Here is a 57,671-nt window from a genome sequence, read left to right as displayed (position 1 = left end):
GCCGATCAATTCATCGTAAGTGAAGCCGCTGATGGCAACGAACGCGTCATTGCAGTAAGTGATTCGGCTATCCAGATCGGTGGTGGAGATCAATCGTTGTTCGGCGGGAAATACTCTTTCATGCTCGGTGACGGGCAAGTTCACACGCATAAAACGCGATCCTTATTCGGATTATTATTAGGATTTGAGGCATGTAAATCGGAACTATGGCGCAAAGGCATCATCCAGCAGTACCTGCTGGTGACTTCTACGCCCATTTTTCGGAGGGGGACCATTCATTCGGCGACAAACGTTTTTCATTTAACGACAACTTCATTGCCGTTCATGAATAAAGTTCAGAGTGATGGAGGGCCTTTACTGGGCTTGAACGAGGGGAGGGGCGACGTTAACGGGTATTGCCTGATGCCGGGCACCTTCCGCCAACCGAAATCGGCAGGAGGCCGCTGGGCAGACTGATCAGGGCGGGGGGGCAAGCCCCCTCGCAGAGGGGGTTCAGATATAGGCTGTCATCCCAGCACTTCCCGCATTCGATACCAGAGCATTCCCAGCGCAAGCAGTGGCGAGCGCAGGGCGCGCCCGCCGGGGAACGTCATGTGCGGCACGGCGCTGAAGATGTCGAAGCCCTGGCTGTGGCCGGCGTGGATGGCTTCGCCCAACAGTTTGGCGCACCAGTGGGTAACGTTCAGGCCATGGCCGGAATAGCCCTGGGCGTAGAACACGTTCGGGTGCTGGCTCAAGCGTCCGACCTGAGGGAAGCGATTGGCGGAGATGCCGATCATGCCGCCCCATTGGTAGTCGATCCGCACTTTGGCCAATTGCGGGAACACCTTGAGCATTTGCGGGCGCATGTACGCCGCGATGTCGGTCGGATCGCGCCCGGAATAATGGCAGGCACCGCCGAATAGCAAGCGCCGGTCCGCCGAGAGCCGGTAGTAATCCAGGCCGACCTTCTGGTCGCACAACGCGACGTTATGCGGGATCAGTTGCGCGGCAGCGTCCTCCGACAAGGGCTCGGTGGCGATGATGTAGCTGCCCGCCGGCAGCACTTTGCCGCTGAGCTTGGGTTCGAGTTCCTCCAGATGCGCGTTGCAAGCCAGCACCAGACTGCCGGCGCGCACCGTGCCGCCGGCACACCGCACCTGCACGGTACTGCCATGAATCAGTTCCAGCACCGGGCTCTGCTCGAAAATCTGCACCCCCAGCGATTGCGCAACACCTGCTTCGCCGAGTACCAGGTTCAGCGGGTGCAAATGCCCCGAGCCCATGTCCACCAAACCACCGGCATACACGCCGGAGTTCACTACCTGCTCGCGGATCTGTCCGGGTTCGACCAGGCGGGTTTCATGGGCGTAGCCCGAGGCGATCAGTTCCGTGTGTTCGGCCTTCATCCCGGCGAACTGCGCCGGGGTGTTGGCCAGTTCGCAGAAGCCCCAGCGCAGGTCGCAATCGATGCCGTGTTCGCGGACCCGATTACCCACCACTTGCACCGATTCGACGCCGGCACGTTCCAGATAGCGCACACCTTCGGCACCAACGTGCTTGGCAAATCCGCTGACGTCATGGCCGATGCCGCGAATCAACTGGCCGCCGTTCCGCCCGCTGGCCCCCCAGCCAATCCGCCGAGCCTCCAGCAGGATCACCGAGAGCCCGCGCTGCGCCAGTTCGATGGCGGTGTTGACGCCGGTGAAGCCGCCGCCGATCACACAGACATCGGCCACCAGATCCGAGGTCAGCGTGGGGCGCTGCGTCAGCCCGTTAGCCGATGCGGCATAGTAGGACTGCGTGTGTTCGTTGCTGTATTGAGTCATTTGTTGGACTTCACTTTGCTCCAGGAACGGGTCATCAAACGCATGATCGCCTGGGGCGGGGTGGTCGAAATGTAGAGTTTGTCGAGGACGGCCTGCGAGGGATACACCTCAGGGTTGTTCACCAGTTCCGGGTCCATGAATTCCTTGGCCGACGGGTTCGGGTTGGCGTAACCGACCGACGCGCTGACCTTGGCAATCACTTGTGGGTCCAGCAGGTAGTTGATGAACGCGTGGGCTTCTTTTGGATTGCTCGCGTCGGCAGGAACGGCCAGCAAGTCGAACCACAGGTTGCTGCCTTCCTTGGGAATGGCGTAGGCGATGTTCACGCCGTTCTTGGCTTCCTTGGCGCGGTTGGCGGCCTGGAACACGTCACCCGAGTAGCCGAAGGCCACGCAAATGTCGCCGTTGGCCAGGTCCGAAACATATTTTGAGGAGTGGAAGTAGGTGATGTAGGGACGGATGGCCAACAGCTTGGCTTCGGCCTTCTTGAAGTCCTCAGGGTTTTCGCTGCGCGGGTCCATGCCCATGTAATTGAGCATCGCCGGGAACACTTCATCCGCGGAGTCCATCATTGACACGCCGCACTGGCTCAGTTTCTTTATGTTTTCCGGTTCGAACAAAACGGCCCAGGAATCGATGTGATCGACGCCCAGCACTTGCTTGACCTTGTCGACGTTATAGCCGATGCCGTTGGTGCCCCATAGGTACGGGACCGAGTGCGCGTTTTGCGGATCGTTTTTTTCCAGCAACGCCAGCAGTTTCGGGTCGAGATTTTTGAAGTTCGGCAGTTGCTCGCGGTCCAGTTTCAGGAACGCACCGGCTTTCACCTGACGTGCGAGGAAGTGGTTGGACGGCACCACCACGTCGTAGCCGGTGCGGCCCGCGAGCAGTTTGCCCTCCAGGGTTTCGTTGGAGTCGAAGACGTCGTAGATCACCTTGATCCCGCTTTTGGCCTGGAAGTCGGCGAGGGTGGTTTCGCCGATGTAATCGGTCCAGTTATAGACGCTGACCTGTGGCTGAGCCTGCACGCCAGTGCTGAACACTGCCGCCAGCGCGACCGGGACCACGGATTTCAATAGACGCATATCGACACCTCTTCTAATTATTGGATTCTTCCGGAGTTTCTTTGGTGTTCTGGAGGCCGCCATCGCGAGCAGGCTCGCTCCCACAGGGGAACGCATTGCAGATTTGGAATGCATTCCCCTGTGGGAGTGAGCCTGCTCGCGATGAGGCCGTTATGGGCTAGACACTCATCATCAGGAATTCCCGCTCCCAGGAGCTGATCACGCGCTTGAAGTTCTCGTGCTCCGCACGCTTGACCGCGACATAACCGCGGACAAACTTACTGCCCAGATAACGCTCGACGGTGTCGCATTCTTCCATCTGTGTCAGCGCGTCTTCGATGGTGATCGGCAAGCGCAGGTTGCGACGTTCATAGGCGCGACCTTGCACCGCTGCGCTCGGTTCTACGCGCTCGACCATGCCCAGGTAACCGCACAGCAAACTGGCGGCAATCGCCAGGTACGGATTGGCGTCGGCGCCCGGCAAGCGGTTTTCCACACGCATGGCATCAGGCGAAGAAGTCGGCACGCGCAGGCCGACGGTACGATTTTCTTCGCCCCATTCGACGTTGACCGGCGCCGAGGTGTCCGGCAGGAAGCGGCGGAACGAGTTCACGTTGGGCGCGAACATCGGCAGTACTTTTGGGATGTACTTTTGCAGGCCGCCAATGTGGTGCAGGAACAGCTCGCTCATGTTGCCATGCGCGTCGGCGAAGATCGGCTGGCCGGTTGCGATGTCGACCACACTCTGGTGGATGTGCATGGCGCTTCCGGGCTCATCGCCAATCGGCTTGGCCATGAAGGTCGCCGCGACATTGTGCTTGAGCGCGGCCTCGCGCAGGGTGCGTTTGAACACGGTGATCTGGTCAGCCAGGTCCAGCGCGTCGCCGTGACGGAAGTTGATTTCCATCTGCGCCGGGCCGTCTTCATGGATCAAAGTGTCGAGGTCCAGACCTTGAAGTTCGCACCAGTCATAGACGTCTTCGAACAGCGGATCGAATTCGTTGGCGGCATCGATGGAAAACGACTGGCGACCGCTTTCGGCACGGCCCGAACGGCCCATCGGCGCCTTGAGTGGCAAGTCCGGGTCTTCGCAACGCTGGGTCAGGTAAAACTCCATTTCCGGCGCGACAATCGGCCTCCAGCCTTTGTCGGTGTACAACTGCAGTACTTTCTTCAGCACGTTGCGCGGCGACAACTCGATCGGGTTGCCGAATTTGTCAAAGGTGTCGTGGATAACGATAGCAGTGGGCTCGATGGCCCATGGAATGACGAAAACCGCATCAGGGACTGGCTTGCAAACCATGTCGATATCGGCCGGGTCAAGCAGGTCGTAGTAGATGTCGTCGTCGACAAAGTCCCCGGTTACCGTTTGCAAAAGCACACTTTCCGGCAAGCGCATGCCTCGCTCATGCAGGAACTTGTTGGTGGGTGCAATCTTGCCGCGTGCAATGCCAGTCAAGTCGCTGACCACACACTCGACTTCGGTAATTTTGTGATCTTTCAGCCACGTGAACAGCTGATCGAAGGGGACATTCATAAAGACCTCGTTATTGGTTTTATTAACGCCGGGGGAGAGCTGTTTCATTCACCGCACTCTTCCCCTGAGACGCGTTGACGACTATCTTGGGCGAGCCTTGCGGTTCCATCTATCCACTTTAAGCAGCACCAAAACGCACCAAACGAGTGCGTAAGGTCTCCCATGTCAGCGTCCAGTCCGATTCAGGTCCAAGCCTTCAACACCGAAGATGTAGCCGAGCAAATCCGCGCCACACCGGGTTGGGTGCAGCACTATCAGCAAATGTCTCCGGGGCATTTCGCCGGGCGTGTGCGCTATCTGGACTTGCACGGCGTGGAGATCTACGAAGAGCAGATGAATACCCGGGTCGAGCAAAATTTCAGTGCACCCCAGGGATCGCTGGCGTTCTGTTTTGATCGCAGCGACAACGCGCTCTACCTGCTCAATGGCGAGAGCCGCAACATTTGGATCACCCCCGAGAACTACCAGGAAATCGCCGTGGTGTTTGGCCCGGAGTTCGTTCAGCAACAAGGTTTGAACGTGGCGCAGCTCGAGGGGTTGTTCATGTCACCGCTGAACTCAGGGCAGAATGCGTTGTTCAGTCGCTGGTTAAGCGGCACGCTGACCCGGCTGGGAGAAACGCTCGACCCTCCGAGCAAGGAAGCCTTGACCCAGCAGTTGTTGGAGGACTGTTTGTACATCCTCGACAACGCGTCTGTTTGCCTCGATCGAGGCGGCTTACAGCGTCGCACTGAAGCGCGCACGATCATGAAACGCATCGGTGAGTGGGCTGCCGATTCCCCGGATGAAATCCTTAATCTGCTGGATCTTTCGCAGGTCGCCGGGGTGTCGCTGCGCCAGTTGCAGCAGGCTTTCAAGGCCTTCACCGGGATGACGCCGACCCATTGGCTGCGTCTGCGCAGGCTCAACAGCGCCCACCGTGAATTGCTCAGCTGTACGCCGAACCAGACCACCGTTGCGCAAGTTGCGATGAACTGGTCGTTCTGGCATCTGGGGCGGTTTTCCAGCAGTTATCGGGCGTTGTTCAAAGAATTGCCGAGTGAAACGCTCAAGCGTGGCGGTCAGCGCTGATTGAACTCAAGCAACGCGTACGGAACATCATGAATGGTTGACTTGAGCCTTTGAGGTCGAAAGGGCGGGCTTGATGATCAATACAATCACGCACATCAATGCCAAGCCCAGCATCAAGCTGCTAACCACAAATGCAGCGGCCGCGTAGGCACCTGCACGAGTGCGGTGCTTCAACAGGCGTAGTGGCAGGATCGGTTGATGGACTCGCGCTTCGTGGATGATAAACACCGTCAGTAACAACAGGCCGCCCGACACGCTGGAGAGGGTAATTGAATCGCTCCATCCGGCCATGGCCGAGCGCACAATAACTTCTCGGGGGGGCGGCGCAATACGCCATCTTAGGTCCCGAGCGTTGTGCTGATTAGTCTACTAAAAGCGCTTTAGCCTATGAGCAGGGCTTGAATGGCGTCAGCCCTGATAACGCAACGCCTCCAACAGCAACGCAAACGCCGGCGAAGCCTGGCGCCGGCTCGGGTAGTAGAGGTGAAAACCGGAAAACGGCGGGCTCCAGTCTTTCAACACCTGCACCAGTCGACCGTCCGCAAGATGAGGTGCCACGAGGTCTTCGGGGATGTAGCTCAGGCCGAAGCCGTCCAATGCTGCTTGGAGCAACTGGTAAACGCCATTGAAGGTGACCTGGCCCGAGACGCGGACATTGAGGCTTTCCTGGTTCTTTTTAAATTCCCAAGTGTACAAGCCGCCGCTGGTTGGCAGCCGCAGATTGTTGCATTGATGCCCAGTCAGATCGCGCGGCGTTTCGGGTAATGCGCGCTCGGCAAAGTACGTCGGGGAACCTACCACCGCCATGCGCATGTCCGGCCCGATTCGAGTGGCAATCATGCCCTGCGCCACATCTTCGCCCAGGCGCACTCCGGCATCAAAACCCTGCGCGGCAATATCGACGAAACTGTAATCGCAACAGACCTCCACCGAAATATCCGGGTATTTGGCCAGGAACGGTTTGAGGACCGGCCACAGGATGAACTCCAGCGCATGGTCCATGGCGTTGATGCGGATCTTACCTGCCGGTGTATCGCGCAAGTCGTTCAGCGCGGCTAGCTCGATTTCGATCTCTTCAAAGTGCGGGCCCACGGTTTCCAGCAAGCGCTGACCAGCCTCGGTAGGTGAAACGCTGCGCGTGGTACGGGTCAGCAGGCGAAGGCCCAATCGCGCTTCCAGTGCGCGAATGGTATGGCTCAGCGCCGACTGGGAAACCCCCAGCTTGCCGGCGGCTTTGGTAAAGCTTCGCTCACGCGCAACGGCGAGGAATGCGAGCAAGTCGTTGGCGTTTTCCCGAAGCATTCATGAGTCTCCCTCATAGGTTTAACCCGATTCTAACGGCTAATCGTAGGAGTGCGTAGCGGGTAGATTAGTGCGCCTTGCCACTGCCTGGCGTCAGGGCTGATATGAATAATCTTGCCGTCACCGCGCTCTCGTTTTCGCTGTTCGCTTTTGATTCACACGCTAAGGAGACTCCGATGCTGACTGTTACACCCAATGGATCCCAACCCTCCGTCAAAGGCCCCGCCGATTACTTCACTGGGACGGTGCGTGTGGATGCGCCATTCAAAGGCTCTGAACCAGCTCAGGTCAGCGGAGCCACGGTTACGTTCGAGCCCGGTGCGCGCACCGCTTGGCACACACATCCGCTGGGGCAGACGTTAATTGTCACGGCAGGAACGGGCTGGGTGCAGGCGCTTGGTCAACCGTTGCAGGTGATCAGGCCGGGCGACACCGTATGGATCCCGCCTCGCGTGAAGCACTGGCACGGCGCAACGGCCACCACCGCAATGACTCACATCGCCATTGCCGAAGTGCAGGATGGCAAGGTGGTTGACTGGGTGGAGCAGGTCAGCGAAGCGGATTACGCTCACGCACAATAACGGTTTGATCAGGCCATCGGCGGTAGCGCGTGCAGCACTTTATCCAGCGTGATCGGATAGTCCCGAACACGCGCGCCGGTGGCGTTGTAGATCGCATTGGCAATCGCCGCACTGACACCGCACAACCCCAGCTCACCGACGCCTTTGGCTTTCATGGGCGAGGAGGCCGGGTCGGTTTCGTCGAGGAAAATCACTTCCTGATGCGGGATGTCCGCATGCACCGGCACTTCGTATCCGGCCAGATCGTGATTGACGAAGAAGCCCAGGCGTTTATCGACCACCAGGTCTTCCATCAACGCCGCGCCGACACCCATGGTCATCGCGCCGATCACCTGACTGCGCGCAGAGGTCGGGTTGAGTATCCGCCCGGCGGCGCACACGGCCAGCATCCGCCGCACACGGGTTTCACCGGTCGCGCTGTCGACCGCGACTTCGACAAAGTGCGCGCCGAAGGTGGATTGCTGATATTGCTTGCTCAACCCGGCGAATTCGATGGAGTCCTCGGCGACGATTTCGCCTTCGGTTGCCGCGTCGTGCAAAGCGAAACTGTTGCCACCCGCGTGCACTTCACCGCCAGCAAACACCGCATCCTCCACGCTGACGCCAAGGCGCTGCGCCACCGCTTCGCGAAGTTTGACGCACGCCGCGTACACGCCCGCCGTCGAGCAATTGCCGCCGAACTGGCCGCCAGAGCCGGAGGACACCGGAAAGCTCGAATCGCCTAACCGTACCACCACGTCTTCAAGGCCGACACCCAACATTTCGGCCGCGGTCTGGGCGATGATCGTGTAACTGCCGGTGCCGATATCGGTCATGTCGGTTTCCACGGTCACCGTTCCACTGGCGTCCAGGCGCACCCGTGCCCCGGACTTCACCTGCAGGTTATTGCGAAACGCGACACCGACGCCCATGCCGATCAGCCAGCGGCCCTCGCGTTGAATGCCCGGTTGTGGATGGCGTTTGTCCCAGCCAAATCGCGCCGCGCCGGTGCGCAGGCATTCGCTCAGATGTCGCTGGGAGAAGGGCCGCTTGGGGTCGACCGGATCGACCTGGGTGTCGTTGATGATCCGAAACTCGATCGGGTCGAGTTTGAGTTTTTCGGCCATCTCGTCCATGGCGATTTCCAGTGCCATCAGCCCCGGTGCTTCACCCGGCGCGCGCATGGCATTGCCTTCCGGTAGGTCAAGCGTACTCAGGCGCATCGACACCAATCGATTGTCCCCGGCATACAACAGTTTGCTTGGTCGCGAGGCGTGTTCGACTTTGCCGCCGGGCAGATCGCCGGACCAGCCTTCATGGCCCATGGCGGTGATCTTGCCGTCCGCGGTGGCGCCGATACGAATGCGTTGAATCGTTGCCGGGCGGTGGGTCGAGTTGTTGAACATCATCGGCCGTGCCAGCGCGACTTTCACCGGCCGACCGGCGAGGCGCGCGCCGAGGGCGGCGAGTACCGCATCGCAGCGCAAGAACAGCTTTCCACCAAAGCCGCCGCCGATGTAGGGCGAGATCAGGCGGACGTTTTTCTTGGGGATACCGAGCGTGGTCGCCAGGTCCGTCACCGACCAGTCGATCATCTGATTCGAGGTCCACAGGGTCAACTGATCGCCTTGCCACGAGGCGATCGAAGCAAAGGGTTCCATCATTGAGTGGGCTTGATCCGGGGTGGTATACATCGCGTCAAACTGCACCGGCGCTGTCGCGAAGGCACCGGCAAAATCACCATGGGTGGTGTCCGGCGATTCTTTGGTGGGCTCGCCGGAACTGCGAACGCTGGCCAGATCGAAGGCTCCCTCGCTGCTGACGTACTGGATGTGGAGCAACTGCGCAGCGGCCCGTGCCTGTTCGAAAGTGTTCGCCACCACGAGCGCCACAGCCTGGTGATAATGCTGGATATCAGGGCCACCAAGCAGTTTTGCGGTGTTGTACTTGCCTTTGCCCAGCTTGCCAGCGTTGGTGGCCGTGACAATGGTGATCACCCCTGGCACGGACTGCGCGTCTTCAAGGTTCATCGAGGCAATGCGGCCCTTGGCGATGGCCGAACCGACCACCACGCCATACGCCTGGCTCGGCGCTACGTCATGATGTTCGTAGGCATAAGGCGCAGAGCCAGTGGTTTTCAACGGCCCTTCGATGCGGGTGGTCGGTTTTCCGATCACTTTCATTTGGTCGATGGGGTTGGTGGTGGCGAGGGTGTCGAATTTCATGCGTGAGTCCTCGCTTGTGCCATTACCGACGCGAGCGTGCGCTCGACCAAGGTGAGTTTGAAGGCGTTTTCCGGGGTGGGTGTCGCGCCAGCGAGCAACTGATCCGCCACGGCTTTGGCCCCTTGCGGCATTGCCGCTTCAGCCGTTTCGACGCGCCATGGCTTGTGCGCAACGCCGCCCAGTGCGACGTGGCCGCTGCCGTCCTGCTGAATGACGGCAGCCACGGAAATCAGCGCGAACGCGTACGAAGCGCGGTCCCGAACCTTCTGATAAATGTGCGTGCCGCCGAGTGGCGCTGGCAGGGTTACGGCGGTGATCAACTCATTGGCCGCCAGCGTGGTTTCGATGTTTGGCGTGTTGCCCGGCAATCGATGGAAATCGGCTATTGGAATCACCCGGCTCGATCCATCGGGGCGCACGGTTTCGACCTGTGCATCGAGCGCACGCATGGCCACGGCCATGTCGCTGGGGTGCGTGGCAATACAGGTATCGCTCACACCGATGACGCCCAATGAACGGCTGAAACCGCCAATGGCAGCGCAGCCGCTTCCGGGTTGGCGTTTGTTACAGGCCTGGTTAGTGTCGTAGAAATACGGGCAGCGCGTGCGTTGCAACAGGTTGCCGGCGGTGGTCGCCTTGTTGCGCAACTGGCCGGAAGCACCGGAGAGGAGGGCGCGGGACAGCAGCGCGTAGTCCTTGCGAACCCGGGAGTCGGCAGCGAGGTCGGTGTTTCGGACCAGTGCGCCGATTCTCAGGCCACCTTCGGGCGTGGCTTCGATCCGGTCCAGCGTCAGTCCGTTGACATCAATCAGGTGCGTGGGAATTTCAATGTCCAGCTTCATCAAGTCGAGCAGGTTGGTGCCGCCGGCGATGAACCGTGAGCCGTTGACCTGAGCCGCCAACGCAGCAGCTTCGGCGGGGGATTTGGCACGCAGGTAGGTGAAGGGCCTCATGTGTCGGCCTCCGCGACTTCGGTAATCGCTTCGATGATGTTGGAGTAGGCACCGCAGCGGCAGATATTGCCGCTCATGCGTTCCTGCAGTTCACTGGCGGTCAGCTGCGGCGAATCGGTAAGGCTGGCACTGGCGTGACTCGGAATGCCGACGCGGATCTCCTCCAGTACCGCGACCGCCGAGCAGATCTGCCCCGGCGTGCAATACCCGCATTGGTAACCGTCGTGCTTGATGAACGCAGCCTGCATTGGGTGGAGCTTTTCAGGCGTGCCCATTCCCTCGATGGTGGTGACCTTTGCGCCGTCGTGCATCACCGCCAGTGTCAAGCATGCATTGATGCGCCGGCCATCGACGATCACCGTGCAAGCGCCGCACTGGCCATGATCGCAACCCTTTTTTGTGCCGGTGAGCCGCAAATGTTCACGCAATGCATCGAGCAGCGTGGTGCGGGTGTCGAGGTCTAGCTCGCGCTGTTCGCCATTGACCGAAAGGGTCACGGCAGATCTGATCGGCTGCGCGGCATTGGCGGCGCAGGCTTTGGCCGAGATAAAAGGCGGAAGCACCATGGTTGCCGCCGTCACGACCCCCACGATCAGGAACCTTCGTCTGGAAAGCGGAAGCGGGGCACGGTTGTCCATTGAGTCGATTCCTGTTTTTGGCATAACCAAAGTCCACAGAAAGAGTGACCCGCCAGATTGGCAAAGGTTTTTGCGTAATTCGTCTATAGAGTCATGAACCGCACTCATCAATCAGGTCTAGGTCGCCGGTTTGGCCAGTGCAATGCCTGCCGCACTCAGACGCTTCAATATCTCGAACAGCAGGTCGCTTTTTGTGACGCCGACAATTCTCGGGCTGCTGACGTAACCGGTGATGGTCAAGATGATGCCGTCCGGGCTGAGTTTGCTGAAGCGCACAAACGCCGCCGGTTTATCGAGGATGTTTTCGTTCCGCTGGTAGCAGTCGTACAGCAAGTCTTTTACCTGCTCCGGGTCGATGTCCAGCGGGAACACCAGCTCAAGTGTCGCGACCCCTTGCGCACTGCCGCCCAGAGTCACGTTACGCAGATTTTGCGAGATCAGTTGGGAGTTCGGCACGATCACAATCGAGCGGTCGCTGAGTTGGATTTCCGTGGCCCTGACGTTGATGCGGCGGATATCACCTTCGACGCCGCTGATGCTGATCAGGTCGCCCACCTTGACCGGTCGCTCGGTTAGCAGGATCAAGCCGGAGACGAAGTTCTTGACGATTTCCTGCAAACCAAAACCGATACCTACCGACAGCGCACTGACAATCCATGCCAGGTTCGTCCATTCGATGCCCAGCGATGACAGCGTCAGCAAAATCACCAAGATGTAGCCGACGTTGGCGAACAGTGTGCTCAGCGAGGCACACATGCCGGGGTCCATGTTGGTTTTCGGCAGGAACTCGTCATCGAGCCAGCGGCAAAGCGCCCGAATCAGGTAGATACCAATAACCAGGGCCAGGATTGCATTGAGTAAGTGGCCCGGGATGATGTTCAGTTTGCGCAAGCCGTCGCCGCCGAGAATGGACAGCGCCTGGGTAACCAGTTGGCCGAGCGTGGTGCCAACGCCACCGACAAACAGTGAAATGACGGCCAACAGCAATAATGCAGCACGACCGGCCCCGGACAGGATGACTTCGGCTTGCTCAAGCCGCACATCGCCAACCCCCAGCAGTTGTTTGATCGCCTTGCCGCTGGGACTCTTGGGTGAGAAAAGGTACTCGCAACAGTCTTTGAGCAACTGAATCAGGATGTAGAAGCCGGACAGGATGATGAATGCCCAGACCATTTCGTAAGTGATAAACCTTGCCAGGGAGACGTAGCCGATCAACAGGGCGAAGATGGAGGTAATCAACGCGATAATCGTGCCGGAGTAAATCAGGCCGGCCAGGGCGGTGCTCGTTTCAGTGTCATCGCCAGCGGCCACCACTTCCCTTTGGGCGTGACTGGCACGGCGGAACAACAGGATGAGCAGCGCTGTGACCACCAGTGCGATCAAGCCTCGTCCCAACAGCACGGCGGGGCCGCTCATGCCCGTGACATTGGTGATTTGCGCCGCCGTTACCAATATCAGCAGGGTGGCGGCCAGTATCCTGGGGAAGGGCTTCATTGCCTCGGCGACGGAATCGGCGATATCCGGTAGCCGCCAGGAGGGGTGCTGGTTCGCCAGCATTGCCCGGCTCAACCCTGTGATCAAGACGCAGGTATAAATGAGTTTTTCGAACTCCTCGGCGAAGGTCTGCATCATGGGCGACAACAGCTGTTGTCGTGTGAGCGCATGGAACACCAAGTGCAACGCAAAGGCAGTGGTCAACACGGTTGCAAATACCGACGCCAGCGCCAGTGCGCTTCGACGCAATCGCCCTACCGGCAGGCGATGTATGCAAATCCAGGTCAGCCCCTGATCAGCCACTCTACGGCCCCAGATCCAGATGGCCACGGCCAGCACGATCAGTATGCTCGTAGTCAGACGTTCGCCGGGTTGCCAGGCGGCCGCGAAGACTTTACTGGTCTGTTCAATGAAATCGTTGAGGCGCAGGCGATCTTCCATCAGCGGATTGATCAATGGCTCCCAAAAGTCCCGCGCCAGGATGCTTCCGCTGCGTAGCGTGACTTCGCTTTCCAGCAGGCTGCGCCGAATGGCGGCAATTTGAGTCAGCAGGTCAACGGCGCTGGATCTTAAGGCGGCCAGGTTTTTCAACGTTGAGTCGATTGTTTTCTTTTGCTCGGAAATATCGGTCCGTTGCGTGGTGATGCCCGATTTGTCTACCGCGACATCGCCAATCGAGACGGGACCGCTCAATACATCAAGTTGTGCTTGTAATTGTTTTTGTTCGGGCAGCAGCGATGACTGCAGGGTGTCCACGTCTTTGATAAACAACTGAACGGAATCTTGCAGGCCGACCATCAGGGTGACGTTATTGGCCACTGAAACCTGTTGTTTAATCAGGTCCAGCCGCATTTGCAGGGCTTGCAGTTCAGTCGTGGACACTACTGCCGGCGGAGCTTCTGTAACAATGATTGAAGACGGCGTCGGTTCAGCAGCGGACAGTGCAGCACCACTAAGTCCCAGCAGCGCGAGCGCGACGAAAATCACTGACATCAATGCATGGCGCATAGGCGTGTCCGCTCTGTTGTTGACCACTTAGCCTATGAGGTTAGGTCATCAGGACAAAACGATCGAAAAGTTTCATGTTGACGGGGCGCCGCTGACTTTAATGGCCCTGAGGCAGGTGAGGGTTGATCTACACTTTTAACTGCTTAATCAACCGCGGGATCGGTGGGCAACGGCCCAGGGGTGTCGCGCAGGAGGTCATCATGCATAAGTTGTCTTCCATCAGCCTGTGCGTTGCGTTGTCGGTGTCATCGGCCCAGGGCTGGGCTGAAACCGTGGTGCCGACCAAAGGCCAGAGTTCGCAACAAACCCAGTTGGACATCAACGAATGCCATAGCGTGGCAGCCAGTCAGGCGGCTTCGACTGACACGTCTCCTTCCGGGGGAAGAATGCGTGGGGCGGCGGTCGGGGCGGCGGCCGGGGCCGTCGCAGCCGATGCACGCGGGCGTCAACATGACGAGTTTTACGAGGGCGCCAATGACGACGTGAAACAGGAGTATCGGCAGAATCAAGCTCAAGGAGCGGCGGCGGCAGGTGTCGTGGTCGGTGGTTCGCGTCAGCGTCAGGAGCGCCGGGAAAATGAGAAAACCAGCGCTGCCACCACCTCGACAGCCTATACCAGTTGCCTGCAAGGCAAGGGGTATCAGGTGACTCCGTGAGCCTGCGCTTTCGAGGGTCGATCAAGCAGTCTGACCATCAGGCAGGCATACAGCGTGACGGCGATGAACAGCCCCATGCGCACGGCGAAGGCGGTGTAGACGTCTTTGCCCAAAGCGCTGTCCTGCACTGACTGGCCCAGCAGAATGATCAAGGTGATAAAGGTGTTGAGCCACAACCCAGGGCCAAACCGGCTCGGGCTCAGGGCATACAGCTTGCGCGCCAGTATCAGGCCGAACAGCAGCGTCCACAGGAAGAACATCCACAGGTTCACGAACAGGCTCAGAGCGCACCAGAACACAATGGCCAACAAGCCTCCAAGCAAGGTGGCGCCGACCAGCTCGCGACCGGCATTGCGGGCGTTGGTCGTGTTGCATTGCTGACCCAGGCCGACTGCCTTCAGGATGATCGGCAGATAGCTCGCCGGGTCGATCATTGCCAGCAGGAACGTCGGCAAGACAATCAAGGTTGCACGCAACGCAATCCGACTGGCTTCTTCACCCATCGGCGGTGGGGCAGCGGGCGGCGAGGGCGCATTGGCGGGCTCGGGGAACAGCCAATGACTGATCGCAATCACCAGCACCGCCATTAACAAGCCCTTGACCAGTGCCCCAATGACCATCGCTGCCGCGTCGAACTCGGCGACGCCCGCCGACGAGATCATGGTCAGGCCCATCACCAGCAAAGTCACGATCAGGTTATTGCCGCCACTGAGCCCCCACCGGAAGACCATGAACAGGCTGACCGTGACCAGCAGCACGCCGGTCAACGGGTAGTAACGCAGGACCGGAATCAAGAGCAGGCCGATACCGGTGGTCAGCATCGCGACCAGCGCGAGAACGATCGCCGCTTTGAAGGGCAACGGGCGATTAACCGAGGCCAGGAGTATCAGGCACAGCACGGGCGCGAGAAACGGTATCGGCAATGCCAGGCCGAAACTGATGGCCAGGCACAGTGCCGTACCACTGGCCAGCCGTAAGGCACGCTGCTCCCGTGGGGAACGTTTAGTAGGCATACGACAGCCAGCTCATCAGGCCTAAATATAAATGGCCAAGCGGGTTGAGCAGATTGCCTTCCGAGGGGAATGCCATGACTTCAGCTTGTCCACCGGCACGAATGGCACCACTGCCCAGCAGCGCGCTCTTAGACTCCGGGGAAAACTCGATGATCACCGGGAACCGTTGAGCGGGTCGCAGCCAATCCCGACTGTTTTGTATGCCAGGCAAGGTGCCGGGCGGGGCCGGCTGTCCGACGCTGATGCCATAACCGACACTGCGTACCTGACCGTCGTAGACTTCGCCCGGCAGCGAGTCGAGCACAATAGACACCGGTGTGCCGGGCTTGATATGACCGAGGTTGTTCTCGGTCATGTCAGCAGTGATCCATATGTCTTGAATGGTGATCAGGGTCATGACCGGGCCGCCCGCCGAGGCGAATTGCCCGACATCGGTGCGCAGGTCAGTGATCAGCCCTGCCGAACGCGCGCGCGTTTGCGTGTTGGCCAGGTCCAGTTCGGCTTTTGACAGGGCCGTGGCGGCGCTACGCAACTTTGCGTTGACATCTTCGCCGCCGCCTTCCGTTTCCTTGGCACGTTCTACTTCGGCACGGGCGGCGGCGGTTTGACTGACTGCCGCATCGCGGGTGGTGCGTGACATTTCGAGCACGCGCACAGAGATGGTCCCTGGGTCTTCACGGTACAACCCTTCGAGGCGCTGATTCTCCTGACGCGCCTTGGTTTCATTGGCCTGGGCGACGCGTAATGCGGCTTGCGCCGAGGCAATCCCCGCGGTGCTGGCCCCTAATTGCCGGCGTGTTGTCTCAAGGTCGGCGCGGGCGCGGTCGACGGCAATCTGATAGGGCGCCGGATCCACCTCGAAGAGCACCTCGCCAGCCTTGACGATTTGATTGTTGTGTACGTTCACCCGGATCACCTTGCCCGCGACTTCCGACGCCACTGGAATGACGAAGGCGCCCACACGCGCTTGTTGCGTATACGGCGTGAACCGGTCGGCCAGCAAGTACCAGACCAGGCTCAGGATGATCAGTATCAACACCCACTTGATGCCTTTTTTCACCGGATCGGCCGCTACCGGTTCGGTGGTGTCGGGAGAGGGCTGCGAGGCTTCACTCATGGCTATTTTCCTTGGCTGGCAGCGGGTAAGCGGGCAGTGCGGCGTTGGGCTCGTCAAGCATATGGCCCCAGTCCGTGCGATTTTCCATCACTTGGCGGGTGGTTGAGTCTACAAACGGCTGGTTGGTGTACCAACCACCACCCAAGGCCTTGTACAGGGCGATGACATTGCTGACCGCATTACCGCGTGCTACCAGGTAATTGTCCTGTTGTTCGAGCAACGCGCGTTGAGCGTCCAGCACCCGTTGGAAGTCGGCGTAACCTTCCCGGAATTGCACGCTGGCCAGTACCAACGAACGTTCGGCAGCCCCTCCGGCGTCGCGCAGAATGCGTTCGCTCTCCAATGACTGGATCAGGCCATTGGCCGCATCATCGGCCTCGGCAGCGGCCTGGCGAACCTTATCGCGGTAGGCTTCGATCAACTCCTGCAACCGCGCGTCCTGGACGCGCACGTTGTTGGCGATCTGCCCGTGATCGAACACATTCCAGCGCAGGCTGGGCCCCCCGACCAGGTCGAGGCTACTGGATGTGCCATGGAGAGAGTCCGCCGACCAGACAATGCTGCCGAGCAGCGTCAGCGACGGATAGAAATCACTTTCGGCCACGCCGATCAGCGCACCTTGGGCGGCGACGTTGAGTTCGGCGGCGCGTACATCAGGTCTGCGCAGCAGCAGGTTGGATGGCACATCTTGCAGCACGGCGCGATCGACCAGCGGGATCAGGGTGTCGTTATCGATCACCTGTGGCAGGCTGCCCGGCGTTTGCCCAATCAGCACGGCCAAGGCATTACGCGTGCGTTGCAACTGGTCCAGGAGGTTGGGAATAGTGGCCAACGTGCCCAAGTATTGGGTTTTGGCCTGTTGCAGATCGAGTTCGGCATCCTGGCCGCTGTTGAACAGTTTTTCGGTGATTTCGTAATTGCGCTTTTGCTGCGCGGCGTTTTCACGCGCGACACGCAAACGGGCATCCGTGGTGCGCAACAAATAATAGGTGTCCGCCACTTGGGAGCGCACCAATACCAGGACGTCTTCATAGTTGGCCTGGGCGGCAAAATAACTGGCATCGGCCGACTCGATGGCGCGGCTGAAACGCCCCCAGAAGTCGAGCTCCCAGGCGATGTCAAACCCGCCGCTGTGTTGCCAGAAATTGCTGTCTTTGGGATTGTTGCCACCATATTGGTGATGGTCAACGTACAAACTGTCAGCGCTGACCTGCTGCAGTTGTGGGTACAGCCCGGCTTGCGTAATGCCCAGTTGGGCGCGGGATTCCATAACGTGCAAACCGGCAATCTTGAGGCTGGAGTTGTAAGCATCAGCCTGGGCAATCAGTTTGTTGAGCACCGGGTCGCGGAAGATTTGCCACCACTGTCGCAGATCCGGATTAGGCCCGCGTTGGCTGGATTGTTCGAGGGCCGGGGTGTCCCATGTTTTGATCCACTCCTCACCTGGCGGCTGGAAGTCCGGTCCCAGACGAATACAACCGCTCAGGGCCAGCGCCCCCAGCAGGATGAGATGGCCTGGCTGCAACTTAAGGGATAGACCTGAAGGCATTGCGCTGTGTCCAGCCAAGAAATATTACTGGAGCATAGACGTCCGAGAGCGTTGTCGGGCGGTCGGCGTTTTTTTTCTTACCGCGAAATTATTCCGTGTTCGATTGCGTATTTGACCAGTGCCGCCGGTTTGTCGATATTGAGTTTGCGGCGGATGCTCAAGCGATGGGTTTCGACCGTCCGCACGCTGATGTCCAGTTCGCGGGCCATTTCCTTGTTGTTCAGGCCCTGGGCCATTTTGTACAACACTTGGCTCTCACGCGGTGTGAGCTCGTTGTCCGTGCTTTTATCGGCGATGAGCCGCTGGGCGATTTCGGCGCTGTAGAACGTGCCGCCGCTGACAATGGCTTCAATGGCTGCAATGATTTCCCGCGACGGAGAATTTTTCAGCACATAGCCGCTGGCGCCCGCACGAACCGACTCGCTCACGTATTCGTAGTTGTCGTACATACTCAACATCAGCACCTTCAGCGAAGGGTACTGGCTGCGTAGCACGCGCGTCAGTTCAAGGCCGTTCATGTCGCGCAAACTGATGTCAACCAACAACAAATCCGGCTGGCAGCGCCCGACCATCTCGATTGCTTGCGCACCGCTTTCGGCTTCGCCCACCACTTCCAGGGGAGCCATGACCGCCAGCAGTGCTTTGATCCCGTCGCGGACCAGGGAGTGATCGTCGACCAGGGCGACGCGGATCGGGTAGGGCAGGTTCATCGCGGGTGTTCACTCTTGTTATAAAGGGGTAAGTCAGCGTTTCGCTGCGGGCGCGTTCATTGGCAGTTGTACGTCCAGCTCACTTCTGCCAGGCATCGATATCAGCTCGAAACGGCCGCCAAAATGCTCGACACGTTCACGGATGTTACGCAGGCCAATGCCCGCATGGCGACGTTCGACCTGGGCGACGTTGAAACCGATTCCGTCATCCACCACGCTCAGTCGTACCGACTCTTCAGCGCCGTGCAGGGTAATGGAAACGTTTTTTGCCTGGGCGTGGCGTTCGATATTGGTCAGGCCTTCTTGCACAATCCGGAACAGCGCGACCGCCGCGCCATCGACCAAGTGACAGTCGAATTCATTGTCGTCATACGTCACTTTGAGACCACTGCGTTGCTCGAATTCAGCGGCAAGTTGGCCGATGGCCGCCGGCAGGCCCAAGGTGTCGAGCAACGAGGAGCGCAGATCGTGCGAGAGGCTGCGGACCTCGCCAATGGCTTCGCCCAGGCGTTCGGTGGCGTCCTTTAATGTGCTCAACCCCTTGTCATGTCCTTGTTCATTTTCCAGCAGATGGCTGGCCAGTTCGAAGCGAAACTTGATCGACACCAGTAACTGGCTAATGCCGTCGTGCAACTCACGGGATACTCGTGACCGCTCTTCTTCTTGCAGGCTGACAATACGCTGGGTCAGACGCTGCAACTTTTTATCCGCCAGACGATGCTCGCTGACGTTCAGCGTCATGCCGCTGGCGAACACAAACAGCACCGCCACCAGCGCCACGACGGCAATCGCCAGCATGGTTTTGCGGATGCCCTGAGCCACTTCGTCACGTGCCTGTTGGGTGGCACGTTCAACGTCCTCAAGGTAAATGCCGGTGCCGAGCATCCAACCCCAACGGTCCAGCATCACCACGTAGGCGAGCTTGTCGGTGACTTGGCCGGAGGAGGGTTTGTTCCAGGCGTAGCGCTGAAAGCCTTCGCCCGATTGCGCACTTTTGAGCAGTGCCTGAATCACTGGCAAACCGTGCGGGTCTTTCATGTCCCACAGATACTTGCCCACCAGTTCGGTTTGGCGCGCGTGCATCAGGCTGCGGCCTTCGCGATCGTAGACGAAGAAGTAACCATTGATGCCGAAGCTGAGCTTGCGCAGTTCTGCCAGGACTTGCTCCTGGGCGTGCGCGTCACCGTGGCCGTCGTCGTACAGCGGCGCGATCAGGCTTTGCGCCATTTCCACATAGTTTTTAAGTTCGGCCCGTTTGCTGGCCAAAATGCTGTCTTCGATCAACTGCGCCTGTTGATCGCCGAGCTGTCGGTTCATCGAAATCAGCAGCGCGCAGATCACCGCGATGGCCAACACCAGCGGCAGAATTCCGAGCGCGACGATTTTGTGTTTGAGCTGCATCCTGGCTCCTGACCGAGGGAAGGCGAAGGCCCGGCATCATAGGCCAAGGAGATGCATTTGCAGTAGCGCTGCTGGACGGAATGCCGGGGGTGTCAGCTAGTTGTAATACAAAACCCCTGTGGGAGCGACTCCGTCTACGTAGAACTACGTAGATGTGGCGTACGTAGTAACGCGGATTTATTTGTAGACGGCATGCGGGGATATTGGGCCAGCTCCGCACCGCGGACACAATTATAAAAATTACCGCCGCAGTCCACTGGCTGTCGGCAGGAGACACGCTATGCCCCGTCTGGCTAAACACCTCGCCTGGTTTGCCGTGGCTGTTCTGGGAGCGTTTGCGCTAAGTGTCGTGGCCCTGCGCCGCGGCGAAGCGATCAACGCCCTCTGGATCGTAGTCGCAGCCGTTGCCATCTACCTCGTTGCCTACCGTTATTACAGCCTGTTCATCGCCACCAAGGTGATGGAACTGGACCCCAATCGTGCCACGCCCGCGGTCATCAATAACGATGGCCTGGACTACGTGCCGACCAATAAACACGTACTGTTCGGTCACCACTTCGCGGCCATTGCCGGCGCCGGGCCTTTGGTCGGGCCGGTATTGGCAGCGCAAATGGGCTACCTGCCCGGTACGCTGTGGCTGATCGCCGGAGTCGTGCTGGCGGGTGCCGTTCAGGACTTCATGGTCCTGTTCATGTCCACTCGCCGTAACGGTCGTTCCCTGGGTGACATGGTCCGTGAAGAAATGGGTAGCATCCCCGGCACCATCGCGCTGTTTGGCTGCTTCCTGATCATGATCATCATCCTCGCGGTACTGGCGCTGATCGTGGTCAAGGCATTGGCCGATAGCCCATGGGGCATGTTCACCGTGATGGCGACCATCCCGATCGCGATGTTCATGGGCATCTACATGCGCTATATCCGCCCGGGTCGCATTGGTGAGATCTCGGTAGTGGGCGTGCTGTTGCTGCTGGGTTCGATCTGGCTTGGTGGGCAGATTGCCGCTGACCCGGTTTGGGCCAAGGCCTTTACCTTCACCGGGATTCAGATCACCTGGATGTTGATTGGCTACGGTTTTGTCGCGGCGGTATTGCCGGTGTGGCTGATTCTGGCCCCGCGTGACTACCTGTCGACCTTCCTGAAAATCGGCACCATCGTCGCGTTGGCCATCGGTATTCTGGTGACCATGCCCGATCTGAAAATGCCGGCACTGACCCAATTCATCGACGGCACCGGGCCGGTATGGAAGGGCGGTTTGTTCCCGTTCCTGTTCATCACCATCGCCTGTGGCGCGGTCTCGGGTTTCCACGCGTTGATCGCTTCCGGCACTACGCCGAAGCTGCTGGCCAGTGAGGGTCATGCCCGTTACATCGGTTACGGCGGCATGCTGATGGAATCGTTCGTTGCCATCATGGCCATGGTTGCCGCTTCGGTGATCGAACCGGGCGTGTATTTTGCGATGAACAGCCCGGCGGCTTTGGTCGGCGCGGATGTTGTTTCGGTCGCTCAAACCGTCAGCAGCTGGGGCTTTGCGATTACCCCGGAAGCCCTGCAAGCGGTGGCCAAGGACATCGGCGAAACCACCATCCTGGCCCGTGCCGGTGGTGCGCCGACGCTGGCGGTCGGTATCGCGCAGATCCTGCATCACGTCCTGCCAGGTGAAAACACCATGGCGTTCTGGTACCACTTCGCGATCCTGTTCGAAGCGCTGTTCATCCTGACCGCCGTCGATGCCGGCACCCGTGCCGGTCGATTCATGTTGCAGGATTTGCTCGGTTCCTTCGTGCCGGCGCTCAAGCGCACCGACTCCTGGACCGCCAACCTGATCGCCACCGCCGGTTGCGTGGCGATGTGGGGTTACTTGCTCTACCAAGGCGTGATCGACCCATTGGGCGGCATCAACACCTTGTGGCCGCTGTTCGGCATCTCCAACCAGATGCTCGCCGGTATCGCGCTGATGCTGGCGACCGTTGTGCTGATCAAGATGAAGCGCCAGCGTTATGTGTGGGTCACCATGCTGCCGGCAGTCTGGTTGCTGATCTGCACGATGACCGCGGGCTTCATCAAGCTGTTCGACGCCAACCCGGCCATTGGTTTCCTGGCCCTGGCCAAGAAGTACAGCGATGCACTGGCCAACGGTCAGGTGCTGGCTCCAGCGAAGAGCATTGATCAGATGCAGCATGTGATCTACAACGCCTACACCAACGCAACGCTGACGGCGCTGTTTTTGTTCGTGGTCTTCAGCATTCTGTTCTTTGCCCTCAAGGTCGGTATCGCCGCCTGGGGCACCAAGGAACGCACGGATAAAGAAGCGCCTTACCAGGCGATTCCGCAGGCTTCATAAAGGAGGGGGGCTATGTTCAATGACCTGAGTCGCCTGGGTAAATACCTCGGTCAGGCCGCACGCCTGATGGTGGGCATGCCGGATTACGACACCTACGTCGAGCACATGCAGAGCAAGCACCCGGACAAACCGGTGATGAGCTATGAGGTGTTCTTCCGCGAACGCCAGGAAGCTCGATACGGTAGCAAGGCCGGGCCCAAGTGCTGTTGACGCACTAGGCTCAGGCAAAAAAAAACAGGAGCCCGGCTTGCCGCGCTCCTGTTTTTTTGCAGGCCTTTTCGCCAGATATATTCTTGGGCCGACACCGTATGACTTTACCGGCACTAGGGCAGCGCGTAGATCTTGAACAGCTTTCTGGTCGTTTCGCTGGCGCCGTCCAGGTACTGATCGTACGCCTCTTCAATCTCGCCGGATCGGTACATTTCACTCAGCGTGGTATCGACCAGCAGGCGGAAATCTTCATCGTCACGCGGCACCGCCATGGCCGTCGGGGCGTACTCGAAAATTCGCTCCAGCAGGACCAGATTTCCTCGGGGGTAATGACTGTCGAGGAGGTTCCTGAGCATCATCCGTTCGCTGAACATGGCATCGGCTTTACCTTCGGCGACCATTTCCAGGCCGGCGGCGGTGGTGTCGACCGTGATCAGTGTGGCGACCACGCTGAGCAAGCGCATCTGCTGACGGATCCACGCCTCGGTGACGCCACCCTTCGTGGTGACATAAGTCAGGTTGCTCAGCCCATGGTTGACGGTTGCACGCCAGGTCGGTCCGGTATGGGCGACTTTGCCGTTGAGCACATCCAGCAGCGGGGCTGGGGCGTCTTGGTGTACCACCACCGAAAGACCGGCCGTATAAATCGGCACCGAGTAGCTCACTGACTTGCGTCGCTCAAGTGTCGGCGGTGTCGGCGTGCAGAGAATGTCGACCTTGCCCGAGCTGACGGCACTGATCTCATCGACGACGGTGACGGGTTGGTAGCGCACCTGCAATTGGGGCAATCCCAACTCTGCCTTGACCTTGTCGCCGATTTTTTCGCATAAACCGATGGCATACCCCTGAACCTTGTCACCTTCCTTGAAGCTGAAAGGGGCGAAGTCCGGCAGGTAGCCGAGGGTGAGCGTATTGTTCGAACGCACGCGTTCAAGGGTGCTGGCAGCGGCCAGTACCGGCACCATCAGCAGCAGCCAGGCAAACACTCGTGCGGTGGTTTTGGTTCGTTGTACGTTCATGTCCCGATCCCCGTGTGCAGATGTCAGTGCTGTCAACAAAACCAGGCCTAAGGGGTGTCGACCCTGGCTTGATTGGTTGCAGACACCGTGGCAAAGCGCTTGGCGAGCAGGCCATAGAGCGGATATCCGAAGACCAGGACAAGGGCGCCGCCGAACACGGCGTCCTTGCCGCAGGCCTGTAGGGCGTACAACGAATAAGCGACCGCGATCAGCAACGCCGGCGTATTACGCAGGTAGACCTTCGGCGACACAGAGGCCTTGTACATCATGACCAGTAGCCCGGTCAGTGCCGTCACGTAGGGGATCAGGTTGGTCACGGCGGCAAGATTGACCAGTTTGCCAAACTGGGCGCTGGCATTGGGTGAAATGGTCGACAAGGCCATCAGTGTCTGCAACACACCACAGGCGAGCATGCCCATAAGGGGGGCATTGCGTGAGTTGACCTTGCTGAACAGTTTCGGAAACATCCCTTGGTCGGCCGTCATCTTCGCCGTTTGTGCCAACGTGAATTGCCACCCCAACAGGGAGCCAACACACGCAATCACTGCCAGCGCCATGATGATATTGCCAACCAGGGGATTGAACATTTGCGCGTAAACAAGCGCGAAGGGCGCCGAAGAATTGGCCAATTCAGCATTGGGGATGATGCCCTGGATAACGGTCGTCGACAGTATGTAGACCACGGCGGCGCCGAGGGTACCGAACAGGCAGGCGAGCGGCACGGTGCGCTTGGGGTTTTCCACTGCATCAGAGGCTTGTGCCGCGGACTCCATGCCCAGAAAAGCCCAGAGGGTCAGCGGAATGGCCTTGCTGATCGCTTCGGAATTACTAAGGTTGTTCGGGTTCCAGGCGGAAACCAGGACATCAGACTTGAACCAGAACCAGCCGATAATGCTCAGGCCCGCCACCGGGATGATCACCCCCCAGACGGTGATTGCCCCAATCTTGCCGGTGATGCCGGGGCCACCGAAGTTGGCCACGGTGGTTAACCACAACAGGCCCACCGTACCGATAAACAGAGGAATTGCGCCACTGCCCAGCCAGGGCAGGAACGAGGTCATGTAACCCACGGCGGAGATGGCGACGGCGACGTTGGCGATGGCCAGCGAGAGAAAGTACAGATACGAACAGAGGAAGAATCCTGATTTGCCATGCGCCTCTTCGGTGTAGGCGGACAGCCCGCCCGAGCGCTGACAGTAGATACCGCACTGGGAAAAGCAGTAAGCGATCGCCATGGAGCCGATGGCCGTGACCATCCATGACAGCAATGAAATGGCCCCCAGTTGAGCCATGCTCGTGGGCAGCATGATGATGCCTGAACCCATCATGTTGACCATCACCAGAGTGGTGAGCCCCACGAGGCTCATTTTTTTGCTTGAGTCGGCCATCGAAATCTCCTTTTTCCACACTTGTGCCAAGCTGTCAGGGGTCGTTACCCACACAATCAACTGTCGCCAACGTAAACCTCAGGAAACTCACGACATGAAACGTTCCTTTGCAAAGCACGTCCGTAGGGAGTTTTACAAAACAGTGTGGTTTTACTTCCTTGTAGTCTGGCCGATTTTCTCCATCCTGCTGTTTACGATTGTGTTGTTCGGTCTCATCATCGCCCACCTGGAAGGGTGGGGGCCGTTTGACGGTATCTACTTCGGGTTCGTGACCGGATTGACCATCGGTTACGGCGACCTGGTGCCGAAAACAGCCCTCTCACGTATCCTGTCAATCGCGCTCGGTTTCAACGGTGTGCTGATGACAGCGATCTTTGCAGCCATCAGTATCCGCGCCATCGAAGAAACCGCGAAAGCGGCCCACTCCGAGGAATAAGCCGTCGCATCGTGCTGAACCCTCAGTAGGGTTCAGCGATGTATTTGAATGGGTAGTTGGCGGCCTTGTAGCCACCGATTTTGCGTTTGGGCAGAACGACTTTTTCTTGCTTGATTTTTTTGTACGGAATGTTCTCCAGCAAGTGAGTCAGCACGTTCAGCCGTACGGATTTCTTGTCTTCAGAGCGAGCAACATTCCAGGGTGCCCATTCGCTGTCGGTGGCTTCGAACATCTCGTCACGGGCGCGTGTGTAGTCGTCCCAGCGGTTGTAGGATTTGATGTCCATCGGCGACAGTTTCCAGATCTTGCGTCCGTCGGTGATGCGTTCCTTGAGCCGGCGGGACTGCTCTTCCGGGCTGACTTCCAGCCAGTACTTGAACAGCAGCACGCCAGAGTCGACCAGAATACGTTCGAACAACGGCGTCAGCGCCAAAAAGCTGTCCACCTGTTTCTCATCGCAAAAGCCCATGACCCGCTCGACGCCCGCGCGGTTGTACCAGCTGCGGTCGAAGATCACGACCTCGCCAGCCGCCGGAAAGTGCGGCATGTAGCGCTGCAGGTACATCTGGCTTTTTTCTCGCTCGGACGGTGCCGGCAAGGCCACCACACGAAACACCCGCGGGCTGACGCGCTCGGTCAGCGCCTTGATGGTGCCGCCCTTGCCAGCGCCGTCGCGGCCTTCGAAAACCACCACCACCTTGGCTCCCGTGGCAACCACCCACTGCTGTAATTTGACCAGCTCGACATGCAGGGTCTTCAGCTGGGCTTCGTAGTCTTTGCGGCTAAGCCCGTCGGCTTTTTTTTCCGCGGAGTCGGCTATTTCACGATCATGTTTTTTCATCGTAATACTTCAACCTCAGGGTGGCTTTGAATACGGTGCGTACCGGCGGGCAATTACCGCTACGGCTTGCGAGTAAAGGGTAGTTCAATTTCCCAAGGGCAAGATGACGCACGTCACCCGCCGGCTGGGCCGCGTGGAAAAATCTCTGCTGATATCAGTGCTGCCTCTGATAGTGCGCAACGGCCTGCTCCAGATTGAGGAACATTCGTGTGTTGCCTAATGCCTGACCCAACGGAGCGTGGGTGACCATCGTGGAAACGCTTGGGCTCATGCCCACCAGCCACAATGAGATGTCCTTTTCTCGCAAACGCTGTTCCGCCGCGGTGAGCATTTTCAACGCGGTGTATTCCAGATCGAAAACACTGCGCAGATCGAGAATCACAACGCCGGGGTTTGCCTCCATGATCAACTGCCGTATTTTCGAACCGAGACGTTCGGCGTTGGCGAAGAAAATGCGACCTTCAGGCCGTAGTAACAACAACCCCTCAAAGTGTTCATCGTCGTCAGTATCGGTAGAAGGCGGGCGATAGATATTAGTGCCGGGTTTGCGCCCCAGTGTGTGCACGGGCGGGTCCGAGAGCTGATAGGCCAGTGCCAGCAACGAAACGATTATCGCCACGACGATACCCTGCAGTGTGCCGAGCAACATGACCCCGACCATGGCCACAATCGCCCAGATAAACTCTGTGCGGCGCACCGAAAGAATCTCGCGAAATTCCGAAGGCTGGATCAGGCCTATTGAATACACAATCACCACGGCGGCGAGCGTGGCATTGGGCATCAAACCAATGAACGGTGCGATCAGCAGGCACGTTCCCAGTGCCAGCCCGGCAGTGATCAATCCCGCCAGTTGAGACTGCGCACCCGCCAGGCGGTTGACGGCGGTTTGAGTGGTCCCACCCCCGGCGGCCATCGCCCCAAGAAATGCACCGCCGATGTTGGCAACGCCTGTCGCCACCAGCTCACGGTTGGGTTGCAGTACCGGCTCATCACTGCGGGCAAATGCTCGTCCCGCCGCGATGGTTTCGGTAAAGCTCATGAGCGCAATCCCCATGGCTGACGGCCAGAGTTCGGACACGATCGACCAACTGGGCAGCGTCAACGATGGCAACCCGATCGGCACGACACCTACGGCCGATACACCCAATTGCTCCAGATTCAGCACACTCATGCCGACGATACCGAGCGCGACCGCAATCAATGGCGCCGGCAATCGTGGAGTAAAGTGCTTCATGCCGATCAGAATCAGCACCATGAACACACCGACTGCCACGGTCGGCAATGAGACGTGCCCCAGTCCCTGAAAGGTGGCGAGCACGTTGTGCAAAAAGCCGCCTTTTTCGATATGGATGCCCAGCAACTTGGGTAGCTGATCGAGGACGATGACAATTCCGATGCCGGCTTTGAAACCCACCAACACCGGTTCTGAAATGAAATTGGCAACAAAGCCCAGGCGCATTATCCCGGCCACGACCAGTATGGCGCCAACCATAAAGGCCAGCGTGGCGGAGGCAACTATCAGCGTAGCCGTATCGCCGGACGGGCTGATGTGAGCCAGTGCGGAGGCGACCAGGATGGCAAGTGTTGTGGTGGTGCTGACGCTGAGTGGGCGTGAACTGCCGAGCACGGCGTAGATCGCCATCGGCACTAACACCGTATAGAGGCCAACCTGCACCGGCAGGCCTGCAATGGTGGCGTACGCCAGTGCCTTGGGAATGACCACGGCTGCGGCGGTCAGTCCCGCGAGGACATCGCCTTTGAACCAGGTCTGTCGATAGTTAACCATCCACTCCGGTAGCAGGGTTCTCGCGGCCCGCCGGAGAGGTAACCTTGAAAGCCGATCATCCTGATCGCTACGTTGTTGACTCATGGGGTGCTCCAACTCCTAATCCTTTCATGCACAATTCAGCCGAGCACGCGCCACCTGAACGGTGGCGTGTAGTCACTGAAACTATAAATTTAGTCGGTCCGCCGGGGGCAGACAGAAGAGGGGTGACGCCCCCGGTTGAAGAGGGCGTCAGCCGCTTCTTAATGGAATGGAAAGATGTAGTTCATCCAGGCAGCCATGCGCAGCAGAATTTTTCGCATCATGGCGATATGTTCAAAGTGCTGACTGTATATCGCGGCCTGCCCATAAGCGCCACCGGGCATCAGCTTGCTGTATTGGACAAAGTTCGGGTCGGTAATTTCGATAATCACCGGTACCCGGCCAGCCGGCGGAGAGCCGGTGTAGCCGATCAACGTGCCGGAGGGCTGTACTTGTCCCTCTGCGATGACGCCGATGACGCTCGTGACCCGTCCCTCAAACACTTTGCCGGGAATGCCGTCGAAGGCCACTTCCGCTTCATCGCCAACCGTCAAACGCAACTGACTGTTTTGACGCATCCACGCGGCAAAATAATGCCCCTCTTCCGGGATGAAGATCATGCTTGGGCGCAAGGGAAACTTGGTGGCCATCATCCCTGGACGCAAGGAAACATGGGTTACGAAGCCTTTGCTAGGCGCACGAACGACGGTGTTGTCCAGTTCATACTGAGCATTATCCAGTTGTGCCTGCAAATCGTCGGAACGAGCAATGACGACGTCCAGTTCACGTTGGGTGCCGAAGTTACGCTTGATCAACTCAGTGATTCGCGCACGATCAGCTGTGGCCGAAACCAACTGTGCCTTTATCGACCTGATCCGGTACTCGAACGGGGCAGGGTCGATACGAAACAGCACATCGCCTTTTTCGAGCGGCTCGTTACCCTTGACTGGTACGTCGATCACCTGGCCAGTGACCACCGGGATCACCGGCACGGAGACGAAGTAAGAACGTGCAACCTCGGAATACGGATGGTTGTAGTTCATCGTAAAGATCAATGCGCCTACAATCAGAATCCCGCCGAGTACTGCAGTCGGCACCGTCCATTTGTTCAGCGGTATGCGGAAAATTTTGAAGATAGCAACGCAAATGGCTGCATAGGTCAAAATGAGCAGAAGATCCATGGCTTAGATTTCCTCACTGCGATTATCTGACGCTGGTTTGTCCCGTGCAGTGCCGGTAGCCCCTTCCAGCCGTTCCATACGAGTTTGCAAGTCAGCAACCTGCTGCTCGAGATGAGTGATATGTGCTTGCGGTGAGTGAATACCACCAAATCCCCAGCCCCGGTCCTCCCGGTACGCCATCGCCCAGATCCACAGAAATGGCCAAAGCGCATGCAGGGTGAACAAACTGACCCAACCGGTTGCATGGATAGCGTCCTGGTGCGGGTGATTGCGGTGGACGGCAATTTCATAAGGAATGTCGTGTAGCGCGATGATCCCGTAGAACAGGACCAGTCCGACGAAGAACAACAGGCCTAACGCGAAGTAATCAAGCATGACCGCCCCCTCCTGGCACAAGCAATGTACTCGGCTCAGTGTAGTCACGGATTTGATGAAAAATCAGTTCAAAACAACGCATAACCACTCCGGCAATTCATTTATCAGCCAACGCAGGCTTACCCTGCCGCCTAGCCTGTGACAGCGCCTGCGGGCGAGCGAGAGGATCCCCCTAATTGCAGCTGTGATCTAGGTCGTTTTACGCCAACCAGGGTTTTGTGGGGAGACTTTAGGGGAGGGCGAACAGATTCGTTCGCCGAAAGAACCGCACCAACGGCATCCGTCATTCAATCTCTGCGCTTATCAAGGCACTGACGGCGCAGGGTAGTGCTATTGATATCCCTGCAATCGACCGCGTGATCATCATCATAGTCTTTGGCCTTGTCCTTGGCCTTGTCGCCGCAATTTCCATTTCCATTGCAATTGCCTTTGCCGCTGTTGCCATTGCCATTGCCTTTTTGATTGTTGTTATATTTCACACAGTTTTTGGCGGCATTTGCACTGCCCGCGTTTTCGCAATTTGCAGCGGCAAAGGACAGCGATGGCAAAGCCAGGGAGAACAGAAAAGTGCACACAAGGGGCGTAATGATTCGCATAACCAAGCTCCAGAGTAGATTGTTTTTACCCGCAACGATTGCCTTGCCACTCTGTCTGACTATAGCAGGCGCCCGGATAGGGAAAGTCCAACCTTAACCCTGCCTGGTGGAGAGAGTCGCCGGCATTTGCAACTCTTTGTAAATGGCGAGAAACCTCAAGCCTGAGGTGAATATCAAGGCAATCCAACCGGCGATCTGGATTGACGGAAATACATCGCGCAATAGGACATAGAGGGTGCACCCCAGCAGGATCGGTGTGGCGTAGATCTCCCGTGACATCAACAACGAAACTCGCCCGGCCAGTACATCGCGCGCGATACCGCCACCGATACTGGTCAGCACGCCCATCATCACGGCAAAAGGTGCAGCGAGATGCAACCCCAACACTTTCTCGGTAGCGACTAATCCGAACAGTGCGGCCGCAAAACCATCGAGGTACAGCAGCAGTTGATAGCGTTGCTGGAATCGCTTGGTGAGAAAAAATGCCAGTACTCCTGCAATCAAGGCGACCCAGATGTAGTTGAAGTCGGCAATCCAGAAAATCGGTTGATCGAGCAACAGGTCGCGAATGGTGCCCCCACCAATAGCGGTGATGATGCCAAGTACCACGGCCCCGAACACATCGACCCCCGCCTTCTGGATAGCCAGCACCCCGGTAATGGCAAACACGGCGGTGCCCAACATTTGCTGAAAATAAAGCATCCTTTACTCCGTCATGTGGTTCGGCGCCAGTCGATCATTTACTAGCGTCCAGCACGACGCGGTAACGCGCCTTGCCGCTGCGCAGATGATCGATCGCTTCGTTGACCTGGCTCATGGGAAACAGCTCGACCTGCGGCAGGATCTGATGACGTGCGCAGAACTCCAGCATGGTTGCCGTGTTACTGGGTGAACCCACCGGCGAGCCAGACAGGCTCTTTTGTCTGGGAATCAGGTCGAACACGTGCACCGGAATTGCGCTGGGTACAACGCCGACAAAATGCAGGCGCCCCTTACCGCGCAAGGTGCCGAGCATGGCCGGCCAGTCGAGGTCGGCACTGGCGCTGATCAGAAGAAAATCCAGGGTGCCTGCAATGGCCTTCAGGGCGTTACTGTCGGTGGAGGCGATGACGTTGTGCGCACCAAGGCGCTTGGCTTCATCTTGCTTGTTCAGTGACGAGGTAAAGGCCGTAACTTCACAGCCCCAGGCATTAAGGAAGCGCAGGGCCAGGTGACCCAAGCCACCGATGCCCACCACGCCGACCCGATCAGTTGGCTTGACGCCGAATTCCAGCAGCGGGTTGAACACCGTCGAGCCGGCGCAGAACAAAGGTCCGGCCATGGACGGGTCGAGTCCATCCGGAATCGGTAGCGCCCAGGCCCAGTGCGAACGCAGTCTGTCGGCGAAGCCTCCGTTACTTCCAATGATGGTGGGTTTGGCCGTGTTGCAGAGCTGGTGGGAGCCTTCGATGCAGGAAGAACAGTGCATGCAGCTGCCCTTGAACCAGCCAATACCGACCCGTTGTCCCACGTCGAGACCAAGAACCTGCGGACCCACGCGCACAACACGGCCGACCACCTCGTGACCGGGGATAAACGGGTACTGGCTGATGCCCCATTCGTTATCGATCATCGACTGGTCGGAATGGCAAACGCCGCAATATTCCACGACGACTTCCACTTCTTCACTGCCCAATGGACCGGGATCATAGCTGTAGCGCTCCAATGGTGCGCCGGCCGTCGTTGCGGCCCAACCGGTGAATGTCGAGAGTTCGGTGCTGTCGCTCATGCAATACCTCCAGATCACGAGGCCGCGAGGGAGGCGCGGCGCAGATAAGGAAGTGTAGCGGGGCGAACGGAAACCAGAGTGCCATGTCACGCCGACAGTGGTTAACGGCACGGGGCGGCGCGTTCCGCAAAAGCGCGGCGCGGGCAAAGAAAAGCGTTTACTGACTAGTGGCGATATGCCTTAGAATCATTTTGATGCAGTTGCGCACTAGAAAGAAACGTTGAGTGCGCCGCAGCACAGAGGACATTGTGTGACGTCTGTGACGTCCATAGCCGGTGGGCCACTCGGATGTCAGTCAAACAAGCACCAGACAGGGACGATACGTAATGGGGAACAAGGATCCTAAGGGGTATTACGCCATTTTTGAGCTAGATGGCCAAAGCACCCTCCACGCTCCGCGCATTGGAAATCAGGATGATGAATAAGCGGCGCAGATCCTTATTGGGGTTCGTTGTTTTGGCAGTTGGCCTGGTTGGTTTCTCGGCTGTGCTGTTGTTGAAGTCCGAGACTCAACACAGACAGACGCGATTCTCGGAATACGTGCAGAACATTTCCGGCATTGTGCGCAATCAACTTGATACCAATGAAGCGGTGTTGGCCGGCTTCACGGCATTTCTTCAGGCCGTTGACCAGAGTGATACGCAAGCTGCCGCTCGTTATGCGACAGCCGTATTATCCGCCTATCCCCACATTTATATGCTTGAGGCGGCGAGGGCGGTCCCTATCGCTGAACAGGCTGCTTTTGAAGAGCTGTTACGCCGAACCTGGCGGCCAGACTTTGAACTCAAGGATTTCCCGAGCCTCGCTCACCAACCTGCCCAACATCAGGCCTATCTCGGCGAGACTTGGCCTGTCTTGTTTATGTATCCGGCACTTCCGGAATCGAGTTCGATCTATGGCGTCAGGCTGGAAACCGTTGCCTATCTCTCCTACGCATTGGCCCGAACCCACAATAATCTGAAGCCCGTCGTCTCACCTGTTTTCCCCATGTATGAGGGTGGTGACGCATACATTTTGATGCAGTCAGTCAGCCGCCCTGAACATGCGCTAGAAAACGCCCGGCCGAACTTTTTCGGTAGCACGATGGTGTCTTTGCTTTTGCTCAAGACGGGCTCATTAATGGAAGCGGTGAAACAGGCGAACGTCGATCCCCTGGTTCACATCAGCGCTGTCCTGAAAACCACTGCCGGATCTGAAAGCGATGTGTTTTCAACACAGACCAAGGAGGCCGGGTTCCTGGATCGCCTGTTCTTTCCACTTCTGGCTGAGCACGTCGAGATCAGCAGTGCTTCACAACCCATGACATTGTCATTTGAGCGTCAGTTGCGTTTTGGAGATGCCCTGACTGCGCAAACAGTGATAATCCTCGTGGTTCTGGCTGGGGCGCTCGTGCTGATGCCGTTGGTATTGATTCGGCATTTCAAGGCCCTGGAAAGGGCAGAGCTCGAACACAAACGCTCGGCTTATCTTGCCACCCATGACGTGCTCACCCAATTGCCTAATCGCTATCTCTTCGCTGATCGTTTTGAACAGGCCTTCTCTAATTGGAATGCGAACGGGATTGCGTTTGCCGTGCTGTTGATCGACCTGGATCACTTCAAGGACATTAACGACAAGCACGGCCACGAGGTCGGCGACCAGGTTCTTCGGGCGGTTGCCAATCGCATGGTTCAGAGCACTCGTCCGTGTGACACCGTCGCTCGCTACGGAGGCGATGAATTTGTGGTTCTGATTGCGAATTTCACCGACACGGAATGTGCTGAAAACAGAGCTGAGGAAATGCTGGAAGCCATTGCGCAACCGGTTGCAACCAGTGCAGGACAGCTAACCCTCTCGTGCAGTATCGGCATTTCGTTGTGCCCCCTGCATGGCCAGAGTCTGGATACCTTGCTCAAGGCTGCGGATCAGGCCATGTATGGCGTCAAGCAACTAGGCCGAAAGGGCGTTGCGTTGACTGAGTTTCTTGCGGTCGCTGGAGAGAGTTAAGCGCAAGGCGATGCCTGGCCTGAAGAAACAGCCAAACCCCGGAGGTCCGCCCTGCCGGGGTTTTTTTGTTCTCCCTGCCGAGGTGAGCGTACGACCCTGCATCACGATCGATGTTAAATAATGTTATTTTTAAAAAAACACTTCACACAATCCGTTCATTGGTGGATTATCTACTCGACCCGAATGACAACCTGAAAACAATACAAAACAGGATTGTGACGATGTTCGACAAGGTGCCCACCGTTTTGCCACTCCCCATTCAAGGGGCAGGCATGTCAGTCACAATCAATCCCCGCATCAACCTCTCAAAAACGCGGACATTCACCTGCGCCTTTCTGGCGCGGATGCCGCCGCTGCTTTTCTCAGGAGCACCCCATGAATAACAAAAATGTCGGCGTTATCGGTCTTGGCGCTATGGGATTGGGCATTGCCCGCTCGTTATTGCGTAGCGGCTTCAATGTGCACGCCTGTGACGTGCGTGAGGCAGTCACGCAACAGTTCGCCAGCGAGGGAGGTGTTGCATGCAGCTCGCCTGCGCAGATGGCGGCTGAGTGCGACGTGATCATTACGGTGGTGGTCAATGCCGAACAGACTGAAACAGTGTTGTTTGGAGAAGGCGGTGCGGTAGCAGCGTTACGTCCTGAGAGCCTGGTGATTGGCTGTGCCACCGTCGCGCCGACCTATGCTGTGGATCTTGGGCAACGCCTGGCCGACAAAGGTCTGCTGTATCTGGATGCGCCCATCTCCGGTGGAGCCGCCAAAGCGGCAGCCGGCGAGATGACCATGATGACCTCCGGCCCGGCTCCAGCCTATGCCAAAGCAGACGCCATACTGGCGGGCATGGCCGGTAAGGTCTATCGCCTGGGAGACGTTCATGGCTTGGGCTCCAAGGTCAAAATCATTAACCAGTTGCTCGCGGGTGTGCACATTGCCGCCTCTGCTGAAGCCATGGCATTGGGGTTGCGCGAAGGTGTCGATGCTGATGCTTTGTATGAAGTGATCACCCACAGTGCGGGTAATTCATGGATGTTCGAGAACCGTGTACCGCACATTCTCAAGGCTGATTACACGCCATTGTCCGCTGTCGATATTTTCGTCAAGGATCTGGGTCTGGTGCTGGATACCGCCCGGGCCAGCAAATTCCCGTTGCCCTTGTCAGCCACTGCGCACCAGATGTTCATGCAGGCTTCCAGTGCCGGTTTCGGACGCGAAGATGACTCGGCAGTAATCAAGATTTTCCCAGGCATAGAACTACCGACTGCCAAGCCTGAATCTGTTTGAGGATCGCTCCATGACTCTTTCCACTGCGCGCCCTTTGTTGGGCTGCATCGCCGACGACTTCACCGGCGCCACGGATCTCGCCAATATGCTGGTGCGCGGCGGCATGCGTACGGTGCAGAGCATTGGTATTCCCAGCAGCGAAGTGGCCGCTGGGCTCGATGCAGATGCGATCGTTATCGCGCTGAAGTCACGCACCACGCCCACCACAGATGCCGTCGCAGAATCACTGGCCGCGTTGAACTGGTTGCGGGCGCAAGGCTGCGAACAGATTTTCTTCAAGTATTGCTCAACCTTTGACTCGACAGCGGCCGGCAACATCGGCCCGGTCAGCGAGGCGTTGCTCAAGGCATTGGACAGTGATTTCACCCTGGCCTGTCCGGCATTTCCGGAAAACGGGCGGACCATCTTTCGCGGGCACTTGTTTGTGCAGGATCAATTGCTCAACGAGTCAGGTATGCAGCATCACCCCCTGACGCCCATGACCGATGCCAATCTGGTACGGGTTCTGCAATCCCAAACCACTCTGAAAGTCGGATTGTTGCGCTACGACAGCATCGCCCAAGGCGCAGAGCACGTACGGGCAAAGATCGCCGAACTGCGAGCACAAGGTCTCGGCATGGCCATCGCCGATGCGCTGTGCGATCAGGATCTCTACACCCTCGGTACTGCCTGTGCCGATCTGCCCTTGCTGACCGGTGGTTCAGGTTTGGCCTTGGGGCTGCCGGAAAATTTCCGCCGTGCCGGCAAACTGCGGGATTTTGATGCCTCTGCATTGCCTGCTGTGCCAGGTGGCGAAGTGGTACTGGCCGGCAGCGCCTCTGTTGCTACCAATGGGCAGGTTGCGGCGTGGATTGAGGCCGGTCGGCCTGCCTTGCGGATTGATCCAATAGCGTTGGCGGCCGGCGAGCCGGTCGTTGCGCAAGCCTTGGCCTTTGCCAAGGAGAATAAGCAGACCGTGCTGATCTACGCCACCAGTTCGCCGGATGAGGTCAAGGCTGTGCAACAGAAGTTGGGTGTCGAACAAGCAGGCAGTCTGGTGGAACGCGCCTTTGGCGACATTGCAAATGGGCTGCGGCAAAGTGGCGTGCGTCGCTTCGTGGTCGCCGGCGGGGAAACTTCGGGCGCCGTGGTTCAGGCGTTGGGCGTGCAACTGCTGCAAATCGGCGCACAGATCGATCCGGGCGTACCTGCAACCATCAGCAGTACGGACGAGCCTTTGGCGCTGGCACTCAAATCGGGCAACTTCGGTTGCCGGGACTTCTTCGACAAGGCACTCAAACAACTGGCCGGAGGTGCGAAATGAGCGATGAAAATGCCCTGCGCGAAGAAATTTGCGACGTGGGTCTCAGCCTCTATCAGCGCGGTTATACCGTGGGCAGCGCTGGCAACATCAGCGCCCGACTCGATGATGGCTGGCTGATCACGCCCACCGATGTCTGCCTCGGCCGTCTTGACCCGACGGCCATCGCCAAGGTCAACCTGGCGGGGGAGTGGGTCTCTGGCGACAAGCCGTCCAAGACCTTGGCCCTGCATCGTCAGGTCTACGATCGTAATCCGGCGGTCGGTGGCATGGTGCATACCCACTCCACTCATTTGGTGGCGTTGACCCTGGCCGGTGTCTGGCAACCGAATGACATTCTGCCACCGCTGACGCCTTACCAAGTGATGAAGGTCGGGCACATTCCATTGATTGGTTATCAGCGGCCTGGCTCCCCCAAGGTGGCCGAGCAAGTCGCGCAACTCGCCAACAGTGTGCGTGGCGTGATGCTCGAACGTCTCGGGCCGGTGGTCTGGGAAAGCACCGTGTCCAAGGCCAGCTACGCCCTGGAAGAACTCGAAGAAACGGCGCGATTGTGGTTGATGAGCAACCCGCGCCCCGAGCCTTTGGATCAGTCCGCTCTGGACGAGTTACGAGAGGCTTTCGGCGTCCATTGGTAGGGCACTGGATTCATCCGACACACCGTAACGCAGGCTATGCCCGGGAGATGCAGTACGACTCCTGAGGAAACAGGCTTGCCTGAAAAACAATAACAATAGGACTTATCTGCATGACACACACTGACCGCACTTCGCATATTTTCAGTGGTAACCGACTCTCCGTTGTACGACAAGGGGGGCGTCTGGTATGAGCCCGCTCCTTTTGATGGTAACCGCTGGGGTCGGGATCGCGCTCTTGCTGTTCCTGGTGCTCAAGTACAAGTTCCAGCCGTTCGTGGCCTTGATGCTGGTGAGTATTCTGGTGGCATTGGTCGCCGGGGTGAAGCCGGCTGATCTGGTTGCGACCATTGAAGGCGGGATGGGCAAGACCCTCGGTCACATCGCGATCATCATTGCTCTGGGCGCGATGATCGGACGGATCATCGAACTCTCCGGCGGTGCCGAAGCCTTGGCAAAGAGCTTGATCGAGCGATTTGGTAATCGCCGTACGCCGCTGGCGTTGACGGTTGCCGGTTTTATCATCGGTGTGCCGGTGTTCTTCGAGGTCGGCGTGATCATCCTCATGCCGCTGGCCTATGGTGTCGCACGTAGAGCGCGTAAGCCGCTGCTGATGTTTGCCTTGCCGATGTGTGCGGCTTTGCTCACCGTGCATGCCTTCTTGCCACCCCATCCGGGGGCCGTGGCTGCTGCGAGTCAATTGGGTGCCGACCTCGGTCGAGTGCTGATGTTCGGCCTGCCAATCACGGCATTCCTGTGCTACGTCGGCTATCGGGTGGCGGGGCGCATGACGCGTCGTTTTTACCCGATGACCGATGATATCCGTGCTGAAGTCTATGGCCCTCATGTGACCAACGAAGACCTGTTGGCTTGGACGAACGGTAATGGAACCAACACCGAACGAGCCGCTGCTGCAGTGGCTCACATCGGACTGGAGGAATCCACCAGCAGTATTGTTTCCAAGCTGCCACCCGCACCGGCTCCCGGTTTCGCTCTGATCATAAGTTTGATCCTGTTGCCGATCATTCTGATTCTCCTGGGGACGTTATCCACCTCATTATTGCCGCCCGAATCGACTATTCGCGCAGTGATGACCGTGCTCGGTGCACCGCTGGTGGCGCTGTTGCTGGATACTTTGTTGTGTGCCTGGCTACTCGGTACTCGTCGTGGCTGGAGCCGCACTCAAGTATCCGATGTCATCGGTTCGGCGTTGCCCGGCGTGGCCATGGTGATCCTGATTGCCGGTGCCGGCGGCGTGTTCGGCAAAGTGTTGGTGGACACCGGCATAGGTGCAGTGGTTTCTGATCTGTTACGTACCACCGGGTTGCCAGTGCTGGCGCTGGGGTTTTTACTGACCATGTTGCTGCGCGCAGTGCAGGGTTCTACCACCGTCGCCTTGGTCACCACCGCGGGTATCATCAGTCCGCTGATCGCTACGCTTAACCTGACCCCGAATCATATGGCACTGCTCTGCCTTGCAATGGGTGGTGGCGGGTTGGCCATGTCGCACATTAACGATGCCGGTTACTGGATTTTCACCAAACTGGCCGGACTGAACGTTGCTGACGGCTTGCGTACCTGGACAGTGATCACGACCTTGCTCGGAACGCTCGGCTTTTGCATCACGCTGTTGATCTGGCCTTTTGTCTGACCCATTTTTCAAGGAGTTAACATGCCTCGATTTGCTGCCAACCTCAGTATGCTTTACCCGGAACATCAGTTTCTGGATCGCTTCGCGGCGGCGGCAGCCGACGGTTTCGAAGCGGTGGAATATCTGTTCCCCTACGAATACAGCGCGCAGGAGCTCAAGCAGCGACTGAGCGACAACGGCCTGGTACAGGCGCTGTTTAACGCGCCGCCCGGTGACTGGGCGGCGGGGGAGCGGGGCATTGCGACATTACCCGGCCGCGAAGTTGAATTCCGCGGGGGCTTTGACCGCGCGCTGGAATACGCCAACGCACTTGGCAACACACGTATTCATGTGATGGCTGGCTTGTTACCCTCGGAAAACGACCGTCCGCGTCACCATGCCGTGTATCTGGAAAACCTCGCCTACGCTGCGGCCAAGGCAAGTCAGGCGGGCGTCACGGTGTTGCTGGAACCGATCAATACACGAGACATGCCGGGGTTTTTCCTCAACCGTCAGGATCAGGCACAGGCTATCTGCAAGGAAGTCGGCGCCAGCAATCTGAAAGTGCAATTTGACTGTTATCACTGTCAGATCGTGGAAGGGGATTTGGCCACCAAGCTTCGTCGTGACTTTGACGGGATCGGCCACATTCAGATCGCCGGTGTGCCTGATCGTCATGAGCCAAACCTGGGGGAACTGAACTATCCCTACCTGTTTGACCTGATGGATCAGTTGGGCTACGACGGCTGGGTCGGCTGCGAGTACCGCCCCAAGGGTGATACCTCGGCGGGGCTGCAGTGGTTGCGGGACTGGAAGGCGCTCTGACCTTCGATGTTCAATTGCCGCTGCGTTGCCTGGAGGCAATGTCAGCGGGGGAGGCTCCGGGCGGTACCGGAGCCCTTCTTTTTCAGGTCTGTTGCTGATCTGCGGGCAACATCAATTCGACACCGTGTTTGCGAATCCCGTCTGCCGCAGCCGGAGCCAGGGCATCGTCACTGATGATGATGTCGAACTGCTCCAGCCCCGCGATCTTGTACATGCTGAATGTGCCGTACTTCGAGCTACTGGCAATCAGTACCACCTGTGAAGCCGACTGCATCGCCACTTGCTTGACTTCGACCTTCAACGCAGAAGGCGTGGTGATGCCGCGACGTAGATCCCAGGAACTGGTGGAAATGAACGCGATGTCCGTGACGACCTGACGCAAGGTGGCAACGGCGAGTCCGCCGACACAGGAATGATTGGAGTGATCAAGCTGTCCACCCGTGTGGATCACCGTCACCTGCGGCGCGTCCAGCAAGGACTGCACCACGCCAAAATCGTTGGTCACCACGGTCATGCCAGACAGCGCTTTTATGTACGGAACGATCTCCAGCGTGCTAGTCCCGGCATCCAGATAGATCGTCATATCCGGACGCAGTAATCGGACCGCGAGCTTCGCCATGGCTTGCTTTTGCGGTAACTCGACCACCGCCTTGAGTTGATGGCTCGGTTCGCTGTGCAGTTGGCTGGCAATACGTACCCCACCGGTCACCGAATAGGCGCGTCCTTCCTGCTCAAGCAGGGCGATATCGCGCCGTACCGTCATGTGCGAGCAGTCGAACATCTCCATCAACTGGTGAACGCTCAGCACTTGGTGTTTGCGCAATTGTCGCAAAATAAGCTCTCGGCGCTGGTCAGGAATCACCGGTGCGGCGCTGACGGCTGCGATGTCCTTTTGACTAGGCATTAGGTGCTCCAAAGGGGTAAAGCTTCAGGTTTCGTATAACCCACATGGTAGCGAATCTACTGCTTAATCAGTAGTGCCGACGTAAGCGGGGCAGTGTTTCAGTGCGCTACAAGGACGGGTTCAGAAGTTTTCAGCGTTTTTCAGCGTCCAGTGGGCAGTGGCTCTGCAAATTTCAGAGCAGGCCTGTCGATGGTGTGTATTACTGCGGTCTCTTGGCAGAGACTATGGGCATAGCCCTATTCCCTGTCTTGCTTATAAGGTAATGCCCGCGTGGTAGCGTCAGGAAAACTATAAAAGTGAAAGCTGCCAACCGTCCGAAAATTATCCATTGTTTGATGGTCGCGAAAGTTGCAACGTTCGCAGGTCTGCTTTATTCCTTCATCGACATCAAACAAGCAGCGCACGATGCGCATGAGATCAGCGAGCGGCGCTACCAGTCTTATTTACTTGCCGATGAACTGCGTCGCAGTTCCGATGATTTGACGCGCCTGGCACGTACGTACGTGGTGACGGCGAATCCGGAGTATGAACGCGAGTACCTGAAGGTCATTGATATTCGCAAGGGCAAAGCCCCGCGTCCGAAAGACTATCACCGTATTTACTGGGATTTTGTTGCAGGGGGCAATGCGCAACCTCGTCCCGATGGGGAACCGGCAGCGTTGCAAACGCTGATGAAGCAAGTGGGGTTTTCGGATGAGGAGTTTGACAAGCTAAGAGAGGCGAAGGCCAATTCCGACAATCTGACCGAACTCGAAGTCGAAGCGATGAACGCGGTCAAGGGCCGGTATGCTGATGCCCAAGGCAACTACACGGTAAATGCCGAACCCGATCCCGTCCTGGCCCGCACACTGCTGCACAGCCCGCAATACCATGCCTACAAGGCACGAGTCATGGCGCCGGTGGATGATTTTTATGAGTTAATGGATGCTCGCACCGCGCAGGAAGTGAACCTGGCGAACAACAAGCTCAATGTTGCGCAGAATTTGTTCGTGGCCATTTTGCTGATGCTGATTGGTGAGTTTGGCTTGCTGATTTACTTTGGTCGCAGGCAGATCCTGGAGCTGTTGGGCGGCGCTCCCGCCGAGCTCACTCGTGTATTGAATGAGCTGGCTACCGGCAATCTGGAGGTGTCGATTCGCGATGCGCCTCACAGTAGCGCCCTGGGCCGTGTACGGGTGATGGCCGATAAATTGAGGACGCTGATCGATACGACGACCAAGGCCAGTGAACAGTTGCGTTGTCTTTTCATTGAAATCCAGGAAAAGAATCGCCAACTGCAAATCGCCGGTCAACACAAAAGCGACTTTGTGGCCAACATAAGCCATGAGATTCGCACACCGATGAACGTGATCATCGGCATGAGCTACCTGGCGCTGAAGACCGAATTGAACCCGCGCCAGCGAGACTACATCGACAAGATCCAGCAGTCCGGCAAGCATTTGCTGGGCATCATCAACGACGTGCTCGACTTTTCCAAGATCGAATCCGGCATGCTGAATGTCGAACAGACCGAGTTCACCCTTGAAAAGTTGCTCGACAACGTTGTGAACCTGGTCGGTACGCGGGCCGGGCAGCGCAACCTGGAATTGATCCTCGATGTGGGCGGCGACGTCCCGACCACGTTGATGGGCGACCCGCTGCGTTTGGGGCAAGTGCTGATCAATTTCGTCAGCAACGCGGTCAAGTTCACCGAACAGGGCCAGATCACCATCGTGGTTCGTCTGCAGGAGTGCCGCGAGTCCGAGGCGCGGCTGTATTTTCCGGTCAAGGACACCGGCATCGGCGTGTCCGAAGAGCAAATGGGGCGTCTGTTCCAAAGCTTCCAGCAAGCGGACACCTCGACGACCCGCCAATACGGCGGCACCGGCCTGGGCCTGGCGATTGCCAAGAAACTGGCCGAACTGATGGGCGGCACGGTCGGCGTGGACAGCGTCTTCGGTCAGGGCTCGACCTTTTGGTTTACCGCTCGGGTTGGTATCGCGTCAACTGCGCACCAAAAACTGCAATGCCCAACCCCGAACAGCAACCGGAGGCTGGAGACGATTGTCGGTGCGCGGTTACTGTTGGTTGAAGACAACGCGTTGAACCAGCAGTTGGCGAGCGAACTGCTGCGTGATGCCGGTTTACTGGTCGATATCGCTGGCAATGGGCAAATTGCCGTCAACCGGGTCCAAACGGGCGACTACGACTTGGTGCTGATGGACATGCAGATGCCCGTCCTCGATGGCGTGAGCGCGACGCGGGCCATTCGTGCCTTGCCCGGCAAGCGTGATCTGCCCATCGTTGCCATGACCGCCAACGCCATGCTGCCCGATCGCGAACGCTGCATGGAGGCGGGCATGGTGGATATTGTCGTCAAACCGATCGACCCAGACGCACTGTTCCATGCGCTGCTGCGCTGGATCGAGCCAACCGGCGTAGCGCCAGAGGCTGTTGGCATCCAAACTAACGCTATCACGCCCGATGCCGACTTGGATTTCAGTGGCGTGGACGTGACTGCCGGGCTACGCCGGGTGCTGGGCAAGCACAACCTGTATCTGGACTTGTTGCGCAGCTACCTGGCCGGCCAGAGCCCCTTGTTGTCGCAGCTGCGCGCGGCGCTGGCGGTGGGCGAGTTAGAGAAGGCCGAGCTGTTGGCCCATAGCTGCAAGGGGGTGTCAGCGACCATCGGTGCCGACACCGTCGCGCAGGCGGCAGATGCATTGGAGCAGGCGTTGCGTGCAAAGAGACCTCACGATGAGTTGCAGGTCTGCCTGGAAGACTTGACCGAGCCTTTGGAGGCCCTGCTGGGGCAATTACGCGAGAAGTTGCCCGGTGTGGTCGAGGCAGACCCCATCGCGGTCGACGCCGTCGAGTTGCAGCAGATTTGCCGACATCTGGATGAGCTGCTGAATGACTTTGATGCGCAGGCCGTGCCCTATTTCGCTACACAGGCGGGCGTACTGCGCGGTGCGTTTGCGAACAGGTTCCAGCCACTGGAGGGTGCTGTGAAACGTTACGAGTTCGAGCGAGCACAGGTCTTTCTGAGCGTGGCCCTGCAGGCTTATGGAACAGAAGCCATGAGCTGATAGAAACATGAGGCCATACGCACTTCATAACGTCAAAAGCGCGTGGTTCAGAAGTTTTCAGCGTTTTTCAGCGCCCGGCTGATACGGTTCAGCCCATTTCAGAGCAACTGTGTGGGGGGCGTGCGTTACTGCACGCACCAAGCAGAAGCGACGGGCCGCCCTCTTTTCCCCGTCGTCCTCGCGCGGCAAAGCGATCACCCCCGACTGCTTTACCGACACACCCCGTCACGAGAAAGTCCCGTTGAACAGCTCAACCCCAAAACCCGCCGTGGTGGCCGACGATAGCCCTTGCTCTCATCGACTGGACGTAGCAGCAGTCTCATTGGTGATTCATCTGCTGGCCCTGGCCTTGCCGCTGGCGTTGCTGCAGATTTATGACCGCATTCTGCCAAGCCAATCCTACGGCACGGCGGTGTTCCTGGTGCTCGGTGTCAGTATTGCCATCCTCCTCGAAGCCATCCTGCGTTACGGCCGCACTGCGCTGTTTGCGCATATTGCCGCGCAATACGAAAGCGAAACAACCACGCGTATTTTCGACCGGCTGCTGAAGGCTGATATCAATGTCGTTGAGGGTATGGGCACCGCCAGCGTGATCGACGGTATACGTTCGGTGGCGCAGGTGCGCGACCAGTGGTCCGGCAATGCCACGGTGGCGCTGTACGAAGTGCCGTTCATCGCCGTTTATATCGGCCTGGTGGCTTACATCGGTGGCTGGCTGGCATTCATTCCGCTGGTGTTGTTCGCGGTCGCCCTGGGCATGACGTTGCTGGTCAAGGCAGCCACCGAGCTAACCCTGGCCAGCGTCGAGGCAGCCGATAGCCGTCGCCGAAACTTGTTGTGGGCGTCCTTCGCCGGGCTGACCGAGGTCAAATCACGCGGAGCCGAGCCCGGTCTCAGCCGCAACTACGCCGCGATGAATGCACGCTACATGGAAGCGTCGGCGCGCCTGGAAATGCTCGTCGCCTGGGTACGCGAGAACGCTGCACTGTTGGGCCAGTTGTCCACGGTACTCATCGTGATCTTTGGCGCGATCGACGTGATGAATGGCGAACTCAGCACTGGCGGACTTACCGCCTGTACATTGCTCGCCGGTCGCTCCATCGGGCCGGCAATGCTCGGATTAGGTTACCTCGCGCGCAAGGCCCAGGCACGGGAAGCGCTGGCGAAAGTCCATCGCCTGCTTGAACTGCCGGTCGGCGATGCGGTGCTGTATCCGCAGAAGCACGACGAGGCCCGAACATCGCTCAAGGTCACCCAAGGCTGTATTGAACTGCTCAGGGAGAACAACCCCGAGCTAACTATCAACATTGCCTCCGGCGAACTGGTTCATCTGGATGCCTGCGATGCGGCACTCGCGTCAAAACTGCTGGCACTGGTGGCCGGTACCGGGCGGCAGCAGGGGCTGGAAGTGCGCCTGGACGGTCATTCGGTGCGTGAGTATTCAGCCGCCAACCTGCGCCACAGCGTGAGCCTGGTGCCGCGTCATCCTGCTTTGGTGGCAGGGTCCATCCTCAACAACCTGACCCTGTTCGACCCGCGTTACAACGAGCGGGCACGCGATTATGCGGAGGCATTAGGCCTGTTGCCATTTCTCGGTCGTCTGCGCAGTGGCGCGTTAACGGAAATAGGTGCTTTGGGCGCCGAACAGTTCGATGAAGGGTTTTACCAGCGCATTGCGCTGATTCGGGCGCTGGTGCGTGAGCCCAAGATTTTGTTGCTGGATCATGCTGGCAGTGGCCTTGATCTGGACGGACAAAAACGCCTTGCCGCATTACTGCAAAATATGGGTGGTCGCCCCACGGTGCTGGTGGCCAGCAACAAGCCAATCATGATTGGAGCGTGCGATCGCAGCATCCACATTGGCAGGAGTAACCAGCATGCAGAGTGAAAATATCAGCTCCGAGCTGTCGGATAGGGACGACAGACTGCAGGTGTTCTGGAGTGAGCGCGCACGGATGCAGCGTATTGCCACGCTGATCGGCGAGGCGCGTCTCGGTGCCTCGGCGTTCGCTCGCTGCCTGCCCGCATTGCTGGTGACACTGGACTGGTTCGGTGCGCCGCGCAATCTGGTGCCCAGCCTTCCGGCTCAGGGCGCCGGTTTTACCGTAGAAGACCTGCGCACGCTGTTGGTAGACATCGGTTTTCGCTCCGATTACTTGCCCCGCGGCATTCGGGAAAACCTGATGGAAAGCCTGCCGGTTGGCACCCTGGCAATCACCGATGAGCATTGCATGCTCTATCTCGGGCGTCTTGACAATCATGATTGGTGGCACGATGGAGAAAGCCCGGTCGAGGGCTGGCAGCCGTCGACTGGCACCGAGTTTCTGATGATCCAGCGCAAAGCCGGGTTCATCCCCATCGACGCGCCGCAGCCCGACTGGTTTGCGCGGCTGATGGCGAAGGCTCAACGTGAGATGGTCGGAATCGGGCTGATTAGCCTGGTCACTAACCTCCTGGCATTGTCCGTGTCGTTGTTCACCATGACCGTCTACAACTCCGTGATCCCCAGTGGCGCCACTGGCACGCTGACTACATTGGGGTTGGGGGCGATCATGGCCATCATCAGTGGTTGGGGGCTGCGTCTTGGGCGCGCGGCGCTGCTTGCGCGCATGGGCGCATGGGCCGGCGCAAGTATTGGCAGCGCGGCATTTCGCAAAACCCTCGGTTTGCCGTTGGAGTACTCATCACGACTTGGCCTGAACAACAACCTCAACCGCATGCGTTCGCTGGAAGGCGTGCGTCAGTACCTTAGCGGCGCTGGAGGTGTGGCGCTGGTCGACTATCCGTTCGTGTTGGTGTTCATCGTGGTGATCGCGCTGCTGGGCGGCTGGATCGTTTTTGTGCCGATCATCGGACTGTTGTTGTTCTTGCTCGCGGCCTGGTTGGTACAGCCATATGTACAGCGCAAGGCCGTTCACGCAAGCCGCATTGGCAACCGACTGCTGGAGGAGTACTCCAGCGGTATCCAGCGGCTTCGCTCCCTTCAAGGTATCAGTGGCAACCACCACTGGTTGCGGCGCATGCGCGACATGTCCAGCCAGGCAGCAAAGGCCAATCGTGATTTGGCCCTGGCCCAAGCGCTGGTGCAGAGCATCGGCCAGGCGTTGGGCACGTTCACTGTACTTGGCACCATGGCCGCCGGCATCGCTCTGGTCCTGACTCAAGGCATGACGGCTGGCGGGTTGATCGCCACGATGATGCTGGTCTGGCACGTCACCACCCCGGCCCAGCAATTCTTTTCTATCAGCCTGCGCATAAACCAGATCAGAGAATCGCGCTTGCAACTGGAGCGGCTGATGCAGTCCGCTGGCGAGGCACAGCACCCGCAGATGTATTCGCCGATCGAACCGTTGGCGCCTCGTATCGCCGTGGACCATTTGTACTATCGCTATACCGCCGAGCAGGAGCCCGCACTTAACGGCATCAGCTTCGAGTTGCAGCCGGGCCAGCGTGTGGTGGTGGTCGGGCCCAACGGCGCGGGAAAAAGCACTCTATTGCAGTGCCTGTCCGGCGTGCGCATGCCACAAAGTGGCCGCGTTGTGCTCGATGGGCGGGACATCCGCCAGTTCGACCCGGCGGATTACCGCGTCTGGGTCGGTTTTCATGCTCAGACCCTGCAGAACCTCCCATTGTCGGTGCGGGACTTCCTCAAGCTGTCCCATCCGTCTGCCTGCGACGAGCGAGTCGTTGCCTGTTTCGCCCGTGTCGCGGGCGAAACCTGGTGGAGTTTGCTCGGCTGTACGACCGAAGAAGAGGCGCTGAGCCTGCAGCTCGATCCCTGGCGCGAAGACCCCGATGCCCTGCGTATACGCCATGTGGTGGGAATGGTCGAAGCCGTCCTGGACGATCCACCCTTACTGTTGCTGGATGACCCGTTGCGCGATGGCGATCCGGTGCTGGACGGCATGTTCAAGCGCCTGCTCGACAACCTGCGCGGCATCAGCACCGTGGTGATTGCTACGCACCGTGCGGACCTGATCGAAACCGCAGACCAGATCGTGATTCTCGATCAGGGCAAATTGATTCATATCGGGCCAGTCGCCCTTCAGATCCAGAAAGCGGCGGCGCAGGACAGTTTGAAAGGACCGACTCATGCTTAAGATCGACCCACTTCCAAAAATCATTAGCATCACCGGGGCCGACGACCGGGCCAGTGCCAATATTGCCAACCTGCTCAACGATGGCCGCGGTTCGCGGCAATTGCGCCGCATGCTGTTGGCCATTGTCGCCCTCGTGGTGCTGTTCCTGTTCTGGACGCTGATCGCACAGGTTGATGAGCTGGCCAAGGCGCGTGGAGAGGTTCAGCCGGTGTCGCGTATTCAGCTCGTGCAATCGAAGGAGGGCGGCATCCTCACTGAGCTGCTGGTCGAGTCGAACGAGCATGTCAAGGCGGGGCAGGTCATCGCCCGGTTTGCCACCACCGATGTGCAGAAGGATCTCGATCAGGTCGGTGTGCGTCGCTCCGCCCTGCAGATCGATCTCGAGCTGTGGGGAGCGGTCATCGAGTCTCGTCAGCCGAATTTTTCCACTTTCGCCGATCAGCCGGGGCTGGTGGCGGAGGCGATCAAGCGTTTTGCCAACGAACTGGCACTCAACTCCTCGCTCGCCGATTCCAAGCGCACCGTCCTGGAACAGCAAAAGGCGGCCCTGTCCGGCGCTCAGAGCGAAATGCCTACGATGCGCAATCAATTGAGCCTGGCCCTTGGCGTCCAGGCCCGCTACCAGGATGGCTTCGCCAAGGGGGCTATTTCTGCTGTGCGCATGGCTGAGTCGCAAGAGCATGCGGCGGAGGTCGAGCGCAACCTTGCGCAGCTTCAATCGCGTATCACCGAGCTGCAAAAGACCATCGCCGTGGCCCAAGCGGCGCTGCAGCAGGTGCTGGATGAGATCGACCAGAAGGCTGGGGCCAAGCGCAGCGAACTGATCGAGAAGATTCAAGAACTGGATGCCGAGATCGTTGCTCTCAAAGACCGCCAGGAGCGTACCGAAGTGGTGGCGCCAGTGGCCGGCTTTATCAAGCAACTGCCCGATACCCGAGCCGGCGCAGTGATTGCACCTGGCGGCACGGTGGCGGAGTTGGTGCCCAGCGAAGGCGGCGTGGTGATGGAAGTACTGGTCTCGCCACGCGATATCGGGTTCGTACGGATCGGGCAAAACACACTGGTCAAGGTCGATGCCTTCGATTTCAGCCGCTTCGGTTCAGTCCCGGGCAAGGTCAAACGCATCTCCCCATCGGCGTTTCGTCAGGAGCAAACCGGCGCGACTTACTACAAGGTTGATGTCCAGCTCGACAAGGCCTTCGTCGGGAACGACACCAACCGCCAACTGATCCCCGGCATGACAGGTGAGGCGGATATCGTCACTGGCCGCAAGTCGGTGTTCCAGTACTTGGCCAAGCCCGTTTTCCTCGGTGTCGACATGGCATTCCACGAACGCTAGGTGCAGGTGCAGGTGCAAAGGTAATCGACCATGACCAATAATTTTGACGGTTCGACATTCGGCGCGCACCCGGGGATGAGCCCGGACGAAGCCGGCAAGCGCCTGCGTGCGCATGAGCAGCCACTGGGCAAGCAGGATTCGGTTGAGGAAAAGAGCCCGCTGGGTTGGACCGAAGACAAACAAGGGGAAACACTACCTGGCGAGCAGCCCCATGCCGGCGGTGCCCCCGAGCAAGCGCATGTCAGTGCCCCGGCGGATGCCTGCGCCGAACAGCCATTGCCCGAGCCGGACAGGGTGCCAGTTGTTGCTGCACCTTCATCCAGCCCGGCTGGCTTCGCCGCCGATGCAGATGCCGGTGGCAATACACCGTCGCAGGGGGTCGTCGATGACGCCTGGGCACCTGGCAGGGCGTTTGTGGCAGGTGAACTGGGCTCAACAGCGCTACCGGCTACCGATCTAGCGGCTATCGATGGTGGTGCCAGCGCATTGCTCGCTCTGCTTACTCTGCACGCAATGGGCCGCGACGACAGCTCGGCGCCATTGTTGGCAGCAGGCGATCTCGCCGGCAGCGTGATCGAGGACACCCAACACCAGATCAGCGGCCATCTTAGTGTAAGCGGTGGTGAGGCCGGTGCGGCCGTCCAATGGCAGGCGCTGGCGCCGGATGGCGTGTACGGACGGTTGCAGGTCGCGCCCGACGGCAGCTGGCTTTACACCCCGAACGAAACCAGCCCGGCGTTTCAGGGGCTCAACGAAGGCGAGCATGTCATCGAGGAATTTCTGGTGCGCGCCAGTTCGGGCCATTCGGCGCCCGTCGATCTGCTGATTCGCATTGACCTGCAAGGCACCAACGACCGTCCGGCAATCACTCAGGGCTCGGTACTCATCGGCAGCAATCGCGAAGACGGGCAAACATTCGCCAGCGGTCAGCTGGAGGCCGTGGACGCGGATGTGGACGCCAGGTTGCACTGGCAGGTCGACACCGTGCACGGCCAATACGGTGAATTGACACTCGATGCGGCCACCGGCCAGTGGCAGTATCACCTCGACAACGACCGAGGGGCGACTCAGGGGCTCGCCGAGGGCGAAGTGGCCAGTGAGTCTTTCCTCGCCAGTGTGATCGACGAGCACGGTGCGACATCCTCCGCGCGCCTGACCATCACCATCATCGGACGCAACGATGACCCGGTCATTGGCCGCATCGACTCGCTCCAGGCAATGCAAGATGGCGGCATTATTCAGGGGAGAATCCCCGCGACTGATGTCGACACGCTCGACCAGCTCAGTTTCAGCACCACTGCCAATGTACCTGGCTTCATCCTGGCAGCGGACGGCGGCTATCGTTTCGATCCGAGCGACGCCGCCTACCAGTACCTGGCCGAAGGCGACACGCAGCAACTGATCATTGCGGTGACGGTCAGCGATGGCCATGGCGGCATCGCCACGCAGAACCTGGTGATCAATCTCACCGGTAGCAACGACCTGCCAGTGCTCAACACCCTCGTTGCGCGTACAGCCGCTGAAGGCGACGCGCTGTTGACGGGCCAACTCAATGCCACTGACGTGGATGCCGGCCACAGTTTGACCTATGGCACCGCTGCCGAGGTCGACGGTTTCACCCTCAATCCGGATGGCAGCTACAGCTTCGACCCGGCCCACAGCACCTATCGATCGTTACCCGCCGGGGCTCAGCAAACGCTGGTTATCCCGCTGACAGTCACCGACGAACACGGTGGTTCGGCCACGCAAAATCTGGTCATTATCGTAACCGGGACTAACCAGGGAGCCGTCATCAGTGGTGCGGTCAGCGGTACGGTCTCCGATGACAACACCAGCAGCACGGACCTGCTGGAAACGGGCGGGCAGCTGACCATCAGCGATCCAGACAGCGGCGAAACCCGGTTCTCGCCCCACAGCGCCAGCGATGCCCTGGCCGGCCAATACGGGGTGCTGACCATCGACGCGTCCGGTGCCTGGCATTACGCAGCAGATAGCAAACAGGCCGCTGTGCGGCGACTGGGGCAAGGCGACACGCTGACCGATCACTTCACGATTACCAGCATCGATGGCACCCAGCAGAGTATCGATGTCACCCTGACCGGCACCAACGATATGCCGGTTATTAGTCACGACTCCATCACCAGCGGATCGATCCTGGAGGACGTCACGCAGAACACGGTGACGGGTGTGCTGGTCGCCAACGACGTCGATATCGGCAGCCAGCTCAGCTGGAGCCTGGAGCCGATAGCGGGAACTTTCGGTACATTGTCCATCGACCCGCTCAGCGGCGAGTGGACTTACACCCTGGACAACAGTCGTTCAGCGACCCAGGCCCTGGCAGAGGGGCAGCAGTTCACGGAACACTTCACTGCGCTGGTCACCGATGAGCATGGCGCAGTAGCGCAACAGCACATCGATATCAGTGTGCGCGGAACCAATGACAACCCTGTGCTACTGCAGATCCCGGCGCAGAATCTCACCGAAGACGACACCGTCGTGTACGGCCAGCTTGTCGGTACCGACGTGGATACTGGCGACACGCTGAGCTACGCCACAGCCTCGATCACCCCCGGCTTCAACCTCAACGCCGACGGCAGCTACAGCTTTAACCCCGGCGATGCGGCTTACCAACACCTGGCCGAAGGGGCCCAGCAGGTCCTGACGATCCCGGTGACGGTGACTGACAGCCACGGCGCTACAGCGACGCAGAACCTGATCATCACGCTTACCGGCAGCAACGACCTGCCGGTGATGAGCGTGCTCGCGGGCGAGAACGCCACCGAAGGCGACGCAGCCATCACCGGTTATGCCACGGCGACCGACATCGACACTGGCGACGAGCTCACCTACAGCACGTCGGCCACTGTCGACGGTTTCAGTATCGACCCCGATGGCACCTACCATTTCGACCCGAGCAACGCGGCCTATCAAAGCCTGAACGCCGGTGCGACGCTGACCCTGAGCATCCCGCTGACGGTGACCGACAATCATGGCGGCACGGCAACGCAGATGCTGACCATCATCCTGACTGGCAACAACCAAGGGGCGGTGATCGCCGGGGTGAATAGCGGCAGCGTCATTGAGGATCAGTGTGCCACCGGCCAACTGGAAACCGGGGGCCAGCTGAGCATCAGCGACCCTGACCGCGACGAAGCTCAATTCGTCGCGCACGACGGCACCAGCCCGCTCTTGGGTACCTATGGCAGTCTGACCCTCGATGCCAGCGGCGCCTGGCACTACACGGCGGACAACAGCCAGACGGCCATTCAACAGCTGGGCGACGGCGCCCAGGTCAGCGACCACTTTACCGTTACCAGCAGTGACGGCACTCAGCACCAGATCAGCGTGACCCTGATTGGCACCAATGATGTGCCGGTACTCAATGCTATTGCCGCACAAAGTGCCGACGAGGATGGTGTGAGGGTTTCCGGGCAGCTCGTCGGCACCGACGTCGATACCGGCGACACGCTGATCTACAGCAGCACCGCGAGCGTGGCCGGCTTCACCTTGAACGCCGATGGCAGTTACAGCTTTAACCCTGGCGATGCGGCTTACCAACACCTGGCCGAAGGGACCCAGCAGGTCCTGACGATCCCGGTGACGGTCACCGACAGCCATGGCGCCACCGCCACGCAAAACCTGGTGATTGCCATCACCGGCAGCAACGATCTGCCGGTGATGAGCGTGTTGACCGCGCGCACGGCCACCGAAGACGACGCCGCCATAACCGGCCATGCCACGGCGACCGAAATCGATACCGGCGATATGCTGACTTACAGCAGTAATGCCAATATCGACGGTTTCAGCATCGACCCCGATGGCACCTACCATTTCGACCCGAGCAACGCGGCGTATCAGAGCCTGAACGCCGGTGCGACGCTGACCCTTAACATCCCGCTGACGGTCACTGACAATCACGGCGGCAGCACCACTCAAATGCTGACCATCACCCTGAGCGGCACCAACGATGTGCCGGTGATCAGCCAGAGTTCGATTACCACCGGTGCGGTCACCGAGGACGCCACGGCGAACACGGTAGTCGGCGCGCTGATCGCCAGTGACGTCGATATCGGCAGCCAGCTCAACTGGAGCCTGGTGTCTGCGTCTGGTGTTTATGGCTCGTTGGCCATCGACAAGGACAGCGGCCAGTGGACCTACACCCTGGACAATAGTCGTCCAGCCACCCAAGGTCTGGCGGAGGGGCAACAGATCAGCGAGCGCTTCAGTGTACTGGTCACCGACGAACATGGCGCTTCGGCCCTCCAGGATGTCGTCATCAGTGTGCAGGGTACCAACGACAATCCGGTGCTGCTGAATGTACCGCCCCAGAGCGTTTTAGAAGGCGGTGCCGTGGTAAACGGCCAGCTCAATGCCAGCGATGTCGATACTCGCGACATCCTGAGCTTCAGCACTTCAGCGCAGGTTCCGGGCTTCACCCTGAGCGCAAATGGCGCTTATTCGTTCGACCCGTCGAACGCCGCGTACCAGCACTTGGTTGACGGTGCCACGCAGACCCTGAACATCCCGGTGAGCGTCAACGACGGCAACGGCGGTACGGCGACGCAGATTCTGACCATTACGCTGATCGGCACCAACCAGGGTGCCGTCATCGCCGGGCGTGATATCGGCAGTCTCACCGAGGATTTCGACTCTCCGGGCACGCATCTGTTGGAGGCGGCCGGCCAGTTGACCATCAGCGATCCGGACAGCGACCAAGCAGTATTTACCGACCACGCGGGTGCCACCGCACTGACCGGCAGCTACGGCAGTTTGAGTATCGACGCCAGCGGCGCCTGGCACTACACCGCCGACAACAACCAGGCGGCGGTGCAGCAACTGGGGCAGGGCGCCACGCTGACCGAACACTTCACCATTACGAGCGTCGACGGCACCCCGCATACCGTGACGATCACGTTGAACGGTACCAACGATGTGCCGGTACTCAACGCCATCAGCGCGCGTAACGCGCAGGAAGATGGTGCCAAGGTGACCGGGCAATTCACGGCGACCGATATCGACACCGGCGACACGCTGAGCTACAGCGCAACAGCGACCGTTGCCGGATTCACCCTCAATGCCAACGGCAGTTACAGCTTTAATCCCGGCGATGCGGCTTACCAACACTTGGCCGAAGGGGCACAGCAGGTCCTCACTATCCCGGTGACGGTGACCGATAACCACGGCGCCACGGCCACGCAGAACCTGGTGATTACCATTACCGGCACCAACGACCTGCCGGTGATGAGTGCGCTAACCGCACGCACGGCCACGGAAGGTGGCGTCGCGATCACCGGCAAAGCCGTTGCCACCGATATCGACACCGGCGATGTGCTCATCTATAGCACTTCGGCCACGGTCGATGGCTTCAACATCGACCCGGACGGCACTTACCATTTCGACCCAAGCAACGCGGCCTATCAAAGCCTGAACGCCGGTGCGAAGCAGATTCTGAACATCCCGCTGACAGTGACCGACAACCACGGGGGCACGGCGACGAAAATTCTGACCATCACCCTGACAGGCACCAACCAGGGTGCGGCCATCGCTGGCGTCGATACCGGCCGCGTCACCGAAGACCAGGTCACCAGCGGTCACCTGCTGGAAACCGGCGGCCAACTGATCATCAGCGACCCGGACAAAGGCGAGGCGATATTCACGCCGTACACTGGCACCGGCGCCCTCGCGGGCACCTATGGCAGTCTGACCATCGATGCCAGCGGCGCCTGGCACTACAGCGCCGACAACAACCTGACCGCCGTGCAGAAACTGAGCGAAGGCGCGACAGTGACGGACACGTTCACCGTGCACAGCGTTGATGGCACGGCGCATCAGATTATTGTCACCCTGCTGGGCACCAACGATGCGCCGCAGATTGGCCCGAGCTCCGTCCTCATCGGTATGGTCACTGAAGACGCCGCCGTACGCACCACCAGCGGACTGCTGGTGGCCAGTGATGTCGATTCCGACGCCCGTCTGTCCTGGAGCCTGACGTCGACCGAGGGCAGCTACGGCACCCTGGCCCTCGACGCCGCAAGTGGTAGCTGGGTTTACACCCTGGACAATAGTCGCGCTGCGACCCAGGCCCTGGCGGCCGGTCAGAAGGTACATGAAAGCTTCATTGCCACCGTCACCGACAACCACGGCGCCACCTCGCAGCAGACCGTGGACATCGTCATCACAGGGACTAACGACCTGCCAGTGATCAGTGGCAACAGTACCGGTGCGGTGACAGAGGATGACTCGCAAAATGTGGTTTCCGGCACCCTGACCCATGCTGATCCGGACGCGGGTGATACCTTCTCCTGGTCGCTGGTCAACGGCAGTGGTACCTACGGCACCTTGGCGTTCGACATCTCGACGGGAACCTGGAACTACAGCCTCGACAACTCACGCGCCGCCACCCAAGCCCTGGCGGTGGGCGAGCACCACACCGAGAGCTTTACCGTTCGTGGCACCGATGCATCCGGCACGCCGGTCAATCAGGTGATCTCGATCGAAGTCAACGGCAGCAACGACAATCCAACCATCAGCGGTGCTCACCAGGGTAGCGTGGTCGAAGACAGGACCATGACCGCCAGCGGCGCGCTGTCGTTCCACGACATCGACACAGGCGACAAACTGGGGGCGTGGCAAGTGCTCACGCCGCAAGGTATTTATGGCACGCTCAGCATCGACCAGAACGGCAATTGGACGTATCACCTAGATGTTGCTCGCTCACAGTCGATCCAGGCGGGCGACACGCCACAAGACAGCTTCGTCGTGCGCGTTACCGACAACCACGGCGGTTATGCCGATCAGCAGGTCACCCTTCAGGTCACCGGCACCAATGACGGCCCGGCCATCGACCCCAATTCACCGGCGCTCACGGGGGACGTGACCGAGGACCTGATCGGCGCGACCACTGCCCAAGGCACTATTGCCAGTGGCGACCCGGACATCGGCGATACGTTGACCTGGTCGATCAATGGTTACAGCGGGCAGAGTGTGGGCAACTACGGCACGCTGACGCTCGATCAGAACGGGCATTGGACCTACACGCTCGATCACGACAAAGCGGACCGACTCGCCGAAGGGACAACGGTCGTCGATCGCTTCCTCGTCAATATCACTGACGCGGCTGGCGAACGCAGCTCCGCCACTATCCAGGTGCAAGTGCACGGCACCAATGATGGCCCGCACATTGGTGGCACCAGCAGCGGCGAGGTGACCGAGGACATCACCACCCGTGTCAGCGGTAAGTTACTGCCGGGCGATGTGGACAACGGTGACACCGCCAGTTGGAGCATCGTCGGTGACCCGCATGGCCAGCTCGGTACGCTGACCCTCAATGCGCAGGGCGTCTGGACCTACCAGCTGGACACGGGCTCGGCCAGTGTCGATGCCATGGGGGAGGGCGCGAGCGCAACCGAGACGTTCCGCGTCCAGGTGACCGACCCGCACGGGGTGACCGACTTCAAGGACATCACCATCACGGTTCATGGCCACAACGATGCGCCGTTTATCAGTGGCGTCGACAGTGGCGATATCACCGAGGACCAGCAGGGCACCATCACCGGGTGCCTCACCGCCCATGATGTGGACAGCGGCGACCAGCCGAGCTTCGAGCAGAGTCATTACGCCGGCACCTACGGCCAATTCTCCTTGAACACCGATGGGCAGTGGACCTATCAGCTATTTGACTCGCAGGCGTACGTCCAGGCGCTCGCCGAAGGACAGACCGTCACAGAAACCTTCACCATTGCGGCGCACGACCAGAACGGCGGCGTCACCTACCAGCCGGTCACGATCACGGTGCATGGCACCAACGATGCGCCGCTCATCAGCGGCGTCACCACCGGCGTGGTGTTCGAATACGTCTCACACACCGCATCCGGACGGCTGGTCGGCTACGACCCGGATCAGGGCGACACCAACACCTGGAGCCTCATTAATGGCCAAGGCACGTTCGGTACGCTGACGCTCGACGACCATGGTCGTTGGACCTACACGCTCGACGTCAACGACGCCGACACCAAGGCGTTACAGCCTGGTGATCAGGCGACGGATAGCTTTCGTGTGGTACTGACTGACAATCAGGGCGCTCGCACGGAATGCTTCGTCAATGTCAGCGTGGTCGGCACCCAAGCCCCCAACGCACCGCCCGATCCAGGCACAGGCGGCGGTGATGGCAGTGACGGCGGTGATATCGACACGCCCCCGCTGACCCTGCCGTCAGTCAGCGTCAGCGTGACCGAGGACGTTTCACTCATATCGTCAGGCCAGCTGACCGGCGTTTCGCCCGTCGGCAGTCCAGTCACCTGGCACGTGACGCCCGTCGACGGCACTTTCGGTGTCCTTACCCTGGGGCCCGACGGAGCGTGGGTCTATAACCTGCATAACGACGCGGCGCAGGTCCAGGCGCTCAATGAAGGACAGTCAGTCCAGGAGTATTTTACCGTCAGAGGCGTCGACACCAGCGGCAACATCGTGCTGACTGAGTTCACGGTGACCATCAATGGTACCAACGACACGCCACAAATCGTCGGCGTGCTCCAG

At 59.0% G+C, this 57,671-nt stretch carries 43 protein-coding genes and 1 pseudogene (3 of these 44 only partly in view); 19 read left to right on the top strand and 25 right to left on the bottom strand.

What is annotated here, in order from left to right:
* Positions 1–93, bottom strand: a pseudogene (locus AC3ISI_RS13940) (PAS domain-containing protein) (its annotated part extends 159 nt beyond the left edge of the window); the annotation flags it as partial.
* Between AC3ISI_RS13940 and AC3ISI_RS13935 the strand changes: the two are divergent.
* Positions 1–456, top strand: partial view of a hypothetical protein gene (locus AC3ISI_RS13935; protein WP_489337814.1) — the 3' portion only. 9 nt of this gene lie to the left of the window's left edge; the window shows 456 of its 465 coding nt (coding positions 10–465); its start codon lies beyond the left edge, outside the window; the stop codon is at positions 454–456. The pseudogene AC3ISI_RS13940 and the gene AC3ISI_RS13935 sit on opposite strands and share 102 nt — an antisense overlap.
* A 50-nt stretch (positions 457–506) precedes the next feature.
* On the opposite strand, the gene AC3ISI_RS13930 is transcribed toward AC3ISI_RS13935, so the two are convergent.
* The 3 genes from AC3ISI_RS13930 to AC3ISI_RS13920 form a co-directional block, all read right to left on the bottom strand.
* Positions 507–1,808 carry an NAD(P)/FAD-dependent oxidoreductase gene (locus tag AC3ISI_RS13930; RefSeq protein WP_489337490.1) on the bottom strand — a complete coding sequence of 434 codons (1,302 nt, stop codon included), beginning with the start codon at positions 1,806–1,808 and terminating at the stop codon, positions 507–509.
* Positions 1,805–2,893, bottom strand: coding sequence for a polyamine ABC transporter substrate-binding protein (locus tag AC3ISI_RS13925; protein WP_489337489.1), 1,089 nt, complete (start codon positions 2,891–2,893; stop codon positions 1,805–1,807). Before AC3ISI_RS13925 ends, AC3ISI_RS13930 begins: the two co-directional genes overlap by 4 nt.
* Positions 2,894–3,050: 157 nt before the next feature.
* On the bottom strand, positions 3,051–4,409 hold the full coding sequence (locus tag AC3ISI_RS13920; RefSeq protein ID WP_489337488.1) for a glutamine synthetase family protein: 1,359 nt from the start codon (positions 4,407–4,409) through the stop codon (positions 3,051–3,053).
* Between the two features lie 162 nt (positions 4,410–4,571).
* On the opposite strand from AC3ISI_RS13920, the gene AC3ISI_RS13915 reads away from it, so the two are divergent.
* Positions 4,572–5,480, top strand: a complete 909-nt coding sequence (locus AC3ISI_RS13915; RefSeq protein WP_489337487.1) for a helix-turn-helix domain-containing protein — start codon at positions 4,572–4,574, stop codon at positions 5,478–5,480.
* 27 nt (positions 5,481–5,507) lie between these two features.
* Here AC3ISI_RS13915 and AC3ISI_RS13910 read toward each other — a convergent pair whose 3' ends face one another.
* Both AC3ISI_RS13910 and AC3ISI_RS13905 read right to left on the bottom strand, forming a co-directional pair.
* Positions 5,508–5,771: a hypothetical protein gene (locus AC3ISI_RS13910; protein WP_489337485.1), complete on the bottom strand. Its 264-nt coding sequence runs from the start codon at positions 5,769–5,771 to the stop codon at positions 5,508–5,510.
* Positions 5,772–5,888: 117 nt separating this feature from the next.
* Positions 5,889–6,782 carry a LysR family transcriptional regulator gene (locus tag AC3ISI_RS13905; RefSeq protein ID WP_489337484.1) on the bottom strand — a complete coding sequence of 298 codons (894 nt, stop codon included), beginning with the start codon at positions 6,780–6,782 and terminating at the stop codon, positions 5,889–5,891.
* 104 nt (positions 6,783–6,886) lie between these two features.
* On the opposite strand from AC3ISI_RS13905, the gene AC3ISI_RS13900 reads away from it, so the two are divergent.
* Positions 6,887–7,363 (top strand): (R)-mandelonitrile lyase, encoded by a 477-nt coding sequence (locus tag AC3ISI_RS13900; protein ID WP_489337483.1) that lies wholly within the window; start codon positions 6,887–6,889, stop codon positions 7,361–7,363.
* Positions 7,364–7,371: 8 nt separating this feature from the next.
* Here the strand turns inward: AC3ISI_RS13900 and paoC are convergent, their stop codons facing one another.
* The 4 genes from paoC to AC3ISI_RS13880 all read right to left on the bottom strand — a co-directional run bounded on the left by paoC (position 7,372) and on the right by AC3ISI_RS13880 (position 13,660).
* The gene (paoC, locus tag AC3ISI_RS13895) at positions 7,372–9,567 is read right to left on the bottom strand and encodes an aldehyde oxidoreductase molybdenum-binding subunit PaoC (protein ID WP_489337482.1); all 2,196 of its coding nucleotides are present in this window, start codon (positions 9,565–9,567) and stop codon (positions 7,372–7,374) included.
* A complete protein-coding gene (locus AC3ISI_RS13890; RefSeq protein ID WP_489337481.1) occupies positions 9,564–10,520 on the bottom strand; it encodes an FAD binding domain-containing protein in 957 nt (318 codons plus the stop codon). The genes paoC and AC3ISI_RS13890 overlap by 4 nt, the downstream gene beginning before the upstream one ends.
* Complete coding sequence (gene paoA / locus AC3ISI_RS13885; RefSeq protein WP_489337480.1) at positions 10,517–11,158, bottom strand: aldehyde dehydrogenase iron-sulfur subunit PaoA; 642 nt, start codon at positions 11,156–11,158, stop codon at positions 10,517–10,519. Before paoA ends, AC3ISI_RS13890 begins: the two co-directional genes overlap by 4 nt.
* Before the next feature lie 117 nt (positions 11,159–11,275).
* Complete coding sequence (locus tag AC3ISI_RS13880; protein WP_489337479.1) at positions 11,276–13,660, bottom strand: DUF3772 domain-containing protein; 2,385 nt, start codon at positions 13,658–13,660, stop codon at positions 11,276–11,278.
* A gap of 200 nt (positions 13,661–13,860) precedes the next feature.
* Between AC3ISI_RS13880 and AC3ISI_RS13875 the strand changes: the two genes are divergently transcribed.
* The gene (locus tag AC3ISI_RS13875) at positions 13,861–14,316 is read left to right on the top strand and encodes a hypothetical protein (RefSeq protein WP_489337477.1); all 456 of its coding nucleotides are present in this window, start codon (positions 13,861–13,863) and stop codon (positions 14,314–14,316) included.
* On the opposite strand, the gene AC3ISI_RS13870 is transcribed toward AC3ISI_RS13875, so the two are convergent.
* From AC3ISI_RS13870 to AC3ISI_RS13850, 5 genes are all read right to left on the bottom strand, one after another.
* Positions 14,301–15,329, bottom strand: a complete 1,029-nt coding sequence (locus AC3ISI_RS13870) for a DUF2955 domain-containing protein (protein WP_489335151.1) — start codon at positions 15,327–15,329, stop codon at positions 14,301–14,303. The genes AC3ISI_RS13875 and AC3ISI_RS13870 overlap by 16 nt on opposite strands.
* The gene (locus tag AC3ISI_RS13865) at positions 15,319–16,446 is read right to left on the bottom strand and encodes an HlyD family secretion protein (RefSeq protein ID WP_489337476.1); all 1,128 of its coding nucleotides are present in this window, start codon (positions 16,444–16,446) and stop codon (positions 15,319–15,321) included. Before AC3ISI_RS13865 ends, AC3ISI_RS13870 begins: the two co-directional genes overlap by 11 nt.
* Positions 16,439–17,995 (bottom strand): efflux transporter outer membrane subunit, encoded by a 1,557-nt coding sequence (locus tag AC3ISI_RS13860; RefSeq protein ID WP_489337475.1) that lies wholly within the window; start codon positions 17,993–17,995, stop codon positions 16,439–16,441. Before AC3ISI_RS13860 ends, AC3ISI_RS13865 begins: the two co-directional genes overlap by 8 nt.
* Before the next feature lie 77 nt (positions 17,996–18,072).
* Positions 18,073–18,705 (bottom strand): response regulator, encoded by a 633-nt coding sequence (locus AC3ISI_RS13855; protein ID WP_489337474.1) that lies wholly within the window; start codon positions 18,703–18,705, stop codon positions 18,073–18,075.
* A 33-nt stretch (positions 18,706–18,738) separates the two neighbouring features.
* Positions 18,739–20,106 carry a cache domain-containing protein gene (locus AC3ISI_RS13850; protein ID WP_489337473.1) on the bottom strand — a complete coding sequence of 456 codons (1,368 nt, stop codon included), beginning with the start codon at positions 20,104–20,106 and terminating at the stop codon, positions 18,739–18,741.
* Positions 20,107–20,386: 280 nt separating this feature from the next.
* Here AC3ISI_RS13850 and AC3ISI_RS13845 point away from each other — a divergent pair, with 280 nt between their 5' ends.
* Together AC3ISI_RS13845 and AC3ISI_RS13840 are read left to right on the top strand one after the other, a co-directional pair.
* Positions 20,387–22,447 carry a carbon starvation CstA family protein gene (locus tag AC3ISI_RS13845; RefSeq protein ID WP_489337472.1) on the top strand — a complete coding sequence of 687 codons (2,061 nt, stop codon included), beginning with the start codon at positions 20,387–20,389 and terminating at the stop codon, positions 22,445–22,447.
* A 12-nt stretch (positions 22,448–22,459) separates the two neighbouring features.
* Positions 22,460–22,657, top strand: coding sequence for a YbdD/YjiX family protein (locus AC3ISI_RS13840; RefSeq protein ID WP_109631600.1), 198 nt, complete (start codon positions 22,460–22,462; stop codon positions 22,655–22,657).
* Positions 22,658–22,770: 113 nt separating this feature from the next.
* On the opposite strand, the gene AC3ISI_RS13835 is transcribed toward AC3ISI_RS13840, so the two are convergent.
* Both AC3ISI_RS13835 and potE read right to left on the bottom strand, forming a co-directional pair.
* On the bottom strand, positions 22,771–23,676 hold the full coding sequence (locus AC3ISI_RS13835; protein ID WP_489337470.1) for an amino acid ABC transporter substrate-binding protein: 906 nt from the start codon (positions 23,674–23,676) through the stop codon (positions 22,771–22,773).
* A 47-nt stretch (positions 23,677–23,723) separates the two neighbouring features.
* Positions 23,724–25,064 carry a putrescine-ornithine antiporter gene (potE, locus tag AC3ISI_RS13830; protein ID WP_489337469.1) on the bottom strand — a complete coding sequence of 447 codons (1,341 nt, stop codon included), beginning with the start codon at positions 25,062–25,064 and terminating at the stop codon, positions 23,724–23,726.
* Positions 25,065–25,158: 94 nt separating this feature from the next.
* Between potE and AC3ISI_RS13825 the strand changes: the two genes are divergently transcribed.
* Positions 25,159–25,500, top strand: a complete 342-nt coding sequence (locus AC3ISI_RS13825) for a potassium channel family protein (protein WP_489337468.1) — start codon at positions 25,159–25,161, stop codon at positions 25,498–25,500.
* A 22-nt stretch (positions 25,501–25,522) separates the two neighbouring features.
* Here AC3ISI_RS13825 and ppk2 read toward each other — a convergent pair whose 3' ends face one another.
* From ppk2 to ahr, 7 genes are all read right to left on the bottom strand, one after another.
* Positions 25,523–26,341: a polyphosphate kinase 2 gene (gene ppk2, locus AC3ISI_RS13820; protein ID WP_489337467.1), complete on the bottom strand. Its 819-nt coding sequence runs from the start codon at positions 26,339–26,341 to the stop codon at positions 25,523–25,525.
* A 154-nt stretch (positions 26,342–26,495) separates the two neighbouring features.
* The gene (locus AC3ISI_RS13815; RefSeq protein WP_489337466.1) at positions 26,496–28,211 is read right to left on the bottom strand and encodes a SulP family inorganic anion transporter; all 1,716 of its coding nucleotides are present in this window, start codon (positions 28,209–28,211) and stop codon (positions 26,496–26,498) included.
* Between the two features lie 158 nt (positions 28,212–28,369).
* The gene (locus tag AC3ISI_RS13810) at positions 28,370–29,329 is read right to left on the bottom strand and encodes an HlyD family secretion protein (protein ID WP_489337465.1); all 960 of its coding nucleotides are present in this window, start codon (positions 29,327–29,329) and stop codon (positions 28,370–28,372) included.
* Positions 29,330–29,332: 3 nt separating this feature from the next.
* Positions 29,333–29,704: a DUF3302 domain-containing protein gene (locus AC3ISI_RS13805; protein WP_489337464.1), complete on the bottom strand. Its 372-nt coding sequence runs from the start codon at positions 29,702–29,704 to the stop codon at positions 29,333–29,335.
* Positions 29,705–29,991: 287 nt separating this feature from the next.
* Positions 29,992–30,300: a hypothetical protein gene (locus AC3ISI_RS13800; protein ID WP_489337462.1), complete on the bottom strand. Its 309-nt coding sequence runs from the start codon at positions 30,298–30,300 to the stop codon at positions 29,992–29,994.
* 93 nt (positions 30,301–30,393) lie between these two features.
* On the bottom strand, positions 30,394–31,002 hold the full coding sequence (locus tag AC3ISI_RS13795) for a trimeric intracellular cation channel family protein (protein ID WP_489337460.1): 609 nt from the start codon (positions 31,000–31,002) through the stop codon (positions 30,394–30,396).
* 34 nt (positions 31,003–31,036) lie between these two features.
* Positions 31,037–32,068, bottom strand: a complete 1,032-nt coding sequence (ahr, locus tag AC3ISI_RS13790; protein ID WP_489337459.1) for an NADPH-dependent aldehyde reductase Ahr — start codon at positions 32,066–32,068, stop codon at positions 31,037–31,039.
* Between the two features lie 414 nt (positions 32,069–32,482).
* Here ahr and AC3ISI_RS13785 point away from each other — a divergent pair, with 414 nt between their 5' ends.
* From AC3ISI_RS13785 to otnI, 7 genes are all read left to right on the top strand, one after another.
* On the top strand, positions 32,483–34,054 hold the full coding sequence (locus AC3ISI_RS13785; RefSeq protein ID WP_489337712.1) for a diguanylate cyclase domain-containing protein: 1,572 nt from the start codon (positions 32,483–32,485) through the stop codon (positions 34,052–34,054).
* 221 nt (positions 34,055–34,275) lie between these two features.
* Complete coding sequence (locus AC3ISI_RS13780; RefSeq protein WP_489337458.1) at positions 34,276–34,437, top strand: hypothetical protein; 162 nt, start codon at positions 34,276–34,278, stop codon at positions 34,435–34,437.
* Positions 34,430–35,335, top strand: coding sequence for an L-threonate dehydrogenase (gene ltnD, locus AC3ISI_RS13775; RefSeq protein ID WP_489337457.1), 906 nt, complete (start codon positions 34,430–34,432; stop codon positions 35,333–35,335). The genes AC3ISI_RS13780 and ltnD overlap by 8 nt, the downstream gene beginning before the upstream one ends.
* Before the next feature lie 10 nt (positions 35,336–35,345).
* On the top strand, positions 35,346–36,638 hold the full coding sequence (gene otnK, locus AC3ISI_RS13770) for a 3-oxo-tetronate kinase (protein WP_489337456.1): 1,293 nt from the start codon (positions 35,346–35,348) through the stop codon (positions 36,636–36,638).
* On the top strand, positions 36,635–37,273 hold the full coding sequence (gene otnC, locus AC3ISI_RS13765; RefSeq protein ID WP_489337455.1) for a 3-oxo-tetronate 4-phosphate decarboxylase: 639 nt from the start codon (positions 36,635–36,637) through the stop codon (positions 37,271–37,273). The genes otnK and otnC overlap by 4 nt, the downstream gene beginning before the upstream one ends.
* A 187-nt stretch (positions 37,274–37,460) precedes the next feature.
* Complete coding sequence (locus tag AC3ISI_RS13760) at positions 37,461–38,921, top strand: GntT/GntP/DsdX family permease (protein WP_489337454.1); 1,461 nt, start codon at positions 37,461–37,463, stop codon at positions 38,919–38,921.
* A 21-nt stretch (positions 38,922–38,942) separates the two neighbouring features.
* Positions 38,943–39,725, top strand: coding sequence for a 2-oxo-tetronate isomerase (gene otnI, locus AC3ISI_RS13755; RefSeq protein ID WP_489337453.1), 783 nt, complete (start codon positions 38,943–38,945; stop codon positions 39,723–39,725).
* A gap of 82 nt (positions 39,726–39,807) precedes the next feature.
* Here the strand turns inward: otnI and AC3ISI_RS13750 are convergent, their stop codons facing one another.
* Entirely contained in the window at positions 39,808–40,629 is an 822-nt protein-coding gene (locus tag AC3ISI_RS13750; RefSeq protein ID WP_489337452.1) for a DeoR/GlpR family DNA-binding transcription regulator, read from the bottom strand.
* A 296-nt stretch (positions 40,630–40,925) separates the two neighbouring features.
* On the opposite strand from AC3ISI_RS13750, the gene AC3ISI_RS13745 reads away from it, so the two are divergent.
* The 5 genes from AC3ISI_RS13745 to AC3ISI_RS13725 form a co-directional block, all read left to right on the top strand.
* The gene (locus AC3ISI_RS13745; protein WP_489337451.1) at positions 40,926–43,697 is read left to right on the top strand and encodes a hybrid sensor histidine kinase/response regulator; all 2,772 of its coding nucleotides are present in this window, start codon (positions 40,926–40,928) and stop codon (positions 43,695–43,697) included.
* 241 nt (positions 43,698–43,938) lie between these two features.
* The gene (locus AC3ISI_RS13740; RefSeq protein ID WP_489337450.1) at positions 43,939–45,585 is read left to right on the top strand and encodes an ABC transporter transmembrane domain-containing protein; all 1,647 of its coding nucleotides are present in this window, start codon (positions 43,939–43,941) and stop codon (positions 45,583–45,585) included.
* A complete protein-coding gene (locus AC3ISI_RS13735) occupies positions 45,575–47,797 on the top strand; it encodes an ATP-binding cassette domain-containing protein (protein WP_489337449.1) in 2,223 nt (740 codons plus the stop codon). Before AC3ISI_RS13740 ends, AC3ISI_RS13735 begins: the two co-directional genes overlap by 11 nt.
* The gene (locus tag AC3ISI_RS13730) at positions 47,790–49,136 is read left to right on the top strand and encodes an HlyD family type I secretion periplasmic adaptor subunit (protein ID WP_489337448.1); all 1,347 of its coding nucleotides are present in this window, start codon (positions 47,790–47,792) and stop codon (positions 49,134–49,136) included. The genes AC3ISI_RS13735 and AC3ISI_RS13730 overlap by 8 nt, the downstream gene beginning before the upstream one ends.
* A 30-nt stretch (positions 49,137–49,166) precedes the next feature.
* On the top strand, positions 49,167–57,671 hold the 5' portion of the coding sequence (locus AC3ISI_RS13725) for a VCBS domain-containing protein (RefSeq protein WP_489337447.1). The gene runs 3,654 nt beyond the window's last position; the window shows 8,505 of its 12,159 coding nt (coding positions 1–8,505); it begins with the start codon at positions 49,167–49,169; its stop codon lies off the right edge, out of view.

Source organism: Pseudomonas sp. GL_139_B, from assembly GCF_057834475.1.
The sequence above is the reverse complement of the archived record's forward strand: the minus strand, read 5'-3'. Positions and strand labels throughout refer to the sequence as shown.

Coding starts and splice junctions, on each gene's coding strand:
- AC3ISI_RS13930 (WP_489337490.1), bottom strand. CDS start 1,808: ATGACTCAATACAGCAACGAACACACGCAGTCCTACTATGCCGCATCG.
- AC3ISI_RS13925 (WP_489337489.1), bottom strand. CDS start 2,893: ATGCGTCTATTGAAATCCGTGGTCCCGGTCGCGCTGGCGGCAGTGTTC.
- AC3ISI_RS13920 (WP_489337488.1), bottom strand. CDS start 4,409: ATGAATGTCCCCTTCGATCAGCTGTTCACGTGGCTGAAAGATCACAAA.
- AC3ISI_RS13915 (WP_489337487.1), top strand. CDS start 4,572: ATGTCAGCGTCCAGTCCGATTCAGGTCCAAGCCTTCAACACCGAAGAT.
- AC3ISI_RS13910 (WP_489337485.1), bottom strand. CDS start 5,771: ATGGCCGGATGGAGCGATTCAATTACCCTCTCCAGCGTGTCGGGCGGC.
- AC3ISI_RS13905 (WP_489337484.1), bottom strand. CDS start 6,782: ATGCTTCGGGAAAACGCCAACGACTTGCTCGCATTCCTCGCCGTTGCG.
- AC3ISI_RS13900 (WP_489337483.1), top strand. CDS start 6,887: ATGAATAATCTTGCCGTCACCGCGCTCTCGTTTTCGCTGTTCGCTTTT.
- paoC (WP_489337482.1), bottom strand. CDS start 9,567: ATGAAATTCGACACCCTCGCCACCACCAACCCCATCGACCAAATGAAA.
- AC3ISI_RS13890 (WP_489337481.1), bottom strand. CDS start 10,520: ATGAGGCCCTTCACCTACCTGCGTGCCAAATCCCCCGCCGAAGCTGCT.
- paoA (WP_489337480.1), bottom strand. CDS start 11,158: ATGGACAACCGTGCCCCGCTTCCGCTTTCCAGACGAAGGTTCCTGATC.
- AC3ISI_RS13880 (WP_489337479.1), bottom strand. CDS start 13,660: ATGCGCCATGCATTGATGTCAGTGATTTTCGTCGCGCTCGCGCTGCTG.
- AC3ISI_RS13875 (WP_489337477.1), top strand. CDS start 13,861: ATGCATAAGTTGTCTTCCATCAGCCTGTGCGTTGCGTTGTCGGTGTCA.
- AC3ISI_RS13870 (WP_489335151.1), bottom strand. CDS start 15,329: ATGCCTACTAAACGTTCCCCACGGGAGCAGCGTGCCTTACGGCTGGCC.
- AC3ISI_RS13865 (WP_489337476.1), bottom strand. CDS start 16,446: ATGAGTGAAGCCTCGCAGCCCTCTCCCGACACCACCGAACCGGTAGCG.
- AC3ISI_RS13860 (WP_489337475.1), bottom strand. CDS start 17,995: ATGCCTTCAGGTCTATCCCTTAAGTTGCAGCCAGGCCATCTCATCCTG.
- AC3ISI_RS13855 (WP_489337474.1), bottom strand. CDS start 18,705: ATGAACCTGCCCTACCCGATCCGCGTCGCCCTGGTCGACGATCACTCC.
- AC3ISI_RS13850 (WP_489337473.1), bottom strand. CDS start 20,106: ATGCAGCTCAAACACAAAATCGTCGCGCTCGGAATTCTGCCGCTGGTG.
- AC3ISI_RS13845 (WP_489337472.1), top strand. CDS start 20,387: ATGCCCCGTCTGGCTAAACACCTCGCCTGGTTTGCCGTGGCTGTTCTG.
- AC3ISI_RS13840 (WP_109631600.1), top strand. CDS start 22,460: ATGTTCAATGACCTGAGTCGCCTGGGTAAATACCTCGGTCAGGCCGCA.
- AC3ISI_RS13835 (WP_489337470.1), bottom strand. CDS start 23,676: ATGAACGTACAACGAACCAAAACCACCGCACGAGTGTTTGCCTGGCTG.
- potE (WP_489337469.1), bottom strand. CDS start 25,064: ATGGCCGACTCAAGCAAAAAAATGAGCCTCGTGGGGCTCACCACTCTG.
- AC3ISI_RS13825 (WP_489337468.1), top strand. CDS start 25,159: ATGAAACGTTCCTTTGCAAAGCACGTCCGTAGGGAGTTTTACAAAACA.
- ppk2 (WP_489337467.1), bottom strand. CDS start 26,341: ATGAAAAAACATGATCGTGAAATAGCCGACTCCGCGGAAAAAAAAGCC.
- AC3ISI_RS13815 (WP_489337466.1), bottom strand. CDS start 28,211: ATGAGTCAACAACGTAGCGATCAGGATGATCGGCTTTCAAGGTTACCT.
- AC3ISI_RS13810 (WP_489337465.1), bottom strand. CDS start 29,329: ATGGATCTTCTGCTCATTTTGACCTATGCAGCCATTTGCGTTGCTATC.
- AC3ISI_RS13805 (WP_489337464.1), bottom strand. CDS start 29,704: ATGCTTGATTACTTCGCGTTAGGCCTGTTGTTCTTCGTCGGACTGGTC.
- AC3ISI_RS13800 (WP_489337462.1), bottom strand. CDS start 30,300: ATGCGAATCATTACGCCCCTTGTGTGCACTTTTCTGTTCTCCCTGGCT.
- AC3ISI_RS13795 (WP_489337460.1), bottom strand. CDS start 31,002: ATGCTTTATTTTCAGCAAATGTTGGGCACCGCCGTGTTTGCCATTACC.
- ahr (WP_489337459.1), bottom strand. CDS start 32,068: ATGAGCGACAGCACCGAACTCTCGACATTCACCGGTTGGGCCGCAACG.
- AC3ISI_RS13785 (WP_489337712.1), top strand. CDS start 32,483: ATGATGAATAAGCGGCGCAGATCCTTATTGGGGTTCGTTGTTTTGGCA.
- AC3ISI_RS13780 (WP_489337458.1), top strand. CDS start 34,276: ATGTTCGACAAGGTGCCCACCGTTTTGCCACTCCCCATTCAAGGGGCA.
- ltnD (WP_489337457.1), top strand. CDS start 34,430: ATGAATAACAAAAATGTCGGCGTTATCGGTCTTGGCGCTATGGGATTG.
- otnK (WP_489337456.1), top strand. CDS start 35,346: ATGACTCTTTCCACTGCGCGCCCTTTGTTGGGCTGCATCGCCGACGAC.
- otnC (WP_489337455.1), top strand. CDS start 36,635: ATGAGCGATGAAAATGCCCTGCGCGAAGAAATTTGCGACGTGGGTCTC.
- AC3ISI_RS13760 (WP_489337454.1), top strand. CDS start 37,461: ATGAGCCCGCTCCTTTTGATGGTAACCGCTGGGGTCGGGATCGCGCTC.
- otnI (WP_489337453.1), top strand. CDS start 38,943: ATGCCTCGATTTGCTGCCAACCTCAGTATGCTTTACCCGGAACATCAG.
- AC3ISI_RS13750 (WP_489337452.1), bottom strand. CDS start 40,629: ATGCCTAGTCAAAAGGACATCGCAGCCGTCAGCGCCGCACCGGTGATT.
- AC3ISI_RS13735 (WP_489337449.1), top strand. CDS start 45,575: ATGCAGAGTGAAAATATCAGCTCCGAGCTGTCGGATAGGGACGACAGA.
- AC3ISI_RS13730 (WP_489337448.1), top strand. CDS start 47,790: ATGCTTAAGATCGACCCACTTCCAAAAATCATTAGCATCACCGGGGCC.